This is a genomic window from Nocardia sp. NPDC102475 (assembly GCF_055584605.1).
The window spans coordinates 1-57671 of record NZ_JBVJLS010000041.1 but is presented as its reverse complement, the minus strand read 5'-3'; the positions used below and the strand labels follow the sequence as shown (position 1 = coordinate 57671).

The window sequence follows — 57671 nt, the reverse complement described above, 5'->3', positions numbered from 1 at the left end:
GGCGACGATCCGCTGCGCCCACTTCTGTGTGGCCTCGTCCACCATCACCCCGTCGAGTACGGCAACACCACTCCCCGTCGAGGCCGAGTCATCCAGCGCGGCCATGATGCGTGTGGCGAGTGTCGTTTCTTCTGCGGTAGGCACGAATCCGGCGTGGGCGATCTCTATCTGTCCCGGATGGAGGAGCAGGCGTCCGTCGAAACCCTCACTTGCACACCGCATCATGTCCACACGAAAGGCATCCGCATCGCGGACATTCGTGAACGGGCCGTCAACGACAGGCTTGTCATTCGCCCGTGCAGCCCCGATGATCGCCAGCCGAGCCGACTGCTGAAGGTCCCCCGCCGCCCCAGCGCGGAATCCCATCGACGCACGATGATCGATCGCACCGAAACACAAGCAACGCAGCCGTTCCCCTGCCGAGGCGATGGAATCGAGCTGAGCGAACCCTGCTGCATCCTCGATAAGCGCGTCGATTCGGATGCCGCCCGAAGTGAGGCCGGCTTCACGCTCGAGCTGGCCGAGGATCCGATCGAGGCAGGTTACATCGACTGCGGACCGGGTCTTCGGCAGCATGATCGAGTCGATGTTCGCGCCGCACCCACGAACGAGTTCAGCGACATCGGTGAGAAGCCACGGCGATTCCCAAGCGTTCACGCGCACACTGAGGCGCGGGCTCGACCAATCGCCTGAGGCGATGGCCTCGACCGCCCGCCGTCGCGCAGTCTCCTTCTGCCGTGGAATCACCGAGTCCTCGAGATCGACAATGATCATGTCGGCGGGAGCGGTCCGCGCGGAGGTGAGGATGCGTTCATTGGACGCGGGTACGAACAGGCACGATCGTGGCGCTGCCATTGGTTCGATTGCCGCCATGCTAATGGGCGAAGTAGTGCATGCCGCCGTCCACGGGTAGCACCGCGCCGGTGATGTAGTCGGCAAGAGGGGAGGCGAGGAAGGCCACCGCACTACCGATTTCGTTGGGCTCTCCGAAGCGGCCTGCCGGGATGTTTCTGCGGATGAACTCATCTCGCGCGCCAGGATCCGGATGCAGCCGGTTCATCGTCTGCTCACTGGTGATCCTGCCCGGCGCAATGCAATTGACAGTGATGCCGGCGCTAGCAACGTCACATGACAGACCCTTGGACCAGATATGCAGTGCTGCCTTTGCGGCAGACGCCGCATTGAGCGAGCGAGGCTCCATCGAGCCACTGATATTGATCACGCGGCCCCACCCGGCATTCTGCATTGCGGGTAGGAGCGCTCCGGTCAGGCGCCGGGCGGCGGTGAAGTTCAGCCCGAGGGCTTCGTCCCAGAACTCGTCTCCCGCATCCAAGGGAGTGGGCCGTGATCCGCCGGCATTGTTGACGAGAATGTCTACGCGTTCGCCCAACGCGGAAATCGAATCGAGAAGGCGCGAGATCCCGTCTGCGTTGGACACATCAGAGACCACAACCGAGGGAGTTTCATATCCGAGTTCGGCGACGCTGGAGGCCACCTGCTCGAGTTGATCACCTCGGCGGCCCGTGACGATCACGCGGGCACCGGCAGCGCTCAGCGCATGGGCACATCCAATGCCGATACCCGCGGAACTTCCCGTGACCAGAGCAACCTTGCCCCGCACATCAATCTGCATAGAACTCTCCTTGATCATTGGACTGCGGCCGCATTGATGCGGATATCGCGGGCGATGAGCATGCTCTGGACCTGATTTGTGCCGTCGTAGATCTCGGTGATCTTGGCGTCGCGCAGGCGACGCTCCGCGCCGAGGTCGCAGCGGTCACCGTCATCACCGAGGAGTGCGACACATTCGGCCGCCACCCGGACGCCGAGCGCCGTGCAATGCAGCTTTGCCACTGACACCTGCGCAGCTGCTTCCGGCGCCGCGCAGTCGACCAGGTCGCAAACCTCGCGTACGAGCGCGCGACCGGCAGCGATCTCTGATCGGATGCGCGCAAGGTCGAATTGGAGGTCCTGTGCATCCCGGCGCTGGGCCGAGAGCAGTCCGTCCCTCATGAGATGCCGCACTGTTGCGTCGAAGGCGCCTTGTGCGAAGCCGACGCCCTGGGCGGAGGCACTGATCCGGGAGTTCAGGACAGACCGGAGGAGCAGCGGGTATCCGGCGCCCTCATTTCCCAGACGCCAGTCGACGGGTATCCGGCAATCGGTGAACGTGAGTTCGACGGTTGATGCCCCCTTCTGGCCGAGCTTCTTCATCGGTCGACCGGCGTCGAACCCGTGGAGATTCTCGGTGGCGACCAGGAAAGCGGTGATGCCGTCCTTGCCCAGCGCGGGATCGACTGTCGCGAACAAGACGATCACATCGGCCGTATCGCCGTTCGAGATGAAGATCTTGCTTCCGTTGATGACGTAGTGATCGTCGTGCCGCGTGGCGACGGTACGCATGGCCGCCACATCGGAACCCGCCTCGGACTCCGTTAGAGCGATCGCTCCGATCGCCGCGCCAGAGCACAGCGCGGGAATCCACTTATCAGCCTGCTGCGGCGTGCCCGCGAGGTTGATGGGGTGTACGCAGTGCATCTGTGTCATGTAGACCGTGGCGGTGGCACCACAGGCAGCCGAAATGAGTTCCATCGCCTCGGCGTATTCGCGGGTCGGTCGGGCCTGACCGCCGTACTCGACGGGCATGAGCAGCCCACCGGCGCCAGCCTCTCCGAGCGCGCGAATCGCGGCACCAGGGAAGGTGGATGCCTGATCGACCCGTTCGGCGTCGGGGGCGATCATCCGCGCGATCACATTACGGACGGCCGCAAGTGCATCGGACGGCTCCGGGGTCATGACCAGCTTCCTCTCTCGAAAATCGGCGGCCTGCGTTCAGCGAACGCAGTGATTCCTTCCTGACCGTCGGCCGACGCGATCGCGGCCGCTGCCAGGGCTGCCTCGTAGTCGAGAGCGGCCGGCCGGGCGGCTGCTCCCGCGGCATCGAGAATGCGTTTCATTCCTGTGCGGCTACCGGACGCGATCGATTCGGTGAGTGCGCGCACAGTCAACTCGAGATCTACAGGCTGCGCCGGCGGCTGGGACAGCAGCCCGACCTGCCATGCAGTCTGTGCGTCGATCGGTTCGCCGGACAGCATCATGTGCAGCGCGACCGGCTTACCCACCGCGTGCAGGAGACGCTGTGTACCACCGAATCCGGGCATGCATCCGATCTTCGCCTCGGGCAACCCGAAGCGGCTCGACGTGGAGGCGACAACGATGTGGCAGGCAAGCATCAGTTCGAACCCGCCGCCAAGTGCCCACCCGTCGACGGCGGCGACCACGGGGACTCGAGCGTTGGCGATCGCGGTCATCACCCCGTGCCCGCGGGAAAGGAAGCGATGCGCCGCTTCATAGTCCAGCCCGCGGATCTCGTCGAGATCCGCGCCGGCGCAGAACGCGCGGTCGCCCGCACCGCGTATGACGACACATCCGACACCTTCATCCGCCTCGATTTCGGCGAGGTGGTGCTGGAGCGAGGACAGCATCTCACTGTTGAGTGCGTTAAGGCTCTCGGGCCGGTCCAGTGTCAGAACTCGGACGCGTCCCTCATCGTGCCTGCCTATTACCGCGACCATGCCACGCCCTCTCTGATCAGTTCTTCGATCTGCTCGTCCTCGAGGTTGAGTTCGGCGAGCACCTCTCGGGTGTGCTGTCCTTTGAGCGGCGCCGGGGTCGCAATCGTGCGTGCGTTGGGATCGGACGCGAGTTTCCATGGACTGGCAACACTCTCGAAAGGCCCCGCGACGGGGTGGTCCTGCTTGACAATCCCCTGCCGAGCCACGACCTGCGGATCTGCTACAACCTCGGAAAGGCGTTGGATCCGGGAAGATGGAACGCCCACGGATTGCAGCATTTCCAGGGCGCGATCCGCCGTTACGGTCGAGAAGACGTCTTGGAACATTCGGACGATCTCCGGCCGGCGGTCTCGGCGCCCGGCATTCGTAGCGAGGTCGGACTGCGTCGAGAGGTGCTCGAGACCGAGAACCCGGCAGGCCTTCAACCAGTGCCGGTCGTTGCCGATGGCGACGACGATCGGGCGATCGGCCGTTTCGAATGACTGGTAGATGGCAACGACGGAGTCGGTCCCGCCGCTGGGGTGCGGTTCGGGTTCGCCCGCAAGGTAACTCGCGATCCTGGGCGAGAGGAAGGCAAGGTCTGCTTCGAGCAGGGAAATGTCGATGATCTCCCCGACCCCTGTTGTTCGCTGCCTGACCAACGCGGACGATACAGCGAAAGCCGCGATCGTTCCGGCGGCGACGTCGGACAGTGCTGTACTGACTCGTTGTGGTGCGCCGCCGGCGGGGCCGGTCACGCTCATCAGTCCGGACCGTGCCTGCGCGATGAGGTCGTAGCCGGGAAGCGCGGAGTCGGGCCCATCGAGACCGTAGCCGGACAGCGCGCAGATCACCAGCGCAGGGAAACGCTGTGCGAGTGCGTCCAGTGCCAGACCGTGCCTGGCCAGCTTGGCCGGAGTCAGATTCTCCACGAAGACGTCCGCGGACTCGAGCAGGTTCATCAGCGTGGCGTGGCCTCCCGGGGTGGTGATGTCGAGGCAGATGCTTCGCTTGTTGCGATTGACCGACAGGAACCAGGCAGCCTCGCCGTTGAGAAACGGAGGCCCCCAGCCCCGCGCATCGTCACCACGGATCGGTTCGACCTTCACAACGTCGGCACCCATATCCGCCAGATACATCGACGTGGTCGGTGCGGCATAGGACGACGAGATATCGATGACCCGCACTCCCGACAGCGGTAGTTCGGTGCTCGTGGCTTCATCGCTGCGGATAACCGGGCCGGCACCGTGTGTGTCAGGCATGCTCGCCGTCCTTTCGAAGTCGTTCCCGCAACTCGACCTTGCGGATCTTTCCGCTCATCGTCTTGGGCATATCGGTGATGACCATCAGCTTTTCGGGCAGGTAGCGCTTGGACAGTCCGGCATCGAGGAGAAAGGTCGACAGGTCGGCAAGGTCGAGTCGAGCTCCCGCAGTGAGGGATACGAATGCGCATGCGCGCTCACCCAACCGCTCGTCGCTGTAGCCGACGACGGCGACGTCCGTGACCGAGGGGTGGCGGAAGATCAAGCTCTCGACCGCAGCGACAGGAATGTTCTCCCCGCCACGAATGATGATGTCCTTGGTGCGGCCGGTAATCGTCACGCACCCGTCAGTTTCGACCACAGCCCTGTCACCGGTAACGAACCAACCATCCGTCCGGAAGGAGTCACGGGTGAAGTCAGGCCGGGCGTAGTAGCCGGCGAACAGCCCGGCACCCCTGATCTGTAGTTCGCCTTCCACACCTGCCTGCAGCGGGGATCCGGCCTCGTCGCACACTCGAATCTCGCACGCCGCGACGGGTATTCCGTCGGTCTCGTCATTGCGTCGTCCGAGAGCTGGACGGCCGGAGATCGCGATACCGAACTCGGTCATCCCCCATGCCGGGATCACCTGACAGCCCAATGCCGCACGCGCCTCCGGCATGAGAGGCCGCGGAATCGGCGCACCCGCAACCACCACAAGGTCCAGGTCCGGGGCGGACGCCGCGCTGAGATTCGCGGTCCGTAACAGGTCGATGAGGAACGTCGGCGACCCCACCATGCAGGTGATCCGCTGCTCTGAGATCACTCGAGCTCCGGCGGCCGGCGACCAGCGGTCGACGTAGACCGCAGTGCCGGCGAGATGAACGGTGAGCAGCACGCCCCACATGAACCCGGTCGCGTGGCCGACCGGCGACATCACCAGGTTGCGCATCGGATCGCCGTAGCTCGTCGGGCCAACGTGTGCGGACCAACCACGCACCACCACATCGAGGGTTGTGTGGAGGTTCATCACCGCTTTGGGTTCGTCGGTCGTCCCGGATGTGAAGGCCAACTGGGCGATTGCGAGGGGATCGACATGTGCGGGCCCGGCGTAGCTTCCGTGCGCGATCAGGTCGGTGAACGCCATTCCCTGGTGGCCACGGGGACCGTCGACGACGACCACAAGTACCTCATCGCGATCGGCGAGCGTGGCAGCGGCAAGACCGGCGAGGTCTCGGCCGGCGTGTGATCCCGACATGATCATCATGTCGGCCCCGGCACGCCTGGTCATGAACTCGATTTCGTGCGCGCCATAGGTGATGGGAATCCCTGAGTAGGTGGCGCCGACCCGCAGGATGCCGTAAACGACCGCCGGAAACTCGGCACAGTTGGACATCATCACGGTGACCACGGATCCGGGCCCCACACCGTTCGCGAGCAGGCCAGCCGACACCTGCCGACTCAGTGCATCGAGTTCGGCGTAGGTCAGCGTGCGGACGGCATCGCCGCGTTCGTCGACGGTGATTGCTGCTGTCCGGTCGGGAAACGCGGCCGCCGCCTCATCGAGGAACGCAACAAGGGAACGCTCGGCCCATACTCCGGATTCGAATCGCTCCGAGATCAACCTCTGAGTGAGGGCGGTCCCGGGTAGTTCGAGGGCTCTGCGGGCGATCTCAGCGATAGTCATCGGGCCTCCGTGCCTGTGTCTCTGGAACCCAGGTGCTCGGAGGCGATCAATCGCCTCGCGTTCAGGGTGCTCGAGCAACGCGCTCGCAGGCTCAGGGCATCGCGTACATGGCCGGCGACCGCGAACTCATCGATGTATCCGTACCCGCCGTGTACCTGGACCGCGGAGAGCGCGACACCGACGGCCGCGCGGCATGCGCGGGCCGCGGCAGCGGCGGCGGCCACACGACGGTCGCGCGGATCGGGTCCGGAAGTGACGGCTGTCGTCAACAACGCACGGGCGCAGTCGATTTGGTCTGCCATCTCCGCGACAATGGCCCGGAGGCCGGCGAATGATCCGATGGCACTACCGAATTGGCGTCGAATTCGAGCGTAGTCAGCCGACGCGGACAGGGCCGCGTCGGCCACTCCCAACGCAGCCGAGGCGACCAAGATGTCCCAGTCGGCGCACGCTGCCGATGCGTCCTGGTCCGGCAGTTTGTCATCGGGGCCGGCGACCGCACAGATTCCACCGAGTGCGGCGCCGCCGAGTCCGGTGCGCTTCGGCACCTCGGTGACCACTTCGAACTCTGTCATCGAAACGGCGAGGACGCCGGCATCGGTAGGGGCGAGGAGAACGACAGCGGCTGGAGTGACCACAAGCGGCGCAGTCGTTGATCGCAGTTCGCCGCCAGCCGAGTGGGCAATTGCGGCAACAGATTCGCGAGTGAGCAGATCGACTCCGCGACGGAGTTGTACGCGGTGGGATACGTACCGGGACGCGAGGAAGTACGCTACGGAACCCGATTCTCGACCCACTTCCTGGATAACCTGTGATGCCCAATCGAGCGCGTCGACCTCAGCGATCTCGAATGTGTCGGCCGCGAGATCGAGGAGGCCGGTATCGCGGAGCGGGCCGAGCATCGATGCGGCGTCGGCGTTGGCATAGGGTTTCTTCGTCGCAAGTTCGCGGACCATCTGCAGCAGGTGCGTCAATTCGCTTTCGATCTCGGTCATCGATTGAACCTGCTTCGATCGGGCTCACGACGTGCCTCGAAGGCGTCGGACAGCTCTTGACATTCCGCGGTACTGCGGTAGGCGGTCAGGAGCAGGTCGTGGGCCATTCTGGCCTGACCAACGACGCCTGAGTGTCGCCCGGAGAACGCGGTCTTGACCGCGGAAATAGCGAACGGGCCGCGCTGGCGGAGCACACCCGCGATTTCGAGCGCTCGGTCGAGGGCCGACCCACCGGAGCTGATCTCGTTGATCAGCCCCATGTTCAGCGCCTCGTCCGCCGTGTATTTCTTGTTCAGATACCACATCTCCTTGGCGCGGCGGCGTCCGATCGCCTCCTCGAGGTACCAGGTGCCATATCCCGCGTCGAAGCTTCCGACCATTGGTCCGACCTGCCGGAAGACGGCATGGGGTGCCGCGATCGATAGGTCGCATACCACCTGCAGGACGTTGCCTCCGCCGACGGCGTAACCGTTGACCGCCGCGATGACAGGTTTGGGCATGGTGTCGATGAACTCGTACAGGTCGATCACGGGCATGACACCGGAGTAATCGAGCGACTCCAACGGTTCGTGCTCGCCGCCGATACAGAAGAACTTGCCCCCGGCTCCGGTCAGGATCGCGACGTCGATGGTTCGATCCTCACGCACGCGCCGGAAAGCGTCGAGCAGTTCCCTTGCTGTCTGGAACCGAAGCTTGTTGGCGCGATCGGGGCGGTTGATCGTCACGACGGCTACACCGTCGGTGACGTCCATGATGATGTCCTGGTAATTCATTTGATTCGTTCCTCCGTCAGGTCCGAGGTGGCCTGGATTGTCTCTTCGTGATCGGTCAGTCTGGTTCGCACTTCGAACGCCGGGTCACCTAATTGGCGGTAGAGGTTGTCGGCAACTTGTAAGTGGTCACCGAGGCCGGCGCGCTTCAACGCAACCAGGGGGCCAACGGGATGACCCAGTCCCAGATTTACGACACGGTCGATGTCCTGCGGTGACGCGACACCGCGTGCCGCGGCGTCGAGTACCTGGTTGATGAACGGAACGAGCAGCCGCCGCGTCACCCGTCCGGGAACGTCGGATACGCGCATCCACGGTATCCCCAGTGCGTCGCTCAACGTGACCGCCGCGTCTGTGGCCTCGCTACTGGTCGATGTAGCTCCGGATATCTCGATGAGTCCACTGCCGGCCGAGGTGGGCAGGAAGTGGAACCCGGCCAGACGCTCGCCGAGTCCGGACTCGCGGGCGAGCTGCGCCACCGTGAACGACGATGTCGCGGTCAGCACCGCCACCGCACTGCTTTTCGCCAACCGGCCAAGGACGCTGATCTTGCTGTCCAGCTCATCTGGTATCGCCTCGAGCACCACGTCGCAGTCGGCGAGTTCGGAAACCCGGTCAACAGCAGTGATGGCGGGCTGTTTGTCAGCGAGACCGTTGGCTTTGTCCGCGACCTCGTCGATCACGATCACGTGGTGGCCACCGCGCGCGAGTCCCACCGCTACCGTCGAGCCGACACGGCCGGCTCCGACAATCCCATAAGTCGTCATGCGTGCTCCTTCGAGTATGTGTAGAAGCCGTGGCCGGCCTTACGGCCGAGACGTCCTGCGGCGATCATCCGCAGCACTGTGTCCGGTGCTCGGTACCGATCGTCGCCGAGTTGGCGATGCAGGCTGGTGGTCACGGCGAGGTGCACATCGAGACCGACGATGTCGAGCAGTCGGAAGGGGCCGATCGGAAATCCCATACCAGCGGTGACAGCGCGGTCGATCTCCTCGACTGTGGCGAGCCCGGATTCCAGCGCTCTGATGCTGTCGTTCTCGAAGGCAACCACAAGGAAGTTCGTGATCAGCCCAGGGCTGTCCCGGAGTATCACGGGTGTCTTGCCGACTGACTCGAGCAGAGCGACGGCAGCGGCGATGGTGTCGTCGCTGGTTTTCGGTCCACGGGCGACCTCGACAAGCGGCATCAGCGGCGCGGGGTTGCAGTAGTGGGTGCCGACGAGATTCTCGGGTCGAGCGAGGCTGTCGGCGATCGACCCGATGAGAAGGGTCGACGTGTTGGTGTGGATTTGCGTGTCGACTGCACAGATTTCCTCGACGTGGGCCAGCACTTCGGTCTTGAGCGCCAGGTTCTCCGGCAGTGCTTCGACAACGAACCCGGCCCCGGCGATATCGGCGAGATCCGCGACGTATTCGATTCGCCGCAGCGCTGATGTCGAGTCGTCCTCGGTCATCTTTCCGCGCCGCACACTCTCGGCGAAGAAGTCGCGAACCAGGTCGGCGGCACGCGCCAACTGCGGGCTGTCGCGGTCCAAGAGCCGGACATTGCGTCCTCCACGAGCAAGTGTCACCGCGATCCCTTGACCCATCGTGCCCGCTCCCAGCACGGCTACCAAACTCTTCCTGTCAGTCACTTGACAGAGGTTACAAATGTCTTACAGTTTACGCAAGAAGTGACCGTGAACACAGTTCAAGCTCCTCGGAGGATTCCGAATGACAAATAGCGCGCCGCGGATCTGCGTGATCGGCGCCGGCACGATGGGGCAGGGGATCGCCCAGGTGGCACTGACTGCCGGCCATTACGTCGGCTTGGTCGACCTCGATCCGGACCAGCTCGCCACCGCAGTGAGCAACATTCGGTCTCGACTCGACCGCCGAGCACCTGAACTACTAGAGCACCTATCCGAACGGCTGCTGACCGCAACGTCCGTTCGCGAGCTTTCCGCAGAGCCGAACACCATAGTCGTCGAAGCCGTCGTCGAGAACTCGGCGATCAAACATGCGGTACTCCAGGAGGCGCTCGATCACTTCGGGCCGTTGTGCCGGATCGCGACGAACACGTCTTCGCTCTCGATCACGGATATCGCAGCAGGGCTGACCCGACCAGACCGCGTGATCGGTATGCATTTCTTCAATCCGGTGCCGGTCATGCGACTTGTCGAGGTCGTCCCAGGAATCCAGACCGATCCCGCGCTCGTCGACGAGATCAGGCAGTTGGCGGTGTCCTGGAAAAAGACGCCGACAGTGGCGCGATCGACACCCGGCTTCATCGTCAACCGCATCGCTCGGCCATTTTACGGCGAAGCCCTCCGCCTGGCGGAAGAGAACGTTGCTCCGTTCGACGTCATCGATCGCCTCATCCGGGGAGCCGGGGGCTTTCGCATGGGGCCGTTCGAGCTCATGGATCTGGTCGGTAACGACGTGAACGAGACCGTGACCCGAACCGTCTGGACCGCCTTCAACTTCGACCCCAGGTTCGCTCCGTCCTTGATGCAGCGTGAACTGGTCGCAGCCGGCCGTCTCGGACGCAAAACCGGGGCAGGGTTCTACGTCTACACAGACGGAGTCGCCATCACTGCCTCGTCGCCGGAACCGGAACCCTCCCGTCCCGCGCCGGGGGGCATCCAGCTGCACGGGGACTCGGCCGAGCTCGAACAGCTGCTCCTGCGCGGCGGAATCACCGGTGAACTCATTCCCGGCCCGCACCAGTACCTGTCGCTGCCCGGGCTCGGCAACGTTCGGATCACCCGAGGTATCAGCGCGCAGGAGGAGGCCTCGATCGACAATGGTCCCGTCGTCCTGATCGACCGTCCACTCGACATGAACGCCGTTGCCTGCCTGGCGTTTTCGGGATCTGAGGATTCCACCGACCTCGCAGGTGCAGTGACCGCGCTCCTTCGTCGAGCTGGAATCGATCCGATTCGCGTGGATGACGCCCCCGGCCTGATCGTTGCCCGCGTGGTCAGCATGATCATCAACGAAGCGACCGAAGCACTCCACCTCGGAATCGCCTCGGCCGCTGACATCGACACCGCTATGGAACTCGGCACCAACTATCCGCTCGGCCCTCTGGCGTGGGCGGACAGGTGGTCACCGGCTTACGTTCTCTCGTTACTCGATTCGCTTCACGACGAATACCGGGACCCTCGCTATCGCGCCAGCCGACGGCTCCGTTCTGCCGTGCGCCGGGGGCGCCCCTCTCTTCGTCCGCCATATCTGTCGGCAGAAAAATAAGGAGACACCGATGTCTGACACATCAACAAAATCCCGACGGGTTGCGCTGGCCAGCCTGGTAGGGACCACAATCGAATACTATGACTTCTTCATCTATGGAACAGCGGCGGCGCTGGTGTTCAGCACTGTGTTCTTTCCCTCGGTGGACCCTCTGACCGGCACCTTATTGTCCCTGTCGACTTTCGCGGTTGCCTTTATCGCGCGACCGATCGGCGCGATCGTGATAGGTCACTACGGTGACCGGGTCGGGCGCAAATCCATGCTCGTGTTCACACTCATGTCGATGGGTGGAACAACATTGTTGATCGGTCTCGTCCCGTCCCACGCCACCATCGGTCTGGCAGCGCCGATCCTGCTGGTCGTGTTGCGCTTCATCCAGGGCTTTGCGCTCGGCGGAGAGTACGGCGGCGCCGTCCTCATGGCTACCGAGCATGCCGAGGAGGCCAAACATGGATCACGCGCTAGCCTGGTCCAGCTCGGCGCACCTTTCGGCCTCATCCTTGCGAACATAGTCTTCTTCGCCCTTGCCCCATTGTCGCCTCATGCCTTCGAAACCTGGGGGTGGCGTGTCCCGTTCATTCTCAGCATCGTCCTTGTCGTCTTCGGCGTGGCCATCCGAATGAAGATCGAGGAGTCGCCGTCGTTCAAGAATGTGGTCGAGTCCGGGGCTGTCGCCGAAATGCCGGTGATCGAGGTCTTCCGAACGAACGCCCTGCGTGTACTGCTGGTGGCGTTGACCAGCGTCTCGGTCGGCGTTACGTTCTACGTCGGTACGGTGTACAGCCTTACGTATGGCACCAAGCAGCAGGGCCACTCACGCAATACCATGCTCGCCATTGTCATCGTCGCGATGGTCGCCGTCATCATCGGGGTCCTGCTCTTCGGTAAGCTCGTCGACAAGGTCGGCGCCCGTAAGGTCTTCGTCTACGGGTCCGTCGGCATGATCGCCGCAGCCCCTGTCTTCATCGCAACGCTGCAGACCGGCAACATCGCGTTGACCATCATCGGATACCTCATCCTGTTCATTCCCTACAGCGCAGCGTGGTCGGCTTTGAGCAGCATGCTCGCGGCCTGCTTCGACACCCGGATCCGATACTCGGGCCTGTCGATCGGGTTCACCCTCGGCCAGATTCTCGGTAGCGCTTTCGCGCCGATCGTCGCCACCGAATTGCTCTCTCGCACAGGGTCGTTGTGGTCGGTCGCCGCGTATGTCGCCGTCGCGACCGCGCTGTCAGCGGTCACGGCGACACTGATCCGTGAACGCCGGCTCGCGCCGTCGCCGACTCAGGATCTGGTCGGTGCCTGATTCCGAAGCGCCGTCGATCGCTCCGCTCGGCGAACTCGCCGAGCAGAGCCTTCGTCGGCGCGACCCCCGATATCTGACCGCACTCCGCGCCCTGGACGCAGTCGCCTGGGCCAACCCGTCCCTGACCCTCGCTGAGAAACACCTCATCTGCCTTGCTGCAACGGCTGCGGTGACCGATTTGGATGCGCAGCGTATTCGTTTGCACATCACACGCGCACTGGAAGCCGGCGCCACCGAACCTCAAGTCGTCGAAGTCATCGAACTCACCAGTGCGCTCGGGGTGCACGCATGTACCGAGGGACTGCCCGCACTTCTCGACGCCATCGAACCGCTCGCCGGCTCGCCGCTGTCGCCGCGGCAGCAGCAGCTTCAATCGGCCTTCATGAACAAACGCGGCTACTGGAGCGCCGTGTGGGAGGGGCTGCTGCGCCTCGACGAAGGCTACTTCGAGGCGTACCTCAACTTCTCCGCGCATCCGTGGGCAACTGACCATCTGAGCCCCGCAATGAAGGAACTCGTGTATGTGGCGTTCGATGCGACGGCGTCGCACCTCTACCGTCCCGGAATCGAGATACACGTGCGAAATGCCCTGAAACTCGGTGCCACGCCGCAACAGGTAGCAAATGTCTTCACCCTGCTGAGCACCCTCGGTGCGCGCACGACATCCATCGCGATGGAGATCCTCGACGATATCCATCGCACCCGAACGGGACCGGAGGCCGCCGATGACTGAAGCCCACGCGAACACCCATCGCCCGCTTGCGGGATTGAGGGTCATCGAGTTGTCGAGTTTCGTCGCCGCTCCGCTCGGCGGAATGACACTCGCTCAACTCGGAGCCGAAGTCATCCGCGTCGATCCGATAGGCGGGGGCCCGGACCGAGATCGCTGGCCGCGCACCGCCGCTGGACGAAGCCTTTACTGGTCTGGCCTGAACAAAGGCAAGAAGTCGCTCACCATCGACATGAAGTCCGAACCCGGCCGGGACATCATCCGAAATCTACTGCGCACCGGCGGGCCGTCGTCCGGGATCATGCTCACGAACGCGGTGGGCCGCTCATGGCTCGGCTACGAACAGCTCCGCATACTCCGACAGGACGCCATCGTCGTTCGTGTCGAGGGAAACTGGAAAGGGCAGGCCGCAGTCGACTACACAGTCAACGCCGCCGTCGGATTCCCCATGGTCACCGGCCCCCATGGGTACGCGGATCCGATCAATCACGTGCTCCCTGCTTGGGACGTGACCTGCGGAATATACTCGGCGCTGGCCATTACGACCGCCGTCCTGAACCGGCAGAAAACAGGACGGGGGGCGCATGTTCGGATCGCGCTCGAAGACGTCGCACTCGCCACAGCGGGGAACCTGGGCCTATTGAGCGAAGCCCAGATCAACGAATCGAGCCGCCCCAGAATCGGCAACCATCTCTACGGTGGATTCGCACGCGACTTCACCACCCTCGACGGTCACAAGTTGATGATCGTCGCACTCACCCAACGCCATTGGGCCGACCTGCTCGACGTAACGGGACAGGAGCACGTTGTCACCGCACTCGAGAAGTCGCTGGGTATCGATTTCACCAGGGAGGACGACAGGTATGCATACCGTGAGGTGCTGGCCGGACTCTTCCAGGTGTGGTTCGAATGCCAGAGCACACAGGATGTAGAAGCGGCGTTGCGGCCGACCTCATTGTTGTGGGCAAGGTACCGCTCATTCGACGAAGTCGTTGATCCCGCGTCAACGGATGTGTGGGACAACCCCATGATGTCGCTGCTGACACAGCCCGGAATCCCGACACATCTAGCACCGGGGTCCCCCATCCGTTTCGACGACGTGCCCCGGACGGCCGAACCGGCACCGGAACTCGGCGCCCACAATCGAGAAATACTCACCACTTTCATGGGATTCGGCGACCGTGAACTCGGCGAACTCGAACGCAAGGGTGTAATCGGTGACACCTCTTGCTGACAACTCCGCACTCTCCGACAAGTTCACATTCGCAGATGGCCCGACTTTCGACGATCTTCGGGTCGGCGATACGGCGCACCCGACAATCGGGATGACGATCACCGACGGAACCGCATCGCACCACCAGGCGATAGTCGGCGACCGTCTACGGCTCGCGCTCGACCACGAACTCGCTATGCGCGTGACAGGCGGCCCACGAATAGCCCACCCGGCACTGGTCTGGGATATCTCGATCGGCCAGTCGACCCTTTTCACCCAGAAGGTCAAGGCAAACCTGTTCTACCGAGGTCTTTCGTTTCACCTGGTTCCACGCATAGGGGACACCCTGAAGACCACCACAACTGTGGTCGGGCTGCATTCGAACTCCCTGAAGCCGGATCGCGCACCAACCGGTATGGCACTACTTCGAATCAACACAGTCGACCAAAAAGATCGGCTCGTCTTGTCGTACCACCGGTGCGCGATGCTCCCACGCCGAAGTGAAACCGCAAGAAATGAAGGCCCGCGGGACGTATCACCCGCGCACACACGCGCCAATTTCGATCCGTACAAACGATGGCGTATCGAACGATCGGACATAGTCGCGCCCCGGCGGCTCGCCGGATTGGCGCCCGGATCGGTCCTTGATGTTCAGGCAGGCGACGTCGTCACGAGCGCACCGGAGCTCGCGCGGCTCACCCTCAATGTCGCCGCTGCGCATCACGATGAAAGGACAGGCGGTGGACGCCGCCTGGTGTACGGCGGCCATACAGTGGGAATCGTCCTGTCCCAGGCGACGCGCGTGTTACCCGATATTGCGACCGTCCTCTCCTGGGAACGTTGCGACCACGTCGCACCTGTATATGAAGGCGACACCATCACAAGCGATCACGAGATTCGCTCACTCCAACCGCAGGATGGATGGCTCGTGGCAAGCATCCGCTCGCGCGGGTTCGCAATGCGATCGGGTACGTCAACGGACGTCTTGAACTGGGAATGGACGGCGTTACTCCCTGCACTGGCGAAATAACACGCCAGCTGTACCAAGGGCCTCGATCTGATGACAACACCACTTGCGGTCGTCGAGTGTGCGGGGTAGCACTCATCTGTCGACCCGCTTCCTCAACAGTTTTCACACCATCGGTTCTCACATCCTCACCGAGGACCGTGGCGAAAGGGTGTCGAATGTTCTCCAAAGTGTTGGTTGCCAATCGCGGCGAAATCGCGATCCGGGCATTTCGTGCCGCGTATGAACTGGGCGCCGCAACTGTGGGGGTGTTTCCCTACGAGGACCGCAACTCCATTCACCGGTTGAAGGCTGACGAGAGTTACCAGATCGGCGAGCAGGGCCACCCTGTGCGGGCGTACCTGTCGATCGATGAGATCGTTACTATCGCGAAAGAGGCCGGCGCCGATGCGATCTACCCGGGTTATGGCTTCCTGTCGGAAAATCCGGATTTCGCGGCGGCGTGTGCGGTGGCGGGTATTACGTTCGTCGGACCTTCCGCCGAGGTGTTGGAGCTGACCGGCAACAAAGCGCGGGCTATCGCGGCGGCGAAGGCTGCCGGATTGCCGGTGCTGGTGTCGTCGCAGCCGTCGTCGAATGTCGACGAGTTGCTCGCGGCGGCTGAGGGCATGGAGTTCCCTGTCTTCGTCAAGGCTGTGGCCGGTGGTGGTGGCCGGGGTATGCGTAGGGTGGTCGAACGATCGCTACTGCGGGAGTCGATCGAGGCGGCCTCGCGGGAGGCGGAGTCGGCGTTCGGCGACCCGACCGTCTTTCTGGAGCAGGCTGTGATCGATCCGCGGCATATCGAGGTGCAGATCCTCGCTGACGGCGAAGGCAACGTCATCCACCTGTTCGAACGAGATTGTTCGGTGCAGCGTCGGCACCAGAAGGTGATCGAGTTGGCGCCTGCGCCGAATCTCGATCCGGTGCTGCGGAACCGGATCTTGGCGGACGCGGTCGCATTCGCCCGGCAGATCGGTTACTCGTGTGCCGGGACGGTCGAGTTCTTGCTCGACACTCGCGGCAACTACGTCTTCATCGAGATGAATCCACGCATCCAGGTCGAGCACACGGTCACCGAGGAGATCACCGATGTCGACCTGGTCCAGGCGCAGTTGCAAATCGCGTCCGGAGCGACGCTGACGGACCTCGGTCTGGATCAGGACGCGATCACGGTCCGCGGCGCTGCAGTGCAATGCCGGATCACCACCGAGGACCCGGCCAACGGATTCCGCCCGGACACGGGCCGAATCACCGCGTACCGCACACCGGGTGGTGCGGGTGTGCGCCTTGACGGTGGTGCGAACCTCGGCGCAGAGGTGGGTGCCCACTTCGACTCGATGCTGGTCAAGCTGACCTGCCGGGGCCGCGATCTCGTGACTGCTCTCGCGCGGGCGCGCCGTGCTGTCACGGAGTTCCGGATTCGCGGCGTCGCCACGAACATCCCCTTCCTGCAAGCTGTTCTCGACGAGCCTGCCTTCCGGGCAGGCGAGATCACGACCTCCTTCATCGAGCAACGCCCTGCTCTGCTCACCTCACAGCGATCAGCGGACCGCGGCACCAGGATCCTCGAGTACTTGGCCGACGTCACCGTCAACAAGCCGCACGGAGAACGCCGCTCGTCCGTGTATCCCCGCGACAAGCTGCCATCGATCGATCTGTCGGTGGCTCCACGGCAGGGGTCCCGTGATCGGCTCCAAAAGCTGGGGCCGGAGCGCTTTGCGCAGGCACTGCGCGAGCAGGCTGCGCTGGCGGTAACCGACACCACCTTCCGCGACGCGCACCAATCGCTGCTCGCCACGCGAGTCCGCACCTCGGAGCTCGTGACTGTGGCACCGTACGTCGCCCGCTTGACCCCTGAGTTGTTGTCGATAGAGGCGTGGGGCGGTGCCACCTACGATGTGGCGCTGCGGTTCCTGCGCGAAGACCCGTGGGAGCGGCTTGCTGCGCTGCGCGAGGCCGTGCCGAACATCTGCCTGCAGATGCTGCTGCGCGGCCGCAACACCGTCGGCTACACCCCGTACCCCGAGACGGTCACCCGCGCGTTCGTCCAAGAGGCCGCCGACACGGGGATCGACATCTTCCGGATCTTCGACGCACTCAACAACATCGACCAAATGCGCCCAGCGATCGACGCCGTCCGCGATACCGGCACCACCATCGCCGAAGTTGCCCTCTCCTACACAGGTGATCTGGCCAACCCGCACGAGAAGCTCTACACCCTCGACTATTACCTGCGCCTCGCGGAAGAGATCGTCGAGGCCGGCGCACACGTCCTCGCGATCAAGGATATGGCCGGTCTCTTGCGCGCCCCCGCCGCCACGAAACTTGTCTCGGCGCTGCGCAGCAACTTCGACCTGCCGGTCCACGTGCACACCCACGACACCCCTGGCGGACAGCTCGCCACCTACCTTGCCGCTTGGCATGCGGGTGCCGACGCCGTCGACGGCGCCGCCGCGCCGCTGGCCGGCACCACCAGTCAGCCCGCACTGTCGGCGATAGTCGCAGCAGCCGCCCACACTCGGTTCGATACCGGCATCGACCTGCAGGCCGAGTGCGACCTCGAACCCTACTGGGAGGCGCTGCGAAAGATGTATGCGTCGTTCGAATCCGGCATTCCGGCCCCCACCGGCCGTGTCTATACCCACGAGATTCCCGGCGGTCAGCTTTCGAACCTGCGTCAGCAGGCGATCGCCCTCGGAATCGGCGACCGGTTCGAGGAGATCGAAGCAATGTACGCCGCTGCCGACCGCACGCTCGGCCGCCTCGTGAAGGTCACCCCGTCGTCGAAGGTCGTTGGCGACCTGGCACTGCACATGGTCGGATCAGATATCCCGGCCGACGAGTTCGCGGCCGACCCGGCGAGGTTCGATATCCCCGACTCGGTTATCGGATTCCTGCGCGGCGACCTGGGCACCCCTGTCGGCGGCTGGCCCGAACCCTTCCGCACCAAGGCCCTCGAAGGCCGCGGTCCCGCCAAGCCTGAAGCCACACTGACCCCTGAGGACGAGAAGGGACTGTCCGGCTCGTCGACGGAGCGGCAAACTACACTCAACCGGCTGCTATTCCCAGGCCCGGCAATGGAATTCGAGCAGCACCGCGACAGGTTCGGCGACACGTCGCAGCTGTCGACCTACCAGTTCTTCTACGGGCTGCGCCAAGGTGAGGAACACCGTGTGCTGCTCGGGAAAGGCGTCGAACTGCTCATCGGTCTCCAGGCGATCTCCGAACCCGACGAGGGCGGCTTCCGTACCGTCATGTGCATCCTCAACGGCCAACTTCGGCCGGTGTCCGTCCGCGACCGCTCCATCGCCAGCGAAGTCCCGGCAGCAGAAAAGGCCGACAGGAACGACGTCGGGCACGTCGCGGCACCGTTCGCGGGGACGGTATCGGTCTCGGTAGCCGTGGGCGATCAGGTGAAAGCCGGGGAGACCATCGCAACGATCGAAGCAATGAAGATGGAGGCCATGATCACCGCCCCAACGAGCGGCACTGTCACGCGGCTTGCCATATCCAGCGTTGCCGCTGTTGAGGGCGGAGATCTTCTGGTAGTCATCAGCCCCGACTAGCCCGATGAACAAGGAAAGACGTCCTTCTCTCCTGGTAGATCCTTGCGTGATACGTCCGGCCGCCCAGTCGTAGCGGCCAATGTGCTGATCCAGGTCCTTTCGGTGATCGCGGTCGTTGCCATCAAAGCCGCGAAATCGCCGCTCCGCCGCATCGCGCCGAGAAGTGGTCCTGGGGTGGTTCGACGGATGTCAATGGATCGCTCAGGTACGCCCAAACCCGTAAACGACGGCAACGGCCCTGGACCTCGAAAGGCCAGGGGCCGTTGCCGTTTCAGGCGGGCGATTCCCGCTGCACGGGAGCCTCGGCCCCTGGTGAACATGGTACGTAAACCGCACCGTGGCGAAGGCTGTCTTGATCGGTTGGTCGTGCGCAATTGGATTCAGTGCTCGGCCGGGTACCGGTAGAACTCGAGCACTACGTCCGCGTCGTCGACGATTTTCGTGACAGGTTTGGGATATTTTGCGCCGTAATCTATTTCGAATGACTTGGTCGTCTGTCAGCCGGGCAGGGGATGCCCGAATGACTCAGTGTTGCTTCTCTACAAAGAAACCGGCACCTGTCTTGTCGCCGAAATGGCCGTCCGCGACCAAATGGGCGAGCAAGGGCGGCGGCGCAATCGCCGGGTCATGGACTGCGTCGAAGATCGCTTCAGAGGTGGCGAGTTGATCGTCCAGTCCGGTGCTGTCGAGTACTGCCAACGGCCCGCGCCGATGTCCCAAACCCAGAGTGACAACGCGGTCTATATGGGCAGCGGAGGCGAGCCCGTCATCGAGTGCTTGAACGACCTGATGGAAGAACGGGAGGACGAGCCGCCGGGTCAGCCGCCCAGGGCGGTCCTGCACATTCAGGGGAGTCCATCCCAGGCTTGCGGCTAACATGCGCGCCTTCGCGACATATGCCTCGCCGCTGCGTGAGCCCGCCGCGATCTCGGCAAGATTCCCGTGCGGTGTCGCGGGCATCACGTGAACTCCTACCAGTCGTTCGGGTTGGGGGAGTGTGGCAGCCAACTCGGTCACTGTGAACGCCGATGTAGTGGTGACCAGCAGAGCATCCGCACGGCCGGTGAATTGGGTGAGGACGTCGATCTTCACGGAGCGCACTTCGGGCACAGCCTCCACCAGCACATCGAATCCGGCCGGATCCGTGATGGATTCGACGGCCGACGCATGCTCGGAGTCCGGCAGGCTTCGAACCAGAGAACAGGCGCGATCGTGATCGAGATCGGCCACGATCACAGCGATCCCGGCCGCTGTACACGCCGCAGCGAAATACGAGCCGACCGTTCCCGCACCGACTATGCCCACGGTGGTCATTCAAAACCTCCTACGCCGTAACGGTAGAAGCCGCGCCCGGCCTTACGGCCGAGTTCGCCAGCGGCAATCATGCGTTCGATCAGTGGTGGGGGCGCGAACCGCGGATTGCGCAACTGCCGGTACAGGCTCAGCGACACTGCACGGTGTACGTCCAGTCCGACGATGTCCAGCAGCCGGAATACTCCCATCGGGAATCCGGCGCCGGCAGTGACCGCCAGATCAAGTTCCTCAACGGTTCCCCATCCCGCTTCCAGCGCCCGAACGCAATCGTTTTCGAACGGGACGAGCAAAAAGTTGGTCAGCAATCCGGGCGTGTCCTTCAGAACAACAGGTTCCTTGCCGAGACTGCGAAGAAAGTCTTCGGTACGCGCGAGGGCCACGGCACTGGTCTGCCAGGCGGGTGCGACCTCGACCAAAGACATCAGCGGTGCGGGATTACAGTAGTGAGTGCCGACGACGTTGCCGGGTCTCCGCATCCGCCCAGCGATAGCAGTGACCGGTAATGTCGAAGTGTTCGTGTGGAACAAAACATCATCGGCACACACAGCCTCGACAGTCCGCAGCGTGTGAGCCTTCAGATCGAGATCCTCCGGGATTGCCTCGATCACTACCGCGGCGTCCCGCATGGCGGCAATCTCCGCACATGGCTGGACGCGTGCCGATATCGCGAGCCTTTGCTGCGGGTCGAGTTTGCCCCGCCGCACACTTTCCGACAGGTACGCGTCCGCGGCCTGCACCCCGGACCGAGCTCTCTCCCAGCTGACGTCTGCGAGTAGCACCGAATACCCGGCCCTCGCAACGGTGACGGCGATGCCGACACCCATGGTTCCGGCGCCGAGTACTGCCACCAGAATCCCTCGAACTGCCATATTGACAATCGTAGCAAAAGTCTTACAGTTAGCGAATAGGTAACCCCGCCGATCAAAGAGGAGGGACGGGTGACTGCCATCCACGATTCGGAAGCTATCGCTGCGCGGCGCCAGAGGGCGGATGTGCCATGAGGAGACCGCAGCAGGGAAAGCGGCTCGAGCCTGATTCCCTGGATGGCGCGACCATTATCGAATTGTCATCGGGCGCAACGGTAAAGGCGCACGAACGCCTGCACTGCGGCGACGCGGTCGGCGAACTCCGCAGACTCGTTGTAGCGCAGCAGTACTCGCGGTCGACATCGTGAATGACGTTCCGGGTTGAGTTGTTGCACGTGCGGTCGTAGCACCAGCCGACAATGTTTGTATCGTCTGGCGCGCGGCATTGCCCGGACCACCGATATCGATACTGCAATGAAAGGGCACCAACTCTTCACTTGGCCGCTCGAATCAAGAAATCGGCGAGACCTGGCCTGATGGCGAGCTTGGACAATCTCGTTTCGGTCTCTGGCGGCGGTCATTTCGGGGTTGGCCCTCCACGCTGCAGGTGAGTACTCACCCGGACTCTGATGCCAAATCGAATCAGCGATCGCCAGTTTATCGCTACCGCTTAGTCGGACACCCTTGAATTCGACCTGCCCGCTGTGATTGCAGCACGCGGGGGGTGCATTCGTAATGGTCACTTCCCCTGAAAAACCGGAGAAGAACCGGAGAAGAAAGGAACAATGATGAGGAAATTTGTAACGGTAACGGCGGGTCTGGTCACCGCCGTCGGCATTGCCTCTGGACCGGTCGGTGCGCAGCCCGCTCCGGAAGGCGCAGTCGACTTCACGGCTCACGCCACCGGCACCCAGTCCAGCATCACCACCGATGTTGGTTCCATGGTCGTCGAGGAGGGTGTTTTCAAGATCAAGGCCGCCAGCGGCGCCGTGCTCACCGGCATGCCGTTGAAATTCAGGGTCGACGACTTCGAGTTCCCGATCGCGGCCGACATCGTCGGCCGTACCGCGACCCTGACGCCGCAGTTCGACATGGCGCACGCGGCCTACAAGCCGGTCGCGCTGCCGTTCGAGGACAAGGCGCCGTGGAAGACCGACTATGACCGTGAGCAGGCCGCCTGGTCCCGCATGACCAGCACGATCACCATGGGCGCTACGCTCGGCACCTTGGTCGGCGGCCTCGGCGGCGCGGCTGTCGGCTGTGTGCTCGGTGGCATCGCCGGCGCGACCGTCGCAGCGGCGGCGATCGTCGGCCTGTTCGGCGCGTTCATCCCGGCCGCGGCCGTCGGCTGCCTCGGCGGCATCATCGCGGTCGGCGCCTTGGGCGCCGTCGCGGGGCAGCTGCTCATCACCGCCCCGGTTGCGATCGGTGCCGCGATCCAGTACTTCACCACCATCAACCAGCCACCAGTGGTGCCCACGAAGTAGGTAGTCCGGACGACTGCAGCAGCATTCGGCAGGGCATAAAGACCCCGTCCGGCCCTCGGGCCGGACGGGGTCATATTCGCGTCGGCAAAAACATCCATCGACGGCAGCACGAATGCTGGGTTCAACGTAGATTTCTTCGGGATATTCAGCGTGGGGGAAAGGTGAATCACCGCGGTTTGAGCGCGTTTCCGCTGGATACTTCGTGAAGTGTGTGGGGGATGAGCCGGTACCGTGGCCTGCCGCTACTGCTCGCTATGACTTCCAATCCTGTCATGCGCGCGCCATAGATAGATAGGTCGACAGGCTCGCTGCCAAAAATTCGAAGCCTCCTGATGTGTGGCGCCCCCCTTAGAAGTTCAAGCTGAAGAGACGAGGAGGTGTGCGATGTATCTGAACGAGTATGCATTCGATTCGGCGCAGTCGGGCGGCCAAGCGCCACACACATGGATGGTGCCGCTATTGGAGCCCGATCAGCTGATTCAGGCGATCTCGGGTCACCTGCAAAGCGGCTTTGCTCTTGTCGGCTGGGCACGAGAGCTCGGCGATCTCCACGCTGAACTGATACTACACAAGCTCGACCGGGCGTCGAGGCATAGAAACTTCGATTGCGAGAAGGTGCGGGCGGAGATCGATCTAGTTGTGGGCGAGATAGATGCGTGGGCAGCGAGCAATGTGCCGCGAATGAACGTGGCCCGCATGCACACCCACTCGCTCGGCGAGGTCATAAGCCACATTGCCATGGCCTTCGCTGATGCCTGGCGGACGGTATTGCATTCAACGGATGCCGAACTGCGGCATCAGGCGTGGTCGCATTTGGGTCAGGCGCGTGAGGGTTATGCGGAAATGGTGCTCGAAATGCGAGCGCGGCGTCTACGACTACCTTTGGGGACGAGTGGAATCAGAAGACGCGAAGTCGAACCCCGCATGTCGATTGAAATGCGCGTTCCGAACGGTCGAAGCTGCGCTGAAGAGGAAGAATAATATCTGTAAATCAGGAGATGGAAATGGACTCCAAGGTCGAAGACGAACTGAAAGCCGACTTTCAACGCTGGATAGATCTGGTGGATTTTGCTGCGCATGCCGAAAACGAGGTCGAGAGAGAGAAACCGGTGTTGCGAGCGGCGGAGCTGGAGCGGAAATGGAGGTCTACTGCTGTCGAAAACTGGAATGAAATGCGCAAGCTGAGACTGCAATAGGCTCGCGAACCGAGAGACTTGATCGACGAAGACAAGCTGGTTCTACTGCATCTGATGGGCCCATATTTAGACAGATTTGTTCGCATGTTTCGAGGTGGCGGCATTCTTCGCTTCCGCTGCTCGGCAATGGCGCCGAAGCAGTTCACAATGACGTGGACCTCGACATGGGGAAAGGTGTCGGTCTTTCGGTGGAGTAGTCGACGGCACTGATAGGGAATGACAACCGATCGGTAGGTAATGATAAAAGTATATTGCTCTCGATGCGGGCGACTATTTTCCTCGAAAATGGATCGCTATCGACGTCGGCACATGCACTGTTTCGTGTTGGAGAAAGAGCCGTACACGCGAATGACACCGGAAGATTGGAAAGCCGTGTCCAGTTGGCTCAATCCGCACAGAGGCTCCCTTACGGGACAAATGGGAGCAGAATAGGTGCTTCACGATCAATCCGCCGCCTGATCCGAAAGTAGGCGTCTCGTAGCGAACGATCGGTAGCACGCAGCGCGGCATCGGCCAAGGCGGGAGCCTCGCACGTGGGCGTGCAGTGGGTCGCCAACTGCGCCGCTCCTCGCTGATCACGCTTCCAGATCGGGCCGCTCTCGTGGCAGCCGGAGGCGCCCTCGAGAGGCTGACGTCCAGCGACCGCGAAACGCCGCTCTCTGCCCGGCCGAATGAAGCCCAAGGCGTTTGTGCAGGTGCGGGCTCACCACATTTCGCGGAGGCATTCGTCGGCGAATGATGCAGAGGGCGACTATGCTCTATTGGTATGTCGGCGCAGCGCGGGGCGCGGACGGGGGATGAGTCTGCGGCAACGGATCGTTTCGTTGGCCGAGATCCGGAGTTGGACCGCATTATCGAGTTGTTGCTGTCCGCGGCGCGGCTTATCACCCTGACCGGCCCCGGGGGTATCGGGAAAACACGACTTGCCACCGAGGCCATCCGCCGATTCCGCAAGACGCGTCGGCCGCCAGTCTATTGGGTGCGGCTGGCACGGCTGGTCAAGGGCTCAGACGCGGACGCGGTCGAGGAGGAAGCCGCTCACGCGGTGGTCGATACCGACTTTTCGGGGCGGTCCGGGTGGGATGCGCTCGTCGACAGGTTGACCGCGACCGACGACGTGGGGCGGACTCTGCAGTCGGTACTGGTGATGGATAACTGCGAACATGTGCTCGAAGGCGCTGGTCAGGTCATCGCGGAGTTACTGGAGGCGGTACCGGGGTTGACGATCCTCGCGACCAGTCGGGAGGCAGTGGGGTGGATGGACGAGCATGTGGAGACGGTTCCCGCGCTGTCACAGCAGCAGGCTTTGGATTTGTTTCGTCAACGCGCCGCACTCACCGGTCGACCTATAGTCGACAGAGACGATGTCAACAAGGCGACCTTGATTTGCCGTCATATGCACAATCATCCGCTGTATATCCGACTGGCGGCGGCGCGGTTGTCACGGCAGCCATTGGCGATAATCATTCAAGAACTCAGTGGTGAGGTCACCGACAAACGACTGCGATGGCAAGGGCCCCGCGTCGGAGCAGAGCCGCGGCACCGCGGGGTCGGTGATGCCATCGCCTGGTCCTATAACCTGTGCCTGGATCAAGAAAAATTGCTTCTCGACCGAATGTCGGTCTTCGCTGCCGGGTACGACACCAACCCCGACGACGACACCAATTCTGTTGCGGATGTCGGCGTCGACTTGGAAGCCATCGAGGCCGTCTGCGCGGACGCCCCCTCACATGAGGGGAGTCTGTCGAGCGACAGAAGCTCGTCGGGTCGGCTACCGCCCGAGGATGTCGAAGGCGTGCTGGAGCGCCTGGTCGACCAGTCGCTCGTAACCGCCCACATCACGCCAACCACGGTGCGATACTCTCTGTTGGAAAGCGTCCGGGTGTTCGCTGGCCAACGTTTGCACGAACACTCGACCCGCGAAGCCGACGAGTCCGAAAAGTTTGCGCAGCGTCATCGCCGATACTATCGAGAGAGAATTGTTGCGGCGCAGCTCAATAGGTCCAGCCCGGCCGGGCAAGGGCTGTTGGACTGGGTTCGCGCGTCATGGGACAATCTCGTCAGGGCAATCGAGACAAGCCTGACCTCGGGCGAGCCGACAGTCGGCATGGAAATTTCCTTGAGCTTGATTTTCATGCCGATAGTCAAAGGCTCGTTCCGAGAAATGCGCCTGTGGACCGAACGCACGCTCCAGGCAACCCGCATGCTGACCCCACAGCCCACTGACCTGCAGATCAAAGCCATGGCCATGATCGGGTGGCAGGACCTACTTCGGGGCAAGAACAACGACGCCGAACTCATGCTCGAAGAATGCGTGACCGTTTCGCTTTCCGACCCGCAAATCCGAAACGACTGGCGGGAGCATCCAGAAATCGACATCGGTCTTCCCGCTCCGGTCGAATTCCTATGGGCCGCGGAACTTGCGATTGCACGCCGCGACCGCAGAGCGCTCACGGCGTTCACCCGCGCCCGCGAAAAATTCCATGTCCTGGGCGACCACGGTGGCGAGGATAGGAGCTCGGATGTCGAGGCTTGGTCTGCGGGGTTCGTAGGATCGGCGGAGCAGGCCCTGCAGATCACCCGACGCCACCTAGATTGCGCTACCGCGTCCGGCGCAAAGTGGGCGAAGGCTTGGGCAGAGATGGCGCGGGCGATCACCCTGACCAAGTACGGTAGTCCGACTGAGGCGTTGCCCCTCGGGCGTAGCGCGCTGTTGTACCACCTTCAGGCACACGACCATTGGGGTGAGTTGTGGGGAGTGCATATACGGATGTGGTCGTTGGCGCAAATTATCAGTGATATGAATGCGGCCGGAAGCGCCGACCGTACTGAGCTCCGTGCATTGGCCACCGAAATCGCTCAACTCGCCGGCGGGGCCGCAACGTTGCGAGCGTCGCTGGGTTTTGACAAGGGCGATCTGGGGCCCTATGCCGACGAAACGAGCAAGTCGATCGATGTCGCCCGTGGGGTGCTCAGGCCTGATGAATTCGCCACCGGGCAGCGACAAGGCTCCCTCTTGCGTTCGGAACTGAGCGAGGTGCAGCGACTGGCGTTGGGCATGCTGTCCGTGGACAGGCTTCCGATGCACCATCCCGCCAGACGGGACAGTCCCTCACACTGGCACGAGCTGTCGGCCGCCGAGCAGCAGGTGGCGACGTTGGCGGCGGCAGGATGGACGAACTCTGCGATCGCTACACGCAGAGGGAATTCTTGTAAGACAATCGACGCGCAGATGGCGGCGATCTTCCGAAAATTGGCGATCACGTCGCGCGGCGACATCATCGAACTCGTTCCCGAAGACCAGATCGATCGTATCCGGGCCGAAGCAGCCAAGCAGCGACTCGGGACCAGCGAGAAACGGTCGCGACCACGGCCGCGGTGAACAGCAGCAAGCTTCACTCATCGCGGTACGGCAAGCGTCGTGCGCCATTCTCGACAATGATCGAACCGGGCACCCTGCCCGACATCTCACTGATGGACATGGCCCTCGATGTGAGCCGCCTGCGGGCCGAAGATCATCGTTCCCCCGTGAACGGTCACTGAACCATACGCGGCCGAAGACCCGCATATCTATACGCGCTGGTCAAGCTCACCGAGATCGGCATCGCGACCCAAACCTGCGCTGCCCCAAAGAAATTCCGCCTCGCCGTGAAATAACGCGCACCGGCCGCGTGGCATCGGGCAGTGACATCCAATGTCGCGCGCTCGCGCGCATTCCCTCTGACCAGCCGAATCACCATGCGACCGGGGCATCCCGGCGATCACGACTGCCACGGGAGCCACGCAGATGTGTCATTGGTGACGGAACTGTGTGCTGCGAGTGGCGTTGCTGTCGCATCTGGGCCACGTCCGACGGCCCGAGCAAGGGGTGAACGTGCTCGAGTAGTGCGCGAGAGGGGACTTGATCCCGTTGTCGCGGCGACGTGGTTGATCTGTGTGAGTTGGCGGGGGGACAGCGCGCGGCGGGTGCTTGGCAGGCGTCTGGGTTTTGTCGGATGGGTGCCCACTCGAGCACGCACGGCCCCAGCAGATGTCTTTCCATCGTCGCTTCAGTCACCGTCTGTCCCCGTGCAGATAACACAACCAACCGAGCACGTGTGTCTTTTCGCCTGTGGTCCGGCAAATGGAACGCCCGGTCCGCTCATCCGACCGGTGACTACTGCGGCGGGCTGATCGGCTCCATCATTGGTCCATCGCGTCGCACGGGCATAGGAGTTCCTTATTACAGAGAGAGGTTTCCGGCTCCCGCTCGACGTTTTATGGCGCTGAGCTGGGTGGGTGATCGACGGCGCGACGGCTCGGGGGAAGTTTCGGTAACGAAATCGAGGGAGATCAGATGGTCGACAGTCTTTTCGCTGATGTGTCGTATTTTCAGGCGCCGGTGGACGATTCCTATCCGTACGGAATTCTGAGTTTCCGGTCGAACGACGGCACGTTCCGTGATCCGAACTTTGCGGTGAACTATGAATGGGCTTGCCGGGCAGTGAATTCGGGTCGGTTGGCGTGTTTCATCGTGTACTTCTACTGGCGGCCGAACTGGCTCGACACGGTGTGTACCCACCGGGAGGTGGTCGAGCGGGCGGGTGGTCCGCATCCGCGGATGATCGCGATGATCGATGTCGAATCCGGTGGCAATCCCGGTGGCGATCAGTCCGATGGAATCAACTGTGCCTATTGGAATGTCGCCGATTGGCTGGGGGATCGGCGGCGGGTGATCGGTTATGCCAACCGCGGTGACTTCCACGGTATGTGGTCCGACCGGCCCGATGGGTTGCGGGTGATCGGCTCGGGTTACGGCTGTAACCCGAATCTGCCTGGTCAGATCGCGCATCAATACACCGACGGCCAGGGCTTCGGTGGTGGTCTGCCCGAGGGCTGCCCACCGTTCGGTGCTTGCGACATGAACGCCGCCAATGGCATGTCGCCACAGGATTTCGCCGCGGCGTGCGGCGTGGGAATAGAGGAGGAATTCATGTCCGCACTTAACGAGGCCGAACAGCGCGAATTACTGGAAAAGACCCGCGACATCTGGATCCAGTTGCGTGGGCCGGAAGGCCACGGGTGGCCCCAGCTCGGCAAGGATGTGCACGGCGCGAACCGCACTCCTGTTGACGCGCTGGCCGCGGTCGAGGAGGCGCTGGAACGCCCACGGAAATAGTCGACGGTCAACCCGGTCACCGGCATCGCACATGTGACGGTGCTGGTGGCGCGCAAAAGCCCGGGGTGAGCCGAGATGACTCCACAGCTGAGTCTGGTGACGACTCCGGGGCTGGGTGTACTGCGGGTCCATCCACCGGCCCGACATCTATTCGAGTATCGCGCTACTCGGGTGGCGCTGATGTCGGCTGCCTGCGCTGGCTGGGTCGATGGCTACCGGGCGATATCAGGGTCAATTCGCTCGGGATGCAGTGTGACGGTTCGGCGTCTGTTCAGAAATCGTTGTACGACAAAGGATTCGAGCCAACTGGCTCATGGTAGAGGAGAGCCGATGCCCGATTTGATCACTATGCGGTTTGTACCGGCCAAGCGGGTCGATCCTATTGCGTGCAAGTCGGGGCTGAGGATCTGATGATCACCGCCTTCGATCTGAGCTTCGATCGCACGACTCAGCCAGTCGTACAGCGCCTTGACGAGCGAATCCGCCGCCGGACCTCGTGGGCGGCAAATCTCGCATGGCACTCCACGTCGGAATAGCCCCAATACGAACGAGATCAGTATCGGCGGCGTCGCGGCCCGCGCGCTACCGAACACAGGACGCACGGCCGTGAAGTGCCGGTGAAAGCTCCGTGAAACCAGCAGACCGAAGACTGCACACAGCGTACTGACCTGCCCAGAGGAGTCGACACGATGGTGTCCGAACAAGCCCACCCGACCGACGCTGCGCCGCCCGGCGACGAGCCGAATCGGGATCTGCCGTCACTGTCGCTGCCCAAAGCGGGCGGCGCGGTCCGGGATTTGGGGGAGCAGTTCTCGGCCAATCCGGTCACCGGCACCGCGGCGCTGTCGGTGCCGGTGGCGCTGACAGCCGGGCGGGAGGGCACGACGCCGCAGCTGTCGCTTGACTACGACTCCGGTTCGGGCAACGGCCCGTTCGGTCTCGGCTGGTCGCTGGCCGTACCGTCGATTTCGCGGAGGACCGACAAGGGGATTCCGCGTTACCTCGACGACTCCGACATCTTCCAGCTGACCGGCGCGGAGGATCTGGTCCCGGCCGAATTTCCGCCGCCGCGCACCGAGCGCGATTTCGAGGTGATCGCCTACAGGCCGCGCACCGAGGGGCTCTACGCGCTCATCGAACGGCGACGAGACCGGACGTCCGGCGCCACGCACTGGCGGATGATCTCCCGCGACAATGTCGTCAGCGTCTTCGGCGCCACCGCTGAGACGCGCATCGACGATCCGGCCGATCCGTCGCACACCTTCCGATGGCTGCTCGAATCCACTGCCGACGATCGCGGCAACCTTGTGCGCTACGAATACAAGGCCGAGGACCGCGCCGGTGTCGACACCGCGGTGCCTTACGAGCGCAATCGGACTCTGGTCAACCGCTACCTCAAGCGCATCCGCTATGCCAATGCCACACCGGGACAATCGGATTTCCGCCTCGAGGCGGTGTTCGACTATGGCGACCACACCGGCGCCGCACCCACTCCGGTCGAGGACGCCGTGTGGCCGATGCGCCGGGATCCGTTCTCCAGCACCAGATCTGGTTTCGACATCCGGACCTACCGCCTGTGCCGGCGGATCCTGATGTTCCACCACTTCCCGGAGCTGGGTCCCGATTCGGTCCTGGTCGCCTCGACCGATCTGACCCACGAATCCGATTCGGCGGCCACGAAACTGGTCGAGGTCACCCATGCCGGATATCTGCGCACCGGCGACGCCTACACGCGAAAAGCATTGCCATCGCTGCGGTTCGACTACATTGCCCGGACCGCAGCGGGGGTGGCGCGGGAGGTGGTCGGCGAACCCGGTACCGCCCCGGTGCGGCTGGACGCGGGGTACCGGTGGGCCGATCTGGACGGGGAAGGTATTGCCGGAATCCTCGCCGAACAGGACGGCGCCTGGTACTACCGGGCCAATCGCGGCGGCGGTGTGCTGGCCGCAGCCCAGGTGGTGGATCCGTTTCCGCTCGGTGCGCCCCGTTCTCGCACAGCGCAATTGCTGGATCTGGCTGGCGACGGCGGCGCCACACTGACCGAGCTGTCGGGGCCCACGCCCGGATTTCATCGCCGCACCGCCGAGGGCGGCTGGTCGGACTTCACGACCTTTGCGAGCCTGCCGGTCCTGGAGTGGGACGACGCGAATCTGCGGCTGGTCGATCTGACCGGTGACGGCCTGGCCGATGTCCTGCTCACCGGCAGTGAAGGTTTCACCTGGCACCCGTCCGCCGGTTACGACGGTTTCGGTGATGGGTACCGCACGCTGCCGGAAGCCGACGAGGAGCGCGGACCATTGCTGGTGTTCGCCGATCCGGAGCAGAGCGTCTATCTCGCCGATATGTCCGGTGACGGGCTCACCGATCTGGTGCGGATCCGCAACGGCGAGATCGCCTATTGGCCCAATCTGGGCTACGGCCGCTTCGGTGCAAAGATCACGATGGCGAACGCACCCGTATTCGACCATCCCGATCGCTTCGATCAGCGCCGGATCCGCCTCGCCGATATCGACGGCAGCGCACCGACCGATCTGATCTATCTCGGATCCGACGGAATTCGGCTGTGGTTCAACGAATCCGGCAACGGCTGGAGCGCGCCCGAGCGGATCGACACCCTGGTGCCACCGGATCTGCTGGCGACCACCACGGTCACCGATCTGCTCGGCGCGGGCACCGCGTGCGTGGTGATCGCCGAGCCCAGGCCCGAGGGTGAACCGCAGGTGCGCTACGTCGATTTGATGGCCGCGGGCAAACCGCATCTGCTGGCCGCGGTCGACAACTGTCGCGGTCTGCGCACCCGCATCACCTACACCTCGTCCACTAGTCAGTATCTCGCCGACCGGGCGGCGAACCGACCCTGGGCGACACGGCTGCCGTTTCCGGTACAGGTGGTGTCCGCGGTCGAGGTGCGCGACGAGGTGGCCGACACCACGCTCACCACGACTTACCGCTACCGGCACGGCTACTACGACGGCGTCGAGCGCGAATTCCGCGGCTTCGGCTACTCGAACGGCGCGATGCGCTGACCTACTCGAGTCCCGGTGATCGGGCCCATCAGCCACCGGCGGTCGTCAAACGCTGGCAGCACACGGGCTGGTACCTCGACGGCGAGCACATCGCCGCCCGGTTCGCCGCCGAATACTGGCCCTACCAAAGCGCTTTCACGCTCACCGATACCCCACTGCCCACCGGAACCACCGACGAACAACGCGAGGCCGCCCGGGCCCTGCGCGGCCATGTGCTGCGTGAGGAGACCTACAGCGAGGACGCCCCGGGTGAACTCGGGCAACCGTACGCAATCACCGAGACCACCTACCGGCCGCGGATCCTGCAGCGGCGTGCCGATGCAGGGTACGCGGTGGTCGCCGTGGATCCCGGCGAGACCTTGAGCATCCACACCGAACGCCACATCGACGATCCGCGTATCGGGCACACCGTCACCCTGGAGGTGGACGAGTGGGGCAGCGTGCGGAGGACGGCCGAGATCGCCTATCCCCGAACGACTCTCACCGCGGATCCGGAACAGCAGCGGATGTATGTGACGGCCGCCGAACACCGGATCGTCCACGATGTCGACGCCGTGGATCGCCGCCGCGTCGGCATCACGGTGGAAGCCCGCGTCTACGAGATCGGCGGACTGTACTGGACCGGCTCGCTGCTCACCGAACAGCAGCTGCGCTACGCGCTCACCGCGGCGGCGGAACACGAAATCCCTTATCAGAACGAGCTTTCCGGCTCGGGCTTCGAACGCCGACTGATCGCATGCACCCAGCAGAGCTACGCCTCCGCCGACGCGGCCACCGAACTTCCGCTCGGCTCGTCCGCCGTACCGCTGCTGCCGTGGCGGACCTACCGGCAGGTATTCGCCGACGGTCAGGTGGGCAAGCTGTACGGCAACCGGGTCTCCGATGCCACACTCACCGACGCCGGATATCTGCTGCGCGACAGGGTGTGGTGGGTGCCGTCGGGCAGGCAGGTGTTCGACCCCGCACGCTTCTACCTGCCGATCGCCGAGGTCGACCCGTTCGATGCGCGCTGGCGCATCACCTACGACCCGCATGCCCTGCGACAGGTGGGTACCACCGATCCGCTCGAGAACACCAGCTCGGCGCGACTGAATTACCGGGTGCTGCAGCCGTGGCTGCTCACCGACCCCAACGGTAACCGCACCGGGGTCCGCTTCGATCCGCTCGGCCTGGTCGTCGCGACCGCGGTCATGGGCAAAGCCGGTGCGGCTGAGGGTGATTCGCTGGATGTCGGCTCGGACGAAGCCGCACCCGGCGACAGCCCGACCACCTGGCTGGAATACGACCTCGCGGTCCGGCCGGTCACCTTCCGGACCTTCGCCCGCGAACAGCACGGCACCAGCGGCCGGGTACAGCAGTCGAACACCTACCTCGACGGTACCGGCCGCATCATCCTGCGGAAGGTCCAGGCCGAACCCGCCGACGACGGCACAGCGCGCTGGGTGGGCACTGGCCGGACGATCCACGACAACAAGGGCAATCCGATCAAGAAGTACGAGCCGTACTTCGCCCCCGACGGTGGTTTCGACAGCGAACCGGCGATGGTCATGAGCGGAGTCACCGTGGTGGTGACCTACGATCCGCTGAGCCGGCCGGTCCGCACCGACCATCCCGACGGATCGCTCGAGCGCGTCGTCTTCGATGTGTGGTCGCGGCAGGACTGGGATCGCAACGACACGCTGTTCGAAAGCGACTGGTACACAACGCGGATCACGCTGCCGCCCGCCGATGCCCGATACCTGGCGGCGCGGGTGACCGAATCGCACGGCCGGACACCCACCGAGGCGCGCTTCGATGCCCTCGGGCGGGCGTATGTGACGATCGCCGACAACGGCATCGGAAAGCTGCTGCCTACCAGAGTCGTTCGCGACATCCAGGGTTTGGAGCGCGAGATCTACGATCCGCGCGGCATCCGGGTGCTCGCCCAGGACTTCGATATGCTCGGGCACTCCGCCCATGCCCGGTCCGCGGATGCGGGCGAACGCTGGACATTGCTCGATGTCACCGGCAAGCCGGTACGCGGATGGGACGGTCGCGGCACCGAAACACGGTGGCGTTACGACCAATTGCATCGCCCGACCCATTCCTACGCCACGCTCGCCGGGGGCGCGGAGCGACTGCGGCTGCGCTATTACTACGGCGAGGTGGCGGCCGATGGTGCCGCGGCGAATCTGCGGACGCGACCGTACCTGATCTTCGACGGCGCGGGTGTGGTGCGCACGGTCGCGGCCGACTTCAAGGGCAATGTGCTGACCACCGAGCGCCGGCTGGCCGCGGACCCGCTGGGTGAGCCGGACTGGACCGTACTGGCCGGGGTGGACGAGCCGGAACGGGCGCTCACGGTGGCATCCGGACTGCTGGAGACCACCGCCTACCCGACCGGCACCACCTACGACGCGCTCAACCGTCCCACCGCGATCACCGGCCCGGACGGCAGCATCACCCGGCCCGCCTACAACGAGGCGAATCTGTTGGAGCGCATCGACACCCGGGTGCGCGGGGCCGCCGACTGGACGGCGTTCGTCACCGATATCGACTACAACGCCCGCGGTCAACGCACCCGGATCGCCCTGGGCTGCGGCGCGGTCACCGAATACCGCTAGGAGGACGACACGTTCCGCCTGTCGAGCATCGACACGACCGGTACCGGCACCGTGCTGCAGGCCCTGCGCTACACCTACGACCCCGTCGGCAACATCAGCATCACCGCCGACCCCTCGGTGCCGACGGTCTTCTTCGACAATGCCGCCGTCGGCTCCACCCGTACCTACACCTACGATCCGATCTACCGCCTGACCTCCGCGACCGGTCGCGAACATATCGGCCAGACAACCCAGCCCGGCCCCGCCGACCCACCTCAGGCCCCGATCCCGCACGTCAACGACAGCAGCGCGCTGCGCGCCTATCTCGAAACCTACGGCTACGACGACAGCGGCAACCTCACCCGCGTGGCCCACACCGCCACCGGCGGCAGTTGGACCCGTCGCCACTCGAACGCCACCGACAGCAACCGCATGCTCGCCACGAGCCTGCCCGGCGATGCCGACGACCGGTTCTCGGCGACCTACACCCACGACGCCAACGGCAACATCACCTCGATGCCGCATCTGCGGACCATGGACTGGGATGCCGAAAACCGGCTGGTGCGAGCGGATCTGGGTGGTGGTGGGACGGCCTACTACCAATACGACGGGACCGGCCAGCGGGTGCGGGCCACCGTGCGCGCCAATGCGACCTCCGATACGCGGATCTATCTGGGTGGCAACGAGATCTACCAGCGCGCGGTTGCCGGAGCCGTTCGCATGCGCCGCGAAAGCCTGCATGTCATGGACGGCACTCGCAGGGTGGCGTTGGTGGAGACCACCGTGGTGGACAACGGTGTCGCCCTGCCGAATCCGGACCCGGCGCAGCGCTACCAGCTCGCCGACCATCTGGAGTCCTCGACCGTCGAGCTCGACGAGCATGCCGCGCTGCTGTCCTACGAGGAGTACCACCCGCTCGGGACCACGGCCTATCACTCTTCGACGAGCGTGGCCCAGACGAGCCTCAAACGCTACCGCTTCACCGGAAAGGAGAGGGACGCCGAAACAGGGCTGCACTATTGCGGTGCACGCTATTACGCCTCCTGGCTCGGGCGCTGGACCGCCGCCGATTCGGCCGGATTCGTCGACGGCACGAATCTGTTCGCCTATGTGCGGAACAATCCGATTCGCCTGGTCGATCCGAACGGCCACGCGGCCAAAGAAGGACCACTGCGCAATCCCCAGATGGGATTCTGGGAAAGTACGCCCTACCACCAGAATGTGACCGCGTCGCGGACCGGGCGAGGGATCGATGACATCGATCGCTTCAATCTCCAGAAGGCCTCCGATCTGTGGGGTGGACCGCGCAGGGTGGACGCGGGCCATATCAAGCCGTTCGTGCTGACCCGGGCGGGCGAGACGGGGCCGGTGTACGCCCAGGATTACTCGGACAACAGGCGGTTGGGTGCGACCGAGGACCGGGCGGCGGGCAAGGCCGCCCAGGCGGCCGGTGAGTACAAGCGGGTCAAGAGCGCTGATCCGCATGCGCCCAAAAATGCGCCGCCGAATCCACATCCGGCCCGTTCGGATGCTTTCGAACAGCCCGAGTTCAAGAACACCCAGCCGCCGAAGGAGAACGCCCTCACGCCATTTCCCGAAACTGCAGCCCACGCCGAATCGGCGAAACCGGCGACGCCCGCACCTGCCGCACCGGCCGCACCCCCGTCGGAACAGGGCACCCTGCCCATGGAGATGGGCCCGCCGAAAGCCCATGAGCCCATTGTGGAATTGAAGGGCCCGCAGAACTCACCCACACCCGCCCCCAAAGCGCCGACGGTCGCACCCACGGCCGGGGTGAAATTCGACAAGGTCGTCGGCGGCCTGAACACCGTACTCGGTGTCGGCCTCGGATTGCTGGGCGTAGGAGCGGAGCTCTGGTCACTGTGGAAGGGCCGCGATCTCAATCCCGACGGGCAACTGAAGTACGTGCCCGGCGGAACGGTCATCACCGATTTCAACAAGCTGCCCGAGGGCGCGTCGATCCCCGCTTATAACCCGGCATTCGGTTCCGGCACATACGAGAAGAAGGGTGGCGCCGTCTATCTGAACGGCAGGCCCATCTTCGGACCCGCCGCCTGAGAACAAACCGACATATACGACGAGACGAACAAGAGGTAGTAATGACATCCGAAGTGACTGTCGGGAACCGTATGGTGGTCGCCGGAACCGTGCGCGATTCGAACGGTGGACTCGCCGGGGGCGTGGAAGTTTCGGTCTTCGAGCGGCGGCTGCGGTCGGAAGTTCCGCTGGGCGAATGTATTACCGGTGCTGACGGGCAATACCGGGTCGATTACTCGGCCTCGTCCGAGGCGGTGGGGCTTACGGTGCGGGTGAGTGTCGACGGGCGGCCCGCGGCCGCTGTTGTGCGCACGGGTCAGCGGCGGGTCGATCTGCACCTTCCGCCCGATCTGAGGGCGGAATACGCGCGGCTGCTGGCGGCGGTCGCTCCGCTGCTCGACGGGGTTCGATCGGTGGTCTCGATGATGCCGACTGCCGGTCGTTGGCGCGGGCGACCCGGTTCGAGGACGGGCAGGTCGGGGCGTTGGTGGCCGCCACCCGAGCGGCCGAGGAGACCGGCCTGCCGGCCGAACTGTTCTACGGTGCCGCCCGACGGGGTCTTCCGGGTGATCCGGTGGCGCTCGGCCGGTGGCGCCCGATCGAGATCGCCGAGGCTCTCGACGCGGCCGCGGTGGACGCGGTGATCGAATCCGCGGATGGCGCAGCAGTTTTCGCCGATGCGGTGCGGGCCTGGCATATCGCGGCGGCGGTCGACCCGGACACGAAACCCACGCCGGAAGGCGAACTGTTCGTCGTGGCGGTGCCGGACCGTGACGCCCGCGAGCGTCTGTATGCCGTGCATCTCGACGATCCGGGCGCAGTGGGCGAGACGGCGACCGGGCTCGTGCCCGACGATGCGACCGCGCCCTATCTCGAGCGACTGCGGCTGGCCACGCAGCTGCGCGACCTTACGGAAAACAACCTGCCGCTGGTGCGAGAATTGCTGGGCGAGTTCGACTCCGGGCGATTGAAGCACCCGCGCGAGCTGGTCACCCTCGAGACGCGGTGGGCGGGGCTGATCGAACGCGGCGGTGGTATTCCCGCCGCATCGGCCGCGACCTCGGCCGCCGAGGATTCCGCCGCCTACGCGCAGCGGCTGCACGATCGCGTGATCGACGCCTTCCCCGCATCCCATCTGGCGCACGAAATGTCGGCTCGCGCCGAACATGTCGACACCCCGGCGGCACGCTTCCTCGCCGACAACCCCGATTTCGAGATACTCGGCACACCGGTCACCGCGACGGCGGTGGCCGACGAGCTGACCAAGCGCGAACTCGGTGAGATCCAGCGCACCTTCAAGATCACCCGGCGCTTCGACGCCATGCAGGCTCTGCGCGACAACGGCCTCACCTCGGCGCGGTCGGTCGCCGAACTCGGTCCGGACATGTTCGCGCGCATGGTCTCCGGCACCGTCGACGAGGACGAGGCCCACCGCATCCATGCCCGCGCGACCGAGGTGCACGCCACCGCGGCGAATCTGCTCGCGGACTTCCGTCAGGCCGCGCATTTCGACGTGTCCTGGCTGCCGACCCGCGCCGCGGATCCCTCGACACAGCCGATTCCGGATTGGGAGGAGTTGTTCGGCTCGGCCGACTACGGCACGTTCGCTTCCTCGCGGTCGGTCTACGGCCAGCCCGCCTACCTCGTCGATCTGCTGTATTTCCTGCGGCGGCTCGGCGGCGGCAACGATCAGGACGAAGGCCCGGTGGCCAATGCGCTGTACGTCCGCCGACCGGATCTGGCCGATATCGAACTCGGCGACGACAACACCGATCTCAGCCTTCCGTATGTGGATCTGATCAACGAACTGCTCGAATCGGCGGTCGCGCCGGGCAGCGCGGTACCGAGCGAGCAGCGGCAGAGCAGCGGCGACGCTGCGACGCTGCGGGTGCAGCCCCAGCATGTGAATCCGGGCGCCTACGACATGCTGCGCTCGGCGGTATTCCCCTGGGATCTGCCGTTCGACCTGTACCGGGAGCAGACCGACGTCTACCTCGCGCGCGCCGGTGCGACGCGGAACGCCCTGCTCGAAACCCTCGGCGCCGCAGCGGATTCGCCGAATCTGCTCACCGATGAGCGTCTGGGTCTCGCCACGGTCGCGGCACAGATCATCGTCGGCGAACAGCTGACTCCGCCCCGATCGCTCGCCGAATTCTGGGGCCGGCCTGCCACGGCCGATCTGCTGCACGAGCTGGATACCGTTCGCAAGATCCTCGACGTGGGATCGATGCGGTACACCGAGCTGACCCGGCTGCTCGAAACCCGATTCGTGAATCCGACCGGCGCGCTGAAGATCTCGCCGACGCCCGCAGAGCCCTACAACACCGACAGGATGGTGCTCACCGGGCTCGACATCGGTGCCCTGGACCGCATACACCGGTTCGTCCGACTCCAGCGCGCTCTCGGCTGGCCGGCCACGCAGCTCGATCGCGCGATCCTCGGTGCCAACAACGGCGGTCGGCTCGATCGCACGACATTGCGCGGCATCGACGCGATACGGCGGATGGCGGCACGACTGGATCTTCCGGTCGACGAGGTGCTCACCTTCTACAACGTGATCGAAACCTGGGTCTACCCAAGCGATTCCGAGCCACCGCTGTTCGACCGACTGTTCCTTGATCCCGCAGTCGTCACCACCGAACCCGGTGTGCCGAATCCGTTCGCACTGCGCCCGGATCGCGCCGAGCTGAACGTGGTCGGCGGCATCACCGCGGCACCGGTCACCGCGGCGCTGATGGGCGTCCTGCAGATCACCGACGCAGACCTGGCCGCGCTGACCACCGGGCCGCGTTCGGTGACACCCGATCAGGTGCTGAACCTGGCGAATCTGTCCGCGCTGGTGCGCACCGTGACCCTGGCCCGGGCCCTGTCGCTGTCCATTCCGGATCTGTTGCGGCTCATCGAACTGTACGGCGACGGCGGCCCGTTCGCGCTGCTGGCGGCAGCCTTCGCCGGTGCCGGCTCCGAGTCCGAGCCGTCCGGTGGCGCGCCGGTGCTGCCGGGGCTCGCGCGAGAGTTGCCGGTGTTCACGCGCGGTGTCGAGGCCGAGCTCGCGGGCGGGGCACCGGTCGACGCGCCGACCTCTGTCGAGGTCGCGCCGTTGCCGCCCACCGATGCGCAGTCGGTCGTCACCGAGCGCTTCCTGGATGCGGTGCGAATGATTCGCGATGCCGGGTTCGGCGTGGCCGAACTCGACGCGGTGCTCGCCAACACGACGTCGGTAACCGAGGAGGTGATCCCCGCCGACGCCGCGCTCATCGCCACCCTCACGATACTGCGCACGGCGCTGCAGGCGGTCTATCAGCAGACCGGTCAGACCTCCGATGAACACGGCGAGCTCACCCGCAAGCAGCTGACGCTGCTCGGCTGGGATCCGGCACTGGCCCAGGACGCGGTGGCGACCCTGCTGGGCACCGTCACCTATCGCGCCGACCTCGCGGTGCTGCCCGTGTCGGTAACGCTGCCGTCGAATATGCCGGTGCGCTACAGCTCCGACGAGAACGCGCTGCTGTTCCTCGGGCCGATGACAACCGCGCAGTACAACGCGCTGAAGGCGCAGGCCTCCACCGACACCGCATATCAGACGGCGGTGCGCGCACTCTACGATCAGCCACGCGCATTCGTCACCGGACGGATGAAGGCACTGCGAATTCCGGTGTACGCCACGGCGTTGGCGCAACTTCCGGCGAACTACGAGACCCCGAAGGCGCTCGTCGGCAAGGTCTACTACGACATCAGTGATCACACGCTGAAATCGCGTGGATACCTGTCGGAGACCGATGCCGAGGCGCTGCGGGCGGTCGCGCCCCGCGACACCACCTACGTCGCCGCCGTCGATGACCTGATGAAGAATCAGGAGGCACCGGCCGCCCCGGATAATGTCCTGCTGACCGCCCGAGATGCCGGGGATTTCTTCGACACCGGCGAATTCGGCCCTGCGCTGCGCTTCGAGCGGGTGCTCGGCAAGCTCAACCCGGTGCTGCGCCGCTCGCTCAGCGAGATCACCGTGAAACAGCAGCTGGGGCAGGCTGCCGGGCTGGATCCCGCCGGTGCGGATCTGCTGCTGGGCACCTGGCTGCGCTCGAGCTCGGTTTCGATTGCGCTGCAGGACTTTCTGGCTCCGCAGTTCGTCGGCAGTGATCCCGCGGTGCCAATCGGCCGTGCGGGCTTCGACCGGCAGCTCACCTCGCTGGCCCTGGTCCATCGGGTCGCGTTGGTCATGACCAAACTGGCCGTGACCGCGCCGGAGATCCCTTTCCTGTTCACCCATGCCGCGGGCTCGGCGTGGCTGGACTTCAACGCACTGCCCGCGGCACCCGCATCCGGGGCGTCTCCGCTGTTCGCCGACTTCGTCCGGCTGCTCGAACTGATCCGGGTACGCGGCACAATTCCGGGTGGATTCCGTACGCTGGCAGCGGTTTTCGCCGCTGCGCGGCGAACCGGGGCGACCACGGCCGAGGCGGTAGCGGCGCTGGCGATCGCCACGGGCTGGAATCGCGCCGACACCGCGGGACTGAGCGAGCTGCTCGGCTTGGTGGCGCCGGAGCGTTTCACCGGCACCGGCAATCTGTCGGCTCTGGTAGCGGCCGCCCGGCTGTTGTCGGGGCTCGGCGTCACCGTCGATCGCCTTCCGTCCTGGTTGCGCGCGAATGTCGGGCCTGATGCCGCGCAGGCGGCCTGGAAGGCGGCGAAAGCCAAATACTCCTTTACGGATTGGCCGGTTGTGGCCGCGCCGATGCAGGACGCCTTGCGCGAACGTCAGCGCGGCGCGCTGGTCTCCTATCTGGTGGCCAATCCGCTGTTGGCAGGCGACAACACACCGGAATGGCACGATGCCAACGGGTTGCACGACTACTTCTTGCTCGACGTGGAAATGGGCGCGACCCAGCTCACTTCCCGCACGGCCCAGGCCATCTACAGCGTGCAACTGTTCGTCCAGCGCTGCCTGCTGAATCTGGAGCAGCACGTGCGGACCGCCGATACGTCGCTGTGGCAGCAGTGGGAGTGGATGAAGCAGTACCGGCTGTGGGAGGCCAATCAGAAGGTTTTCCTGTATCCGGAGAACTACTTCGAACCGAATCTGCGGCCCGACAAGACCTCGTTCTTCGCCGATCTGGAGAACGAGATCATGCAGAAGGAGATCACCGCCGAGAATGTGACCGCGGCGGCGCATCGATATCTCGAGAAGCTGTCCGAAGTCGCCCGGCTGCATCCGTGTGGTACCTACTGGGACAAGGACACCGGGGTCACCTATGTCTTCGCACGCAACGATTCCACACCGCGTGTCTACTACTACCGGACCTGGGAGCAACGGGCGTATTGGACCGCGTGGAAGAAGGTCGATCTCGATATCGGCAGTGAGAACCTCGTGCCGGTCGTCTGGAACAAGCAGTTGTATCTGTTCTGGCCGACTTTCGCGCCCGCCAACGATCCGCAGGAGATCGACCACCTGCCGGATTCGGACCATCACATGCAGTCTGCGCCGCGCTACTGGAATATCAAGATGGAGTGGAGTCGCCTGAATCAGGATGGCTGGCAGGCGAAGCGGATCTCCGAGGGCGCGGTCAATACCAAGCCGTTCCTGCCGAGTCCGCGATTCACGCTCAGTGTGGACTTCAAACAGGATTCGACGAATTACTACAGGTTCGATCCGGAATTCGACGGTAGCGGCGATCTCGTCATCCACGTCTCGTACAACCACTACGTCGGAGTGCATGACAGTTCCCCGGATTCGGGATGGCCCAGTGACTACGGCTGCATGCCGCGCGGCTCGTTCCGGCTCAGCGCCCGCAGCGGACGCATGGAGGTCGCACAACTCGCACCCGCGGATCAGAACCTGATCATCGACGGCCCGGTCGCGATGACCACCTTCAACAACGAGTTCGAAGGTGGCGGCCTGATGATGTGGGGTGACGATCGAGATCCGGACGGTTCCCCATCGCTCGAGATCATCGTCAGCAAGGTGCCGAGTCCGCCACTGCGCGTCCTGTTCTCGCACCGCCCGCAGCTCGACTGGGCCAACTTCTTCATGTTCCTGTCCGACGGGATCAGGAGCTTCCTCGTCGACATCACCAACCCTGCGCCGCACACGCACCCGTGGATGCGGGCACGGGCGTTCTACCACCCGTTCGTCGAGCAGTTGCTGGCAGCGCTCACCATCAACGGCCTCGATGCCATGACAGCGCGCGATTTCCAGCTGCAGTCGGGCCGGAATTCGGGAACATACCTGTTCGAGAAGATCTACGGCATAAGCGATGGGACGCGAATCTTCGGGACGCCGTACCCCGATGAGGATGTCGACTTCTCCGACGGCGGCCCCTACGCCCAATACAACTGGGAACTGCTGTTCCACCTCCCGCTGATGATGGCCGAGCGTCTCGGCACCAATCAGAAGTTCGAGGAGGCCCAGAAATGGTTCCACTGCGTCTTCGACCCCACCGACCGCTCGGGTCTGCCCGCACCCCAGCGCTTCTGGCGCACCAAACCGTTCTTCCTCACCGCCGGTGACCCGTCGGATCCGAACAGCGACTACTACCACCAGCGCATCGAGGAGATCCTGAAGCGTCTTGCCGAGGGCAATACCGACGAACAGAAGAAGGTACGGGCCTGGTTGGCCAGTCCCTTCCAGCCCGATGTGGTCGCCCGGCTGCGCAGTGTCGCCTATCAGAAGGCGATCGTGATGAAGTACCTGGACAATCTGATCGCCTGGGGAGATCAGCTGTTCCGGCAGGACACCGGGGAGTCGGTGAACCAGGCCGCTCAGCTCTATATCCTGGCGGCGGAGCTGCTGGGCCGACGACCGGAAGAGGTCTTCGACACCACAACTGTTGCCGCGCAGAGTTTCCGGCGGTTGAAGACTAGTGGCCCGGCGCCCGCTCCGGTCGTCGCCGCGGAACATCTGGTGCCGGTCGATCGTGACGTGGCGGTCTCGCCTGGTATCACCGTGGGCGTCGGACCCCGCTGGTACGACTACTTCCGCGTGCCACGCAACGACAAGCTGCTGGCCTACTGGGACATCGTCGAGGATCGGCTGTTCAAGATCCGCACCGGCCGCAATCTCGCGGGAGTCGCACGGCCGCTGGCGAGTTTCGGCAGCGTGATCGACCCGAATCTGCTGGTGCGCGCCGCAGCGTCGGGGCTGGATCTGACGACCGTGCTCGACGACATCAGCGCACCGGTACCGCGCTACCGCTTCGCGGTCAGCCTGGCCAAGGCGAAAGAAGTTGCCGCACAGGTCAAGGACTTCGGGGCGGCCCTGCTCGTAGCGCTCGAGAAGCGTGATGCCGAGGCGATGGCGAGACTGCAATCCAGTCATCGACGGGCCCTGCTCGACGCGGTGAAGAACGTGAAGGAGCAGCAGGTCTCCGAGGCGAGCGATGCATTGGAGGCGGCCAAGAAGGGCCGCGACCTTGCGGTCGGGAAGCACGAGTACTACTCGAGCCGGGACTTCATGAACGGCTGGGAGATCACGCACACCGCCCTGACCGGCGGCGCGCTGGTACTGCAGGCCGTCGCCCAGGGCATCCTGCTCGCCGGGGCCGCCACGGCACACATTCCGGAGGCGAAGCTCGGTTTCGTCACCACCGTCGGCGCCACCTACGGCGGCCGCAATGTGTCCAAGTCGCTGGAGAATCTGGCCGGGGCGCTGGGGATCATCTCCGGAATAGCCAGTGGCGGCGGCGCATTGGCGGCGACTATCGGCGGCTATCGCCGGCGCGCCGACGACTGGGATTTCCAGGCGAGCCAGGCGCAGATCGAGATGGATCAGGCCGACAAGCAGATCCTGGCCGCCTCGGTGCGGGTGCAGATCGCCACCTACGAGCGCGACAATCACACCACCGAGATCACCCAGGCCAAGGAGATCGATCAGTTCCTGCACGGCAAGTTCACCGGTCAGGAGCTCTACGACTGGATGGTCGGCCAGCTGGCGACCTTGTATTTCCAGGCGTATCAGCTGGCCTACGACGTGGCCAAGCGGGCGGAACGGGCCTATCGCCACGAATTGGGTGTGGCGGAATCGGGTTTCGTGAACTTCGGCTACTGGGACAGTCTGCACAAGGGCCTGCTGTCGGGTGAGCGGCTGCTGGCCGACCTCAACCGGATGGACGCGGCCTATCTCGAGGCCAATGCGCGCGAATTCGAGCTGACCAAGCGAATCTCGCTGGCGCAGTTGGACGCCGGGGCGCTGTTGCGGCTGAAGGAGACCGGAACTTGCTACGTCAGCCTGCCCGAGGCGCTGTTCGATCTCGATACGCCCGGCCACTACTTCCGGCGGATCAAGAGCCTCGCGATCACCGTCCCGTGCGTCGCCGGCCCCTACGCCGGGGTGAACCTCACCGCGACACTGCTCGACAGCAGCGTGCGGGTCGACTCGCGGCTGAACGACAACAAGTATCCGCGCGCCAAGGGCACCGACACCCGATTCCGCGACTACACCGGGCCGGTGGAGTCCATCGTCACCAGTACCGGGCAGGACGATTCGGGTCTGTTCGAGTCGAATCTGCACGACGAGCGGTTCCTGCCGTTCGAGGGAATGGGCGCCATCAGCCGGTGGCAGTTGTCGCTGCCCAACGAGTTCCGGCAGTTCGACTACGAGACCATCACCGATGTGGTGCTGCAGTTGCGCTATACCGCGCGCGACGGTGGATCCGCCTTGGGCAACGCCGCCGTCGGTGCGATGAAGCAAGCGCTGGACGACTGGGTTCGCGGCGGGGGAGGTAAGGGCCTGGTGCGGTTGTTCAGCGCCCGGCGCGAATTCGCCGATCAGTGGGACCGGTTCCTGGGCACCCCTGCCGGCGGTACCGCGTCGGCGACCTTCGTACTATCGAAATCCCGCTTCCCCCAACTGTTCCGGGACCGGCGCTACACCGTGTCGAATCCCGAACTGGTGCTGGTCCTGTCCCAGGAGCTGATCCCCGATGGCACGAAGCGGTACGTGGACTGCTATCCGCGGCCGAACAACCAATTGCTGCACACCACCCTCACCGTCGGTAGTGCCGCGCAAAACGAGGGCCTGAAGGCCGATCCGACCCTGAACGGCCTGCCCCGAGCCGGATTCGCGACCGTGAAATCTATCGAGATCACCGATACGGGGCAGAACTGGGTCGTCACCGCGCCGATCAGCGAACTCGACCCTCGGCTGCTCACCGCGGACGGGCGGCTCAATCCCGACGCCATTCTCGACCTGCTACTGGTCTGCCCCTTCACTCTCAAAGACAGGAACTGATATGGCATTGCCTCTGGATCGGTTGCGGCTGAGGACGGTTCGAGCCGACACCACACCCGCGCCCGGATCCTGGACCGCGACGGCGGGCTCACTGCCCGCCGCGGGGTTCTGGGCCCAGCCCGACACGACCGCCGTCGCACTGCCCGACGGTCACGTATTGTTGACCGGCGGCGAAGACGGGCGGCGAAATCCGTTGCCGCAGTCGGTACTTCTCGACCCGGGCTCGGGCATGTGGACGCCCACCACCGGTCAGCCGCAGAGCGCGCGGCGGCTGCACGCGGTGACCTCCTTCGGCGACGGCCGGGTGCTGGTGACCGGCGGCATCACCGGGCCGGTGTCGGTCCCGGCGCGCGGTACCGACACCGCCGAGATGTTCACCCCGGCCAGCGGTGGGTCCGGCAGCCGGTGGCCGCCATGAACGAACCGCGCTTCTCGCATTCGGCCACGCTGCTGGCCAACGGCACCGTCCTGGTCGCCGGTGGATGCTCGGCCGCGGCCAGTACGCGGCGCTGGCCTACTGCGAGATCCTCGATCCGAGCACCGGACCGGACAAGGCGAGCTGGGCCACGACCGCCAGCATGCGGGTTCCGCGCAAGGGTCATCAGGCGGTGCTGATGAACGACGGGACGGTGCTGGCCATCGGCGGTGACGTGCCCGGGATCCCGTACGACGGGCAGATCAGCACCTACAGCCTGTCCACCTGCGAACGTTTCACCCTGGACGCGAACGGGGTGGGCAGCTGGGCGCCGGATACCGAAATGCCCTGGGGGCTCAGCCAGCATCGCGCGATCCTGCTGCCCGCCACGAATCGGGTGCTGGTGCTGGGCGGTACCGACAGCGGCGTCTTCGACACCGGCTATCGCGATTGCCTGCTCTACGATCCCGCGGGCAAGACCTGGTCGGCGGTGGCACGGATGGCCGTGCCCCGCTGGGCGCCCGCCGTCGTACTGCTGGCGGGAGGCAAGGTACTCGCGGCGGGAGGGGTCGTGCGCTCGGGTGCCGCGGCGGCCATCGTCGGTGTCGACGATGTCACAGCTACCGCGGAGGTATTCACACCGTGACGACCTTCGTGAACCCCACTGCCGCAACGGAATCGGAGGCCCCGGTCGTCCGGGTACCGGGCGGTGGCGCGTGGAGTGCGGCGGGGCGGCTGCCCGTCGCGGTGAATCTGCAGGCGCCCGACGACAATGCGGTCGTCCTCGACGACGGCCGCGTACTGCTCGTGGGCGGTACGGACACCACGTTCGCGCCGGTGCCGACCTGCGCGGTTTTCGATCCGGTCGGTCGCGTGTGGACCACGACCGGTTCGCTGGCCGTGCCGCGGCACGCCCACAGCACGACGATGCTCGCCGACGGCACGGTGCTGGCGGTGGGCGGGCTGGCATCGGATCCGCCCGGGCTGGCGACCGTCGAACGGTACAACCCGATCGCGGGAAGCTGGTCGCCCGCAGGTGAATTCGCCGCCGGACGCTCCGCGCACACCGCCACCCGGCTCGCCGACGGCCGAGTCCTGGTGGCGGGTGGGAACACCCTGCGCCACGGCACCTTCGCCAGTACGGCCGAGGCCGCGATCTACGACCCGGCCGGCGATACCTGGACCGCGACCAGACCGATGAACGAGGCCCGCGACACACATCGCGCGGTCCTGCTGCGCGACGGCCGGGTGCTGGTCATCGGTGGCGCATCGGCGGTCGGGGCCGGTAGCTACACCGGACTCGCGCTGTGCGAGATCTTCGATCCACACACCGGAACGTGGACCCCGACCGGGAGTATGGCCCGGCCGCGGTGGAACAACACCGCGACCGTGCTCGCCGACGGCACCGTGCTGGTGACCGGCGGCGGCTGGTCCGGCATGGTCAGCGGCTGGGTCTACAACGCCCACGGGGACTGGACCGCAGAGCGTTTCGATCCGGCGACCGGCCGCTGGACCCGCGACGCCGATCTGCCCAATGCCCGGCTCTGGCATCGCGCGGTGCCGCTGCACGACGGGCGGGTCCTGGTCGTCGGGGGCGGCAGCGCACCAGCGCTGGCGGTCGGCTATCGCAGCTGCGCCCTCTACGACCCGCGCACGCGCGGCTGGCGCCGGGCGGCCGGATTGCGCACGGGCCGTTGGGCATTCGCCGCGGTCCCGCTGCGCGACGGCCGGGTGCTGGTCGCGGGCGGCGTCGACGATCTGGACCAGTCGAAGAACACCTGGAACCTCACCGACACCACCGAGCTCTACACACCACCGGAGGGAACGCGATGACACGGGTGGCGATCGATGTCTGGGATTCGGCGGGCCAACTCCCGCCGGAGAACCGGTTTTTCGCATCCGACGGCGCCCTGGCCGGACTGGCCGACGGCGGGGCGCTGCTGGCGGGCGGTTCGGACGCGTCCTCGAAGGCGATGGCGACGGCGGCGCTGTTCCGGCCGGAGACCGTGACGTGGACAGCGACCACGCCCATGTCCGTCGGCCGTCGCGCGCACAGCCTGACCCGTCTGCCGGACGGGTCGGTGCTCGCGGCGGGCGGTATCCAGGGTGTCTACCGGTTCCTGTTCGAGGTGCTGGGCACGGCCGAGCGGTTCGACCCGGGCACCGAGAAGTGGACGCCGACACAGACATCCATGACTCGGCCCCGGTTCGGGCACAGCGCGACCAAGTTGCGGGACGGCCGGGTGCTGGTCGCCGGTGGCGGTACAGTGCGCGGACGGTACGTCCAGGCGATCGACAGCGTCGAGATCTATGACCCGGGCACCGACACCTGGAGGATGATCGCCCCGATGATCGATGCCCGGGTCGACCCGCAGGCGGTATTGCTCGCCGACGGCCGTGTACTGGTCTGCGGCAGCTATCTCGGCATCGGTGACTTCGATTACACCCCGCTCGCCTTCTGCGAGATCTTCGATCCGAGTACCGAAACCTGGAGTGCGACCGGCACAATGGCCGTGCCGCGGGCCTGGCATCGGCTGGTACCGCTGCCGGACGGCGGTGCGCTGGCCATCTGCGGGACAAACCGCGGCAGCAGTCCCGGGCCGGGGCCGATCACCGACGACCATTCACTGGCGTCGGTCGAACGCTGGAATCCGATCACCGGCCGCTGGACCACGGCCGCGCGCCTCCCGCACGGCCGGACCCGACACCACGCCGTCGCATTGGAATCCGGTGCGGTATTCGTCTTCGGCGGCGCCGACGAGCACAGCATCAATTGTGGTTTCGTCTCCACGTACCGCTATCGGCCCGATATCGATGTGTGGACCCCGACCGCCGCGATGGCCACCGGACGCCACGACTTCGCCTCGGCGGTGCTGACCGACGGGCGCATCCTCGTCGCCGGTGGCAATTACGGCAACGACGGATACGGTGACGGACTACTCGATACCGCCGAGATATTCACCGCCGCATAGATGACGGGAAAGGTGTTGGAAGAATGGAATTTCGACCAAGCTCGGCAGCCGGTTCAGGTCCGGATCGGGGTTGTCGAGGCGCCAGACGATGCTGACGCCTGTCCCGTGGGTGGTCCGAGCGCCCGCGAGGCTGTCGTTCATGGCCTGTATCAACAACCTTGCTTGAGGAATGCGGCGGCGCAGTTCGTCGGTGACGGCGCCCAGCACGAAGTGGTGAACACCTCTCGCCCCTCGAGTCAGGGCTAGGTGCCCGTGCTCCACTTGGCGTTCCGGATATGACAGCACCGCCGCGCAATTGTGATGATCTTCGGCTCCGTCGATATGCACCAGGTGCACATCGTGTTCGATGCGTTGTGAGACATCGAGGTATCCGGTGGTGTCCGCTGCGAACCGGGTGCGGGCATCAAGAAGCTGGTTGATGCTGAAGGGCTTTCCATCATCCCGGACGCAGCAGTTGTGTGATGGCCGATGAGTTTGTGGTTTCCGATCGTGGTGTGCTGACCGCCGGGCCGCCTCGACCAGGCGGGCTGGGGTTGGCCTGCCGCTGGCCGCGCTGTATCGGATACTGGAAAAACGGGGCAGTGCTACTCGGCGGCGGGCAGGACCCAGGGGTTGTGGGCCAACAAGTCCGGGAACGGGTAGTCGTTGGGCACGCCGATCGCCACGACGTCGAGCCCGGTCCTGTCTTTGTAGGCGTCGATCACAGCGGCCCACCCGGGGTCCTCGACCGTCTCGATGATGGTGTGCCATCCGGTGTGGACCTCGTCCTCGTAGGCGGCGACGAATGTCCAGCCCAATTGCGGGGTGGCGGTGCGGATCTTGTCGTGCTCTTGTTTGCTGGTCTTGTGGATGCGCCCGGCCTCGCCCACCGCCATGTCGAACCGTTTCGCCATCATGCCCTCCAGGAGGGTGTCGTCGAATACGAAAACGCTGGCACTCGAGCCTAACTGTGCGCCCGCACCCGCCCGGATGATCTTGGACAAATCGTGACAGTCGCGGTCGGTCCTGGCTACCTGACGCTCATGGTCGACACACCACATGCGCGCCCGATCCCGGCCGGTGTGCTTTGAACGTTTGTTCGTCCGTTTACTGCGATGCGCTGGGTTTGGTGCAGGTGAATTGCATGACGTCGATGTGGCCGCGGCGGGCGTAGTCGGCGCAGCCGGTCAGATACCGGATGTAGGTGTTGTAGACGTCCGGCCCGGTGAGCTCGATGGCGCGGTCGCGGTGCTCGTGTAAGGCGTCGGTCCAGTGGTCGAGGGTGGTGGCGTAGTGCGGTCCCAGTGCCTGGATGCCGGTGACGGTGAATCCGGCGTCTTCGGCGTAGGCGGTGACGCCTTTGGGGTCGCGTCCGGTCGGGGGCGGCAGCGGGCCCCCGGCGAAGATTGTGTCGGTGAGGAACCGCATGAACGCGTCGTCGATACTGCTGTGCTGCATTCCGTTGGCCTGCAGCTCGTCACGGTGGTAGCCGACGATGGTCTGCAACAGCAGCACTCCATCGGCGGGCATGGTGCGGTAGGCGAAGTCGAAGAAGTCGGCGTAGCGGTCTCGGTGGAAGTGTTCGAAGGCGTCGATGCACACGATGCGGTCGGCGTGGCCGTCGAAGTCTTCCCAACTCTGCGGCCACACCCGGCCGCAGGGTTGGCCCCGCACGAGCCGGTCGATGAGCTGGTCGCGCACGTATCGGAATTGGCTGCGGCTGACGGTCAACCCGATCGTGTTCACCTCACGGGTGTCCATGGCGCGCAGGATGACTGATCCCCAGCCGCACCCGACATCGAGCAGAGTCATGCCCGGCCGCAGGTCGCACTTTCTCAGAGCCAGGTCGATCTTGGCGAGTTGAGCTTGTTCGAGTGTGTCGTCGGGGTGAGTCCAGAACGCGCAACTGTAGGTCCGGGTCGGGTCCAGGAACAGGGCGAAGAATTCATCCCCGGGATCGGGGTGGGATGCGCGGCGGGATTCGACCTCGCGGTCGGTGATGTGACCGGTCATGAGTGCGGGTCTTTCTCACAAGCCAGTAATTGCTGTTCACGGATACCGGTCGAGGTCAACTCGCGCCATCGCGTAGCTACCACCGCGATTGGTGTCTGCTGTCCTCGCCGCTTCGGTCGAAACGACCGCACGCTGACCATTACGCTACCGCTGTCCGCACCAGCCCGGTGCCACGATTTCAACGCGAACGGGGTGAGCAACCCCGCTACAGGCTCCGGCGGTGCCGAGAGCCCCTGATTTGGGCGACAACCTCACCGGTCAACGGTGTCGACAACTCGGCCGACGTGGTGCCGGGCAGGTGTCGCCAACGTGTTGTTGACAATGTTGCTCTTGGCCCGATGTTGTGCGCTTGCAGATGCGTTTGCAGAAGAGCCGGACACGCCCACAAGCACCGTCGGCACCCGCGCGCCGACTTACAGTCATCAGCCTGATGAAGGCAATCGAAGGCCTTCACGACCCGCTCAACAGCGCTACGCGCACTTGCCGGATTCGCTCCAGTAATTACCCGGCCAGCACTAATGGAGTAGTCGTCGAACAGGTGCATGGGAGAGCTGTAGTCTGCTTCGACGTTGCTCACTGCTTCGACGACAGGGCTACCTTGTCGTCTGCGAGTTGCTCGAGGACATGCTGACCGGCGTCACGCCGCAGATGCGGATGTACCACGAGGAGGTCTTCGGCCCCGTGGCGCAGATGTGGACGGTCTCCTCGTTGGAGGATGCATTGCGGGAGGCCAACGGGCACCCCTACGGACTCGGGGCGAATCTGTGGAGCGAGGACGAGGCCGAACGCGAGCTGTTTGTCCGCGACGTGCAGTCGGGCATGGCCTTCATCAACGGCAATACGACCAGCTACCCCGAGATCCCCTTCGGCGGCGTCAAACGCAGCGGCTACGGACGCGAGCTGTCCGACCTCGGTATGCGGGAGTTCATGAACGCCAAGACAGTGTGGATCGGCCAGGACGAATCCTCAGATGGGCTCCGTGGCGGAGGTGGTTCCGCGCCGCAAAAGATCAGCCAGACACAACAACATATTTGACCCTTGTGTCAATAATTCTTGACGTGCCGATGTGTCATAGACGATCCGGCCCCGGACGATGCCGGTGTTGGGGTCCGGCCCTGGGTCGGCCGTGACGTCATGTTCGACCTTCCCCGAACTGGGTGCTCGCCTGACTCCCGAACCGCGCGAGGACACGAATGACCAGTGAGCCGCGAACGGGCAGCGGCTGACGGGGCCGGCTCACACTGGCGGTTGCCCGGCAACCCATGCGGCGATCTGGGCGCGCGAGGTGACGTCCAGTTTGGTCAGGATGTGTTCGACATGGCCTTCGGCGGTGCGTTGCGAAATCACCAGCTTGGCGGCGATCGCCTTGTTGGTCCATCCCTGGGCGACGAGGTCTGCGACTTGGCGTTCTCGCTTGGTCAGTTGCCGGTCCGAATGTGCTGTCGGCATTGAGGTTTCGGAATCCTTGCCGAGCGCGAAAGACACCGCTGCGTCGAAGTCCATCGCTGCGCCTTCTCGACGGGCGGTGTCGAAGGTTCGTGATCCCAGCGCCTTGCGGCTGTTACGTTCGGAGTCTTCACGATAGGCGAGCAGATCGTGGAACATGAAGGCAGAGCTGCCCGCGACGCTGCTCATTGCATCGGCAGCACCCATCAATACCGCCGCACGACGGGCGGACTTGTGCGCTGCGACGCGTGCGGCCGAAAGATGCAGGCGGAGCTGGTTCGTGACGCCGTGTACTACCGATGCCGCGCCAAAACCATCACTGCCGGAAGCACTGTGCTACAGGAGCATCCTCGAACGGTGAACCTGCGCGAGGATGTCGTTGTCGGGCCGATCAACGGCTGGCTGGCGGGCCTGTTCGACCGCCGACACCGCTCGGCACAAGCAGACAAAGCGAGCGTTCGCGAGAGCGCTCGCCTTTCTCGTTCGGCGTGCCGTTCAAGGCGCAACCCTGAAAGCCGCCCGGCGGGCGCTGCCCTTGGACCCCTGATGCACCAGTAGTTATTGGTGTCAGATGGCTGCGATTCCTTTGCACGACCACTCGGGTCTCTATTGCGAGAGGTGCCCACCGACTGGGGTGGCACGTTCGCGACCGAAGGGAAAGACCATGACCGCAGACAGTGCCTCCAGCGCCTCGGCCGAGGCGGATACCGCCATCCGCGCCGTCTTCGACGACGCCGTCGCGGCTTGGGCGAAAGGCGACACCGAAGCTTTTGTCAGCTGCTATGCCGAGGGTGCGACCGTTATCCTACCGGGCATCTACCTGCCGAATCGGGATGGCATTCGAGCAGCGATGGGGGGCTGCGTTCGCGGGCCCACTGAAGAACTCGCGGCGCGTCCACGAAGTGCAGAACATCCGGTTTCTCACCCCGGATACGGCCATTGCGATTGCCAAGAGCGTCACGGTGCTTTCCGGTTCCGACGTACCTCCGGCCGAACTCTGGGAACGGTCGACATGGGTGCTCGCCCAGCATTACGGGCAGTGGCTGTTCGAGACGTGCCATGCGAGCCCCCAACAGGCGGCCTCAGGCTACCGGTGAATCTCGGCCGCTGTGAGGGTCCACACCAATGACACCGGCCACTGCCGAAGGAGCTGCCATGCAACCGACAGTCTCGCCCGAGATCGACCGGAATGAGTTTCTGCGCGAGGCCGAGATGTACAGGGCGGAACTGATCGCGCACTGCTACCGGATGGTGGGGTCCGTCCACGAGGCCGAGGATCTCGTCCAGGACGCCTACCTGCGTGCCTGGCGCAGCTGGGAGTCGTTCGAGGGACGCTCATCGGTACGCGCTTGGCTGTATCGGATCGCGACCAACGTCTGTCTGACGGCGGTGGCGGGCCGGCAGCGCCGGGTCCTGCCATCCGGACTCGGTCCGGCCATGACGGAATTCGCTGAACCGGTTGAGCCCGGTCCGCTCTGGCTCGAACCCTTTCCTGACCGGCTCTCGGATAGTTCGGACCCCGCCGAGATCGTGGCGTCCCGATCCACCCTGCGTCTGGCGCTGGTGGCGAGCCTGCAACATCTGCCGCCACGCCAGCGAGCTGTGTTCATCCTGCGCGAAGTGCTCGCCTACCCGGCTGCAGAAGTCGCCGACATGCTGGAGATGAGCGTCGTGGCCGCCAAAAGCGCGTTGCAGCGCGCCCGAGCCAAACTCGATCAGGTGACACCGAGAGACGATGCCGTGATCGAGCCGGATTCACCGCAGGCCCGTGCCCTGCTTCAGCGATACATGGAGGCGTTCGAGTACGCCGACATCGCCGCCCTCGCCGAATTGTTGCGACACGACGCCACTCTCGAATCCGTTCCTTTGCGCTCGTGGCAGTCGGGTAAGCGGTCGTGTGTCGCACAGCTGGCTCGGTGGGTCCTCGCAGAGGCCGGGCACTTCCGGATGTATCCGACAATCGCCAACGGTCAGCCGGCAGCTGTCGCTTACTTTCGCGAGCATCTCGACGACGAGTTCGTCGCGTTCGGGGTGGCGGTCCTGGCTATCGACGGTCACCATGTCACCGGCATCACGGCATTCCTCGATCCCATGCTGGTGCCTGCGTTCGGATTCCCGGAGATCGCCGGGTCGCCGACCGGTGAGGTTCGGTGAGCCCGATTCCTCTTACCTGCGGGCATGGTCTCAACCAGTGACACGCCAGCCGCGTGTGCCCACAGTCGCGAAAGGACCGGCGCACAGTGAAACTCAGCTTTTATCTCCCGACCGGAACCACTCAGGAATTCTACGGCTACACCGACCCGGTGGCAGCGTTCGAGACGATCCGCGAACTCGCCGTCACCGCCGATCAGTGTGGTTTCGAAACAATCTGGGCTCCAGATCATTTCATGCCTTTCGGGCCACCCGGCGCGTACGTGTTCGAGGTGTGGACCACGCTCGCCGCGCTGGCCCGGGAGACCACGAGCATTAAGCTCGGCCAACTGGTGACTGGCAACGGGTACCGAAACCCGACCCTGTTGGCGAAGATGGCCTCGACCCTCGACGTCATTGCCAACGGGCGCTTGCAGTTCGGCATCGGAGCGGGCTGGTACGAGGACGAGTACCGCGCCTTCGGTTACGACTACCCGGCCACAGCCGAGCGGATGCGTCGACTCGAGGAATCGCTACAGATCATCACATCAATGTGGACCGGGCAGGCAACCAGCTTCGACGGCAGCCACTTCCGGGCCGACGGGGCGATCAATCAGCCGCGTGGTGCGCAAGAACCACATATTCCGATCATGATCGCCGGCGGCGGCGAGAAGGTCACGCTCAAGCTCGTCGCCAAATACGGCGATCTGTGCAATGTGCAGGAACCACCGGACGACGTCTCCCGTAAGTATGGCATCCTTGCCAAGCACTGCACCGACATTGGGCGAGACTTCTCCACGATCACAAAGACTTCCACGTCCTACTGCATCATCGCCGATACCGACGAACAAGCCCGAGCGGCAGTCCCGCCGTGGGCTCCGATGGTCTTTCCCGGCCAACTTGCCGACTACGGACTCGTGGGCACACTCGACACGATCGGCCGACGACTCGATGTCTATGAGCGGGCGGGAGTCGATGAACTGATCGTCGGATTCGCCGATGCCCTCAACCCAGAAACACTGCGCACCTTTGCCTCCGCGTTCATTCGCAAATGAACCAGCCGGCACGGTCCGCATCTGGTACCGCCGGACCCGGATTTCTTCATGGCGGCTATGGGTCCGCATGCTCGAGACAAGGAACCCGGTTGAATCGCCCCGGTGAGTCCGGAGACTTATTGGTGTGACAGCCCGGCCGTTTGCCTGGCCGGGTGTTGAGCGTAGTAGGCGGCCTCCATCTCCGCCGGGGGCACGTCGCCGCAGTACTGGTAGAGGCGGCGGTGATTGAACCAGTCGACCCATTCCGCGGTGGCGAACTCGACGTGCTCGACGCTGCGCCACGGCCCCCGCGGTTTGATCAGCTCGGTCTTATAGAGGCCGTTGACCGTCTCGGCAAGGGCGTTGTCGAAGCTCGATCCCACCGCGCCTACGCTCGGCTGGATCCCGGCCTCGGCGAGGCGCTCGGTGAAGGCGATCGATGTATATTGACTGCCTCTATCAGTATGGTGCACAACATCTTTCACATCCCAACCCGCTCTTTCACGGGTCCAGATCGCGTGCTCGATCGCGTCGAGAACCAGGCTGGTGGTCATCGTGGTGCCGGTGCGCCAGCCGATGATCCGGCGCGCGTAGGCGTCGATCACGAACGCCACATACACCCAACCCGACCAGGTCGACACATACGTCATGTCGGCCACCCACAACCGGTTCGGCGCCGCAGGCCCGAACCTGCGCTGCACCAGATCCGCTGGCCGCTGCGCGGCCGGATCGGCGATCGTGGTGCGCTTGACCCGCCCACGGACCGCGCCCCGCAGCCCCAGCTGCCGCATCAGCCGTTCCACCGTGCAGCGGGCCACACCGATACCCTCACGGTTCAGTTGCAGCCACACCTTCCGGGCACCGTAGACGCGGTAATTCTCACGGTGAACCCGCGCGATTTCCACCTTCAATTCCTCGTCACGCCGACTACGATCACTCGAAACGGGCTGACGCTGTTCGTAATACGTTGATGGGGCAATCTTGACGCCGAGCTCGGTGAGCGCGGCGCAGATCGACTCGACACCCCATCGCAGGCCACCGTCCACCCGGTGGCCCTGATGCTCGCTGATATACCTGACGATCAGCGCTGCGGCCGGTCCAGTTCGGCCGCGAAGAAAACCGACGCCGATTTCAGAATCGCGTTGGCACGCTTGAGTTCTGCGTTCTCCCGGCGAAGCCGTTTCAACTCCGCGGACTCCTCACTGGTCACCCCGGGCCGCGCACCCGCATCGACCTGGCCTTGCCGAACCCACTTACGGACCGTCTCGGCCGTCCCGACACCCAGCAACTCGGCGACCGCCCCGATCGCCGCCCACTCCGACTCGTACTGGTCACGGACCTCCGCGACCATCCGCACCGCCCGCTCACGCAACTCCAGCGGGTACTTCTTCGAACTCACAGACTTCATCCTTCCTCAAGGAATGAAGTCTCCGGACATCCCGGGAGGCTTCTATGTTTGTCAAGCCGTCTCGGGGACCTGTCTGAGTGTTCGGTAGATCTGGCGCGTCACATAGCGTTTGAGGCA

41 protein-coding genes and 2 pseudogenes (1 of these 43 running past the window's edge) are annotated in these 57671 nt (G+C 64.4%); 25 read left to right on the top strand and 18 right to left on the bottom strand.

From position 1 onward, the window contains the following. The 10 genes from ACZ60G_RS41980 to ACZ60G_RS41935 all read right to left on the bottom strand — a co-directional run. Nucleotides 1-873 carry part of the coding region annotated (locus ACZ60G_RS41980) for an HpcH/HpaI aldolase/citrate lyase family protein (protein WP_465817704.1) on the bottom strand (this coding region is incomplete at its 3' end). 138 nt of the annotated region lie to the left of the window's left edge, so 873 of the 1011 annotated nt are shown. A gap of 1 nt (nucleotide 874) precedes the next feature. Continuing rightward, nucleotides 875-1633, bottom strand: coding sequence for an SDR family NAD(P)-dependent oxidoreductase (locus tag ACZ60G_RS41975; RefSeq protein ID WP_465817702.1), 759 nt, complete (start codon nucleotides 1631-1633; stop codon nucleotides 875-877). Between the two features lie 14 nt (nucleotides 1634-1647). Then, nucleotides 1648-2796 (bottom strand): acyl-CoA dehydrogenase family protein, encoded by a 1149-nt coding sequence (locus tag ACZ60G_RS41970; RefSeq protein ID WP_465817700.1) that lies wholly within the window; start codon nucleotides 2794-2796, stop codon nucleotides 1648-1650. After that, nucleotides 2793-3575: an enoyl-CoA hydratase/isomerase family protein gene (locus ACZ60G_RS41965; RefSeq protein ID WP_465817698.1), complete on the bottom strand. Its 783-nt coding sequence runs from the start codon at nucleotides 3573-3575 to the stop codon at nucleotides 2793-2795. Before ACZ60G_RS41965 ends, ACZ60G_RS41970 begins: the two co-directional genes overlap by 4 nt. Next, nucleotides 3563-4816, bottom strand: a complete 1254-nt coding sequence (locus ACZ60G_RS41960; RefSeq protein WP_465817696.1) for a CaiB/BaiF CoA transferase family protein — start codon at nucleotides 4814-4816, stop codon at nucleotides 3563-3565. Before ACZ60G_RS41960 ends, ACZ60G_RS41965 begins: the two co-directional genes overlap by 13 nt. Further along, complete coding sequence (locus ACZ60G_RS41955) at nucleotides 4809-6482, bottom strand: AMP-binding protein (protein ID WP_465817694.1); 1674 nt, start codon at nucleotides 6480-6482, stop codon at nucleotides 4809-4811. The genes ACZ60G_RS41960 and ACZ60G_RS41955 overlap by 8 nt, the downstream gene beginning before the upstream one ends. Beyond that, nucleotides 6479-7477 (bottom strand): acyl-CoA dehydrogenase family protein, encoded by a 999-nt coding sequence (locus tag ACZ60G_RS41950; protein WP_465817693.1) that lies wholly within the window; start codon nucleotides 7475-7477, stop codon nucleotides 6479-6481. Before ACZ60G_RS41950 ends, ACZ60G_RS41955 begins: the two co-directional genes overlap by 4 nt. Continuing rightward, on the bottom strand, nucleotides 7474-8250 hold the full coding sequence (locus ACZ60G_RS41945) for an enoyl-CoA hydratase-related protein (protein ID WP_465817691.1): 777 nt from the start codon (nucleotides 8248-8250) through the stop codon (nucleotides 7474-7476). Before ACZ60G_RS41945 ends, ACZ60G_RS41950 begins: the two co-directional genes overlap by 4 nt. Then, nucleotides 8247-9014 (bottom strand): 3-hydroxyacyl-CoA dehydrogenase family protein, encoded by a 768-nt coding sequence (locus tag ACZ60G_RS41940; RefSeq protein ID WP_465817689.1) that lies wholly within the window; start codon nucleotides 9012-9014, stop codon nucleotides 8247-8249. Before ACZ60G_RS41940 ends, ACZ60G_RS41945 begins: the two co-directional genes overlap by 4 nt. Then, nucleotides 9011-9880 carry a 3-hydroxyacyl-CoA dehydrogenase family protein gene (locus ACZ60G_RS41935; protein ID WP_465817687.1) on the bottom strand — a complete coding sequence of 290 codons (870 nt, stop codon included), beginning with the start codon at nucleotides 9878-9880 and terminating at the stop codon, nucleotides 9011-9013. The genes ACZ60G_RS41940 and ACZ60G_RS41935 overlap by 4 nt, the downstream gene beginning before the upstream one ends. Nucleotides 9881-9959: 79 nt before the next feature. Here ACZ60G_RS41935 and ACZ60G_RS41930 point away from each other — a divergent pair, with 79 nt between their 5' ends. From ACZ60G_RS41930 to ACZ60G_RS41905, 6 genes are all read left to right on the top strand, one after another. Next, nucleotides 9960-11480: a 3-hydroxyacyl-CoA dehydrogenase NAD-binding domain-containing protein gene (locus ACZ60G_RS41930; protein ID WP_465817685.1), complete on the top strand. Its 1521-nt coding sequence runs from the start codon at nucleotides 9960-9962 to the stop codon at nucleotides 11478-11480. Between the two features lie 10 nt (nucleotides 11481-11490). Further along, nucleotides 11491-12786 (top strand): MFS transporter, encoded by a 1296-nt coding sequence (locus ACZ60G_RS41925; protein WP_465817684.1) that lies wholly within the window; start codon nucleotides 11491-11493, stop codon nucleotides 12784-12786. Continuing rightward, nucleotides 12779-13519: a carboxymuconolactone decarboxylase family protein gene (locus tag ACZ60G_RS41920; RefSeq protein WP_465817682.1), complete on the top strand. Its 741-nt coding sequence runs from the start codon at nucleotides 12779-12781 to the stop codon at nucleotides 13517-13519. The genes ACZ60G_RS41925 and ACZ60G_RS41920 overlap by 8 nt, the downstream gene beginning before the upstream one ends. Further along, nucleotides 13512-14750, top strand: a complete 1239-nt coding sequence (locus ACZ60G_RS41915) for a CoA transferase (RefSeq protein ID WP_465817680.1) — start codon at nucleotides 13512-13514, stop codon at nucleotides 14748-14750. The genes ACZ60G_RS41920 and ACZ60G_RS41915 overlap by 8 nt, the downstream gene beginning before the upstream one ends. A 91-nt stretch (nucleotides 14751-14841) precedes the next feature. Next, a complete protein-coding gene (locus ACZ60G_RS41910) occupies nucleotides 14842-15759 on the top strand; it encodes a hotdog family protein (protein ID WP_465817708.1) in 918 nt (305 codons plus the stop codon). 155 nt (nucleotides 15760-15914) lie between these two features. Further along, a complete protein-coding gene (locus ACZ60G_RS41905; protein ID WP_465817678.1) occupies nucleotides 15915-19304 on the top strand; it encodes a pyruvate carboxylase in 3390 nt (1129 codons plus the stop codon). Nucleotides 19305-19582: 278 nt separating this feature from the next. Here the strand turns inward: ACZ60G_RS41905 and ACZ60G_RS41900 are convergent. From ACZ60G_RS41900 to ACZ60G_RS41890, 3 genes and pseudogenes are all read right to left on the bottom strand, one after another. Further along, nucleotides 19583-19792 (bottom strand): annotated as a pseudogene (locus ACZ60G_RS41900) (IS256 family transposase); the annotation flags it as partial. Nucleotides 19793-19829: 37 nt separating this feature from the next. Continuing rightward, entirely contained in the window at nucleotides 19830-20618 is a 789-nt protein-coding gene (locus ACZ60G_RS41895; protein WP_465817676.1) for a 3-hydroxyacyl-CoA dehydrogenase family protein, read from the bottom strand. Continuing rightward, nucleotides 20615-21571 (bottom strand): 3-hydroxyacyl-CoA dehydrogenase family protein, encoded by a 957-nt coding sequence (locus ACZ60G_RS41890; protein ID WP_465817674.1) that lies wholly within the window; start codon nucleotides 21569-21571, stop codon nucleotides 20615-20617. Before ACZ60G_RS41890 ends, ACZ60G_RS41895 begins: the two co-directional genes overlap by 4 nt. Nucleotides 21572-21615: 44 nt before the next feature. Here ACZ60G_RS41890 and ACZ60G_RS41885 point away from each other — a divergent pair, with 44 nt between their 5' ends. From ACZ60G_RS41885 to ACZ60G_RS41820, 14 genes are all read left to right on the top strand, one after another. Continuing rightward, the gene (locus ACZ60G_RS41885; RefSeq protein ID WP_465817672.1) at nucleotides 21616-21792 is read left to right on the top strand and encodes a hypothetical protein; all 177 of its coding nucleotides are present in this window, start codon (nucleotides 21616-21618) and stop codon (nucleotides 21790-21792) included. A gap of 420 nt (nucleotides 21793-22212) precedes the next feature. Continuing rightward, nucleotides 22213-22911, top strand: coding sequence for a DUF8020 domain-containing protein (locus tag ACZ60G_RS41880; protein WP_465817670.1), 699 nt, complete (start codon nucleotides 22213-22215; stop codon nucleotides 22909-22911). A 384-nt stretch (nucleotides 22912-23295) separates the two neighbouring features. Next, nucleotides 23296-23892, top strand: a complete 597-nt coding sequence (locus ACZ60G_RS41875) for a hypothetical protein (protein ID WP_465817668.1) — start codon at nucleotides 23296-23298, stop codon at nucleotides 23890-23892. Between the two features lie 23 nt (nucleotides 23893-23915). Then, on the top strand, nucleotides 23916-24107 hold the full coding sequence (locus ACZ60G_RS41870; protein WP_465817666.1) for a hypothetical protein: 192 nt from the start codon (nucleotides 23916-23918) through the stop codon (nucleotides 24105-24107). A 766-nt stretch (nucleotides 24108-24873) separates the two neighbouring features. Beyond that, nucleotides 24874-27489, top strand: a complete 2616-nt coding sequence (locus ACZ60G_RS41865) for a helix-turn-helix transcriptional regulator (RefSeq protein ID WP_465817664.1) — start codon at nucleotides 24874-24876, stop codon at nucleotides 27487-27489. A gap of 954 nt (nucleotides 27490-28443) precedes the next feature. After that, nucleotides 28444-29265 carry a hypothetical protein gene (locus tag ACZ60G_RS41860; protein ID WP_465817662.1) on the top strand — a complete coding sequence of 274 codons (822 nt, stop codon included), beginning with the start codon at nucleotides 28444-28446 and terminating at the stop codon, nucleotides 29263-29265. Nucleotides 29266-29954: 689 nt separating this feature from the next. Continuing rightward, nucleotides 29955-32291 carry a SpvB/TcaC N-terminal domain-containing protein gene (locus ACZ60G_RS41855; protein ID WP_465817660.1) on the top strand — a complete coding sequence of 779 codons (2337 nt, stop codon included), beginning with the start codon at nucleotides 29955-29957 and terminating at the stop codon, nucleotides 32289-32291. Next, on the top strand, nucleotides 32252-34894 hold the full coding sequence (locus tag ACZ60G_RS41850; RefSeq protein ID WP_465817706.1) for a toxin TcdB middle/C-terminal domain-containing protein: 2643 nt from the start codon (nucleotides 32252-32254) through the stop codon (nucleotides 34892-34894). Before ACZ60G_RS41855 ends, ACZ60G_RS41850 begins: the two co-directional genes overlap by 40 nt. Before the next feature lie 51 nt (nucleotides 34895-34945). Beyond that, a complete protein-coding gene (locus ACZ60G_RS41845) occupies nucleotides 34946-36952 on the top strand; it encodes an RHS repeat-associated core domain-containing protein (protein WP_465817658.1) in 2007 nt (668 codons plus the stop codon). Between the two features lie 421 nt (nucleotides 36953-37373). Next, on the top strand, nucleotides 37374-46157 hold the full coding sequence (locus ACZ60G_RS41840; RefSeq protein ID WP_465817656.1) for a Tc toxin subunit A-related protein: 8784 nt from the start codon (nucleotides 37374-37376) through the stop codon (nucleotides 46155-46157). Nucleotide 46158: 1 nt separating this feature from the next. Continuing rightward, nucleotides 46159-46575, top strand: a complete 417-nt coding sequence (locus ACZ60G_RS41835; RefSeq protein WP_465817654.1) for a Kelch repeat-containing protein — start codon at nucleotides 46159-46161, stop codon at nucleotides 46573-46575. A 64-nt stretch (nucleotides 46576-46639) separates the two neighbouring features. Then, on the top strand, nucleotides 46640-47218 hold the full coding sequence (locus ACZ60G_RS41830) for a Kelch repeat-containing protein (protein WP_465817652.1): 579 nt from the start codon (nucleotides 46640-46642) through the stop codon (nucleotides 47216-47218). Beyond that, entirely contained in the window at nucleotides 47215-48405 is a 1191-nt protein-coding gene (locus ACZ60G_RS41825; protein WP_465817650.1) for a Kelch repeat-containing protein, read from the top strand. Before ACZ60G_RS41830 ends, ACZ60G_RS41825 begins: the two co-directional genes overlap by 4 nt. Beyond that, nucleotides 48402-49544, top strand: coding sequence for a Kelch repeat-containing protein (locus tag ACZ60G_RS41820; protein ID WP_465817648.1), 1143 nt, complete (start codon nucleotides 48402-48404; stop codon nucleotides 49542-49544). Before ACZ60G_RS41825 ends, ACZ60G_RS41820 begins: the two co-directional genes overlap by 4 nt. Here ACZ60G_RS41820 and ACZ60G_RS41815 read toward each other — a convergent pair. From ACZ60G_RS41815 to ACZ60G_RS41805, 3 genes are all read right to left on the bottom strand, one after another. Next, nucleotides 49509-49871: a hypothetical protein gene (locus ACZ60G_RS41815; RefSeq protein ID WP_465817646.1), complete on the bottom strand. Its 363-nt coding sequence runs from the start codon at nucleotides 49869-49871 to the stop codon at nucleotides 49509-49511. The genes ACZ60G_RS41820 and ACZ60G_RS41815 overlap by 36 nt on opposite strands. A gap of 257 nt (nucleotides 49872-50128) precedes the next feature. Further along, nucleotides 50129-50527: a hypothetical protein gene (locus tag ACZ60G_RS41810; protein WP_465817644.1), complete on the bottom strand. Its 399-nt coding sequence runs from the start codon at nucleotides 50525-50527 to the stop codon at nucleotides 50129-50131. A gap of 103 nt (nucleotides 50528-50630) precedes the next feature. Further along, complete coding sequence (locus ACZ60G_RS41805) at nucleotides 50631-51536, bottom strand: class I SAM-dependent methyltransferase (RefSeq protein WP_465817642.1); 906 nt, start codon at nucleotides 51534-51536, stop codon at nucleotides 50631-50633. A 624-nt stretch (nucleotides 51537-52160) separates the two neighbouring features. Between ACZ60G_RS41805 and ACZ60G_RS41800 the strand changes: the two genes are divergently transcribed. Next, the gene (locus tag ACZ60G_RS41800) at nucleotides 52161-52571 is read left to right on the top strand and encodes an aldehyde dehydrogenase family protein (RefSeq protein ID WP_465817640.1); all 411 of its coding nucleotides are present in this window, start codon (nucleotides 52161-52163) and stop codon (nucleotides 52569-52571) included. A 201-nt stretch (nucleotides 52572-52772) separates the two neighbouring features. Here the strand turns inward: ACZ60G_RS41800 and ACZ60G_RS41795 are convergent, their stop codons facing one another. Continuing rightward, nucleotides 52773-53189 (bottom strand): helix-turn-helix transcriptional regulator, encoded by a 417-nt coding sequence (locus ACZ60G_RS41795; protein WP_465817638.1) that lies wholly within the window; start codon nucleotides 53187-53189, stop codon nucleotides 52773-52775. 364 nt (nucleotides 53190-53553) lie between these two features. Between ACZ60G_RS41795 and ACZ60G_RS41790 the strand changes: the two are divergent. From ACZ60G_RS41790 to ACZ60G_RS41775, 4 genes and pseudogenes are all read left to right on the top strand, one after another. Beyond that, nucleotides 53554-53802, top strand: a pseudogene (locus tag ACZ60G_RS41790) (hypothetical protein); the annotation flags it as partial. A 13-nt stretch (nucleotides 53803-53815) separates the two neighbouring features. Next, nucleotides 53816-54079 carry an SgcJ/EcaC family oxidoreductase gene (locus ACZ60G_RS41785; protein ID WP_465817636.1) on the top strand — a complete coding sequence of 88 codons (264 nt, stop codon included), beginning with the start codon at nucleotides 53816-53818 and terminating at the stop codon, nucleotides 54077-54079. Between the two features lie 58 nt (nucleotides 54080-54137). Next, nucleotides 54138-55136 (top strand): sigma-70 family RNA polymerase sigma factor, encoded by a 999-nt coding sequence (locus ACZ60G_RS41780; protein WP_465817634.1) that lies wholly within the window; start codon nucleotides 54138-54140, stop codon nucleotides 55134-55136. 86 nt (nucleotides 55137-55222) lie between these two features. Beyond that, entirely contained in the window at nucleotides 55223-56167 is a 945-nt protein-coding gene (locus ACZ60G_RS41775; protein WP_465817632.1) for an LLM class F420-dependent oxidoreductase, read from the top strand. Between the two features lie 116 nt (nucleotides 56168-56283). Here ACZ60G_RS41775 and ACZ60G_RS41770 read toward each other — a convergent pair. Continuing rightward, a protein-coding gene (locus ACZ60G_RS41770; RefSeq protein WP_465817630.1) for an IS3 family transposase occupies nucleotides 56284-57554 on the bottom strand; the annotation gives its coding sequence in 2 pieces (ribosomal slippage) (nucleotides 56284-57236 and nucleotides 57236-57554; 1272 coding nt in all). Between the last annotated feature and the right edge of the window lie 117 nt (nucleotides 57555-57671).

Coding starts and splice junctions, on each gene's coding strand:
- ACZ60G_RS41910 (WP_465817708.1), top strand. CDS start 14,842: ATGACGATCACCGACGGAACCGCATCGCACCACCAGGCGATAGTCGGC.
- ACZ60G_RS41965 (WP_465817698.1), bottom strand. CDS start 3,575: ATGGTCGCGGTAATAGGCAGGCACGATGAGGGACGCGTCCGAGTTCTG.
- ACZ60G_RS41940 (WP_465817689.1), bottom strand. CDS start 9,014: ATGACGACTTATGGGATTGTCGGAGCCGGCCGTGTCGGCTCGACGGTA.
- ACZ60G_RS41795 (WP_465817638.1), bottom strand. CDS start 53,189: ATGGGTGCTGCCGATGCAATGAGCAGCGTCGCGGGCAGCTCTGCCTTC.
- ACZ60G_RS41915 (WP_465817680.1), top strand. CDS start 13,512: ATGACTGAAGCCCACGCGAACACCCATCGCCCGCTTGCGGGATTGAGG.
- ACZ60G_RS41805 (WP_465817642.1), bottom strand. CDS start 51,536: ATGACCGGTCACATCACCGACCGCGAGGTCGAATCCCGCCGCGCATCC.
- ACZ60G_RS41975 (WP_465817702.1), bottom strand. CDS start 1,633: ATGCAGATTGATGTGCGGGGCAAGGTTGCTCTGGTCACGGGAAGTTCC.
- ACZ60G_RS41960 (WP_465817696.1), bottom strand. CDS start 4,816: ATGCCTGACACACACGGTGCCGGCCCGGTTATCCGCAGCGATGAAGCC.
- ACZ60G_RS41925 (WP_465817684.1), top strand. CDS start 11,491: ATGTCTGACACATCAACAAAATCCCGACGGGTTGCGCTGGCCAGCCTG.
- ACZ60G_RS41905 (WP_465817678.1), top strand. CDS start 15,915: ATGTTCTCCAAAGTGTTGGTTGCCAATCGCGGCGAAATCGCGATCCGG.
- ACZ60G_RS41860 (WP_465817662.1), top strand. CDS start 28,444: ATGGTCGACAGTCTTTTCGCTGATGTGTCGTATTTTCAGGCGCCGGTG.
- ACZ60G_RS41880 (WP_465817670.1), top strand. CDS start 22,213: ATGAGGAAATTTGTAACGGTAACGGCGGGTCTGGTCACCGCCGTCGGC.
- ACZ60G_RS41800 (WP_465817640.1), top strand. CDS start 52,161: ATGCTGACCGGCGTCACGCCGCAGATGCGGATGTACCACGAGGAGGTC.
- ACZ60G_RS41875 (WP_465817668.1), top strand. CDS start 23,296: ATGTATCTGAACGAGTATGCATTCGATTCGGCGCAGTCGGGCGGCCAA.
- ACZ60G_RS41930 (WP_465817685.1), top strand. CDS start 9,960: ATGACAAATAGCGCGCCGCGGATCTGCGTGATCGGCGCCGGCACGATG.
- ACZ60G_RS41955 (WP_465817694.1), bottom strand. CDS start 6,482: ATGACTATCGCTGAGATCGCCCGCAGAGCCCTCGAACTACCCGGGACC.
- ACZ60G_RS41830 (WP_465817652.1), top strand. CDS start 46,640: ATGCTCGGCCGCGGCCAGTACGCGGCGCTGGCCTACTGCGAGATCCTC.
- ACZ60G_RS41835 (WP_465817654.1), top strand. CDS start 46,159: ATGGCATTGCCTCTGGATCGGTTGCGGCTGAGGACGGTTCGAGCCGAC.
- ACZ60G_RS41885 (WP_465817672.1), top strand. CDS start 21,616: ATGAGGAGACCGCAGCAGGGAAAGCGGCTCGAGCCTGATTCCCTGGAT.
- ACZ60G_RS41870 (WP_465817666.1), top strand. CDS start 23,916: ATGGACTCCAAGGTCGAAGACGAACTGAAAGCCGACTTTCAACGCTGG.
- ACZ60G_RS41855 (WP_465817660.1), top strand. CDS start 29,955: ATGGTGTCCGAACAAGCCCACCCGACCGACGCTGCGCCGCCCGGCGAC.
- ACZ60G_RS41970 (WP_465817700.1), bottom strand. CDS start 2,796: ATGACCCCGGAGCCGTCCGATGCACTTGCGGCCGTCCGTAATGTGATC.
- ACZ60G_RS41785 (WP_465817636.1), top strand. CDS start 53,816: ATGGCATTCGAGCAGCGATGGGGGGCTGCGTTCGCGGGCCCACTGAAG.
- ACZ60G_RS41780 (WP_465817634.1), top strand. CDS start 54,138: ATGCAACCGACAGTCTCGCCCGAGATCGACCGGAATGAGTTTCTGCGC.
- ACZ60G_RS41945 (WP_465817691.1), bottom strand. CDS start 8,250: ATGAATTACCAGGACATCATCATGGACGTCACCGACGGTGTAGCCGTC.
- ACZ60G_RS41865 (WP_465817664.1), top strand. CDS start 24,874: ATGTCGGCGCAGCGCGGGGCGCGGACGGGGGATGAGTCTGCGGCAACG.
- ACZ60G_RS41820 (WP_465817648.1), top strand. CDS start 48,402: ATGACACGGGTGGCGATCGATGTCTGGGATTCGGCGGGCCAACTCCCG.
- ACZ60G_RS41895 (WP_465817676.1), bottom strand. CDS start 20,618: ATGACCACCGTGGGCATAGTCGGTGCGGGAACGGTCGGCTCGTATTTC.
- ACZ60G_RS41950 (WP_465817693.1), bottom strand. CDS start 7,477: ATGACCGAGATCGAAAGCGAATTGACGCACCTGCTGCAGATGGTCCGC.